General features: G+C 38.7%; 49 protein-coding genes and 1 tRNA gene (1 of these 50 running past the window's edge). 22 read left to right on the forward strand and 28 right to left on the reverse strand.

Annotated features, from left to right (window positions below; genetic code table 11):
* The 3 genes from yajC to queA all read right to left on the reverse strand — a co-directional run.
* Positions 1 to 325, reverse strand: partial view of a preprotein translocase subunit YajC gene (gene yajC / locus I6E80_RS11225; RefSeq protein WP_002957830.1) — the 5' portion only. The gene continues 11 nt to the left of window position 1, outside the view; the window shows 325 of its 336 coding nt (coding positions 1-325); its start codon is at positions 323 to 325; its stop codon lies off the left edge, out of view.
* A 25-nt stretch (positions 326 to 350) separates the two neighbouring features.
* A complete protein-coding gene (gene tgt / locus I6E80_RS11230) occupies positions 351 to 1,478 on the reverse strand; it encodes a tRNA guanosine(34) transglycosylase Tgt (protein ID WP_024600187.1) in 1,128 nt (375 codons plus the stop codon).
* A 183-nt stretch (positions 1,479 to 1,661) separates the two neighbouring features.
* Positions 1,662 to 2,693, reverse strand: a complete 1,032-nt coding sequence (gene queA / locus I6E80_RS11235) for a tRNA preQ1(34) S-adenosylmethionine ribosyltransferase-isomerase QueA (protein ID WP_197185572.1) — start codon at positions 2,691 to 2,693, stop codon at positions 1,662 to 1,664.
* A 187-nt stretch (positions 2,694 to 2,880) separates the two neighbouring features.
* Between queA and I6E80_RS11240 the strand changes: the two genes are divergently transcribed.
* Both I6E80_RS11240 and I6E80_RS11245 read left to right on the forward strand, forming a co-directional pair.
* Entirely contained in the window at positions 2,881 to 5,412 is a 2,532-nt protein-coding gene (locus I6E80_RS11240; RefSeq protein WP_024600189.1) for a GGDEF domain-containing protein, read from the forward strand.
* A gap of 181 nt (positions 5,413 to 5,593) precedes the next feature.
* Positions 5,594 to 5,806: a hypothetical protein gene (locus I6E80_RS11245; RefSeq protein ID WP_002957835.1), complete on the forward strand. Its 213-nt coding sequence runs from the start codon at positions 5,594 to 5,596 to the stop codon at positions 5,804 to 5,806.
* An 18-nt stretch (positions 5,807 to 5,824) separates the two neighbouring features.
* On the opposite strand, the gene I6E80_RS11250 is transcribed toward I6E80_RS11245, so the two are convergent.
* The 7 genes from I6E80_RS11250 to I6E80_RS11280 form a co-directional block, all read right to left on the reverse strand.
* Positions 5,825 to 6,751 (reverse strand): hydrogen peroxide-inducible genes activator, encoded by a 927-nt coding sequence (locus I6E80_RS11250; RefSeq protein ID WP_024600190.1) that lies wholly within the window; start codon positions 6,749 to 6,751, stop codon positions 5,825 to 5,827.
* A gap of 82 nt (positions 6,752 to 6,833) precedes the next feature.
* The gene (locus I6E80_RS11255; protein WP_007586466.1) at positions 6,834 to 8,102 is read right to left on the reverse strand and encodes an inorganic phosphate transporter; all 1,269 of its coding nucleotides are present in this window, start codon (positions 8,100 to 8,102) and stop codon (positions 6,834 to 6,836) included.
* A gap of 39 nt (positions 8,103 to 8,141) precedes the next feature.
* Positions 8,142 to 8,819, reverse strand: a complete 678-nt coding sequence (locus tag I6E80_RS11260) for a TIGR00153 family protein (RefSeq protein WP_024600191.1) — start codon at positions 8,817 to 8,819, stop codon at positions 8,142 to 8,144.
* A 150-nt stretch (positions 8,820 to 8,969) separates the two neighbouring features.
* Entirely contained in the window at positions 8,970 to 9,671 is a 702-nt protein-coding gene (gene phoU, locus I6E80_RS11265) for a phosphate signaling complex protein PhoU (protein ID WP_007586465.1), read from the reverse strand.
* 46 nt (positions 9,672 to 9,717) lie between these two features.
* Positions 9,718 to 10,545: a phosphate ABC transporter ATP-binding protein PstB gene (gene pstB / locus I6E80_RS11270; RefSeq protein WP_007586464.1), complete on the reverse strand. Its 828-nt coding sequence runs from the start codon at positions 10,543 to 10,545 to the stop codon at positions 9,718 to 9,720.
* Between the two features lie 27 nt (positions 10,546 to 10,572).
* A complete protein-coding gene (gene pstA, locus I6E80_RS11275) occupies positions 10,573 to 12,222 on the reverse strand; it encodes a phosphate ABC transporter permease PstA (RefSeq protein ID WP_024600192.1) in 1,650 nt (549 codons plus the stop codon).
* Between the two features lie 15 nt (positions 12,223 to 12,237).
* Entirely contained in the window at positions 12,238 to 14,472 is a 2,235-nt protein-coding gene (locus I6E80_RS11280; RefSeq protein WP_197185573.1) for an ABC transporter permease subunit, read from the reverse strand.
* 381 nt (positions 14,473 to 14,853) lie between these two features.
* On the opposite strand from I6E80_RS11280, the gene I6E80_RS11285 reads away from it, so the two are divergent.
* The 3 genes from I6E80_RS11285 to I6E80_RS11295 all read left to right on the forward strand — a co-directional run bounded on the left by I6E80_RS11285 (position 14,854) and on the right by I6E80_RS11295 (position 19,024).
* Positions 14,854 to 15,360, forward strand: coding sequence for a glycine cleavage system protein R (locus I6E80_RS11285; protein WP_002957843.1), 507 nt, complete (start codon positions 14,854 to 14,856; stop codon positions 15,358 to 15,360).
* Between the two features lie 96 nt (positions 15,361 to 15,456).
* Positions 15,457 to 17,544 (forward strand): polyphosphate kinase 1, encoded by a 2,088-nt coding sequence (gene ppk1, locus I6E80_RS11290; protein WP_197185574.1) that lies wholly within the window; start codon positions 15,457 to 15,459, stop codon positions 17,542 to 17,544.
* Positions 17,537 to 19,024 (forward strand): phosphatase, encoded by a 1,488-nt coding sequence (locus I6E80_RS11295; RefSeq protein ID WP_024600195.1) that lies wholly within the window; start codon positions 17,537 to 17,539, stop codon positions 19,022 to 19,024. Before ppk1 ends, I6E80_RS11295 begins: the two co-directional genes overlap by 8 nt.
* 39 nt (positions 19,025 to 19,063) lie before the next feature.
* On the opposite strand, the gene I6E80_RS11300 is transcribed toward I6E80_RS11295, so the two are convergent.
* The 7 genes from I6E80_RS11300 to I6E80_RS11330 form a co-directional block, all read right to left on the reverse strand.
* Positions 19,064 to 19,519, reverse strand: a complete 456-nt coding sequence (locus I6E80_RS11300) for a hypothetical protein (protein WP_024600196.1) — start codon at positions 19,517 to 19,519, stop codon at positions 19,064 to 19,066.
* Positions 19,520 to 19,709: 190 nt separating this feature from the next.
* A complete protein-coding gene (locus I6E80_RS11305; RefSeq protein WP_197185575.1) occupies positions 19,710 to 22,829 on the reverse strand; it encodes an efflux RND transporter permease subunit in 3,120 nt (1,039 codons plus the stop codon).
* Between the two features lie 8 nt (positions 22,830 to 22,837).
* Positions 22,838 to 24,391: an efflux RND transporter periplasmic adaptor subunit gene (locus tag I6E80_RS11310; RefSeq protein WP_197185576.1), complete on the reverse strand. Its 1,554-nt coding sequence runs from the start codon at positions 24,389 to 24,391 to the stop codon at positions 22,838 to 22,840.
* Positions 24,381 to 25,757, reverse strand: a complete 1,377-nt coding sequence (locus I6E80_RS11315) for a TolC family protein (protein WP_197185577.1) — start codon at positions 25,755 to 25,757, stop codon at positions 24,381 to 24,383. Before I6E80_RS11315 ends, I6E80_RS11310 begins: the two co-directional genes overlap by 11 nt.
* 112 nt (positions 25,758 to 25,869) lie before the next feature.
* Positions 25,870 to 26,169: a hypothetical protein gene (locus tag I6E80_RS11320; RefSeq protein ID WP_197185578.1), complete on the reverse strand. Its 300-nt coding sequence runs from the start codon at positions 26,167 to 26,169 to the stop codon at positions 25,870 to 25,872.
* Between the two features lie 157 nt (positions 26,170 to 26,326).
* Entirely contained in the window at positions 26,327 to 26,941 is a 615-nt protein-coding gene (locus I6E80_RS11325; protein ID WP_024605600.1) for a paraquat-inducible protein A, read from the reverse strand.
* Positions 26,942 to 26,943: 2 nt separating this feature from the next.
* A complete protein-coding gene (locus tag I6E80_RS11330; RefSeq protein WP_197185579.1) occupies positions 26,944 to 28,209 on the reverse strand; it encodes an EAL domain-containing protein in 1,266 nt (421 codons plus the stop codon).
* A 150-nt stretch (positions 28,210 to 28,359) separates the two neighbouring features.
* Between I6E80_RS11330 and I6E80_RS11335 the strand changes: the two genes are divergently transcribed.
* From I6E80_RS11335 to I6E80_RS11345, 3 genes are all read left to right on the forward strand, one after another.
* Positions 28,360 to 29,109 carry an ABC transporter substrate-binding protein gene (locus I6E80_RS11335; protein WP_197185580.1) on the forward strand — a complete coding sequence of 250 codons (750 nt, stop codon included), beginning with the start codon at positions 28,360 to 28,362 and terminating at the stop codon, positions 29,107 to 29,109.
* A gap of 78 nt (positions 29,110 to 29,187) precedes the next feature.
* Entirely contained in the window at positions 29,188 to 29,754 is a 567-nt protein-coding gene (locus I6E80_RS11340; RefSeq protein ID WP_024605602.1) for an alkylphosphonate utilization protein, read from the forward strand.
* A gap of 120 nt (positions 29,755 to 29,874) precedes the next feature.
* On the forward strand, positions 29,875 to 30,693 hold the full coding sequence (locus I6E80_RS11345; protein WP_197185581.1) for an META domain-containing protein: 819 nt from the start codon (positions 29,875 to 29,877) through the stop codon (positions 30,691 to 30,693).
* A gap of 103 nt (positions 30,694 to 30,796) precedes the next feature.
* Here the strand turns inward: I6E80_RS11345 and I6E80_RS11350 are convergent, their stop codons facing one another.
* On the reverse strand, positions 30,797 to 31,636 hold the full coding sequence (locus I6E80_RS11350; RefSeq protein ID WP_170072270.1) for a 23S rRNA (adenine(2030)-N(6))-methyltransferase RlmJ: 840 nt from the start codon (positions 31,634 to 31,636) through the stop codon (positions 30,797 to 30,799).
* A 238-nt stretch (positions 31,637 to 31,874) separates the two neighbouring features.
* On the opposite strand from I6E80_RS11350, the gene I6E80_RS11355 reads away from it, so the two are divergent.
* The 8 genes from I6E80_RS11355 to I6E80_RS11390 all read left to right on the forward strand — a co-directional run bounded on the left by I6E80_RS11355 (position 31,875) and on the right by I6E80_RS11390 (position 37,611).
* A complete protein-coding gene (locus tag I6E80_RS11355; protein ID WP_007586448.1) occupies positions 31,875 to 32,105 on the forward strand; it encodes a hypothetical protein in 231 nt (76 codons plus the stop codon).
* Positions 32,105 to 32,410, forward strand: a complete 306-nt coding sequence (locus I6E80_RS11360) for a cell division protein ZapA (protein WP_002957856.1) — start codon at positions 32,105 to 32,107, stop codon at positions 32,408 to 32,410. The genes I6E80_RS11355 and I6E80_RS11360 overlap by 1 nt, the downstream gene beginning before the upstream one ends.
* 63 nt (positions 32,411 to 32,473) lie before the next feature.
* A complete protein-coding gene (locus I6E80_RS11365; protein WP_197185582.1) occupies positions 32,474 to 33,496 on the forward strand; it encodes an MBL fold metallo-hydrolase in 1,023 nt (340 codons plus the stop codon).
* A 55-nt stretch (positions 33,497 to 33,551) separates the two neighbouring features.
* Positions 33,552 to 35,021 carry a LysM peptidoglycan-binding domain-containing protein gene (locus I6E80_RS11370; protein ID WP_197185583.1) on the forward strand — a complete coding sequence of 490 codons (1,470 nt, stop codon included), beginning with the start codon at positions 33,552 to 33,554 and terminating at the stop codon, positions 35,019 to 35,021.
* A 66-nt stretch (positions 35,022 to 35,087) separates the two neighbouring features.
* Entirely contained in the window at positions 35,088 to 35,576 is a 489-nt protein-coding gene (locus I6E80_RS11375) for a peptidylprolyl isomerase (RefSeq protein ID WP_007586440.1), read from the forward strand.
* A 21-nt stretch (positions 35,577 to 35,597) separates the two neighbouring features.
* Entirely contained in the window at positions 35,598 to 36,326 is a 729-nt protein-coding gene (locus I6E80_RS11380; RefSeq protein ID WP_197185584.1) for an SDR family NAD(P)-dependent oxidoreductase, read from the forward strand.
* Between the two features lie 24 nt (positions 36,327 to 36,350).
* Entirely contained in the window at positions 36,351 to 37,190 is an 840-nt protein-coding gene (locus tag I6E80_RS11385) for an amidohydrolase (RefSeq protein WP_197185585.1), read from the forward strand.
* 49 nt (positions 37,191 to 37,239) lie between these two features.
* Positions 37,240 to 37,611, forward strand: a complete 372-nt coding sequence (locus tag I6E80_RS11390) for a hypothetical protein (protein ID WP_197185586.1) — start codon at positions 37,240 to 37,242, stop codon at positions 37,609 to 37,611.
* 89 nt (positions 37,612 to 37,700) lie between these two features.
* On the opposite strand, the gene I6E80_RS11395 is transcribed toward I6E80_RS11390, so the two are convergent.
* The 4 genes from I6E80_RS11395 to I6E80_RS11410 form a co-directional block, all read right to left on the reverse strand.
* Positions 37,701 to 38,876: a mandelate racemase/muconate lactonizing enzyme family protein gene (locus tag I6E80_RS11395; RefSeq protein WP_007375956.1), complete on the reverse strand. Its 1,176-nt coding sequence runs from the start codon at positions 38,874 to 38,876 to the stop codon at positions 37,701 to 37,703.
* Positions 38,877 to 38,902: 26 nt separating this feature from the next.
* Positions 38,903 to 39,670 carry a class II aldolase/adducin family protein gene (locus I6E80_RS11400; protein WP_024600211.1) on the reverse strand — a complete coding sequence of 256 codons (768 nt, stop codon included), beginning with the start codon at positions 39,668 to 39,670 and terminating at the stop codon, positions 38,903 to 38,905.
* 165 nt (positions 39,671 to 39,835) lie between these two features.
* On the reverse strand, positions 39,836 to 40,159 hold the full coding sequence (locus I6E80_RS11405; RefSeq protein ID WP_024600212.1) for a c-type cytochrome: 324 nt from the start codon (positions 40,157 to 40,159) through the stop codon (positions 39,836 to 39,838).
* Positions 40,160 to 40,342: 183 nt separating this feature from the next.
* Entirely contained in the window at positions 40,343 to 40,882 is a 540-nt protein-coding gene (locus tag I6E80_RS11410; RefSeq protein ID WP_002957867.1) for a DUF2058 domain-containing protein, read from the reverse strand.
* 198 nt (positions 40,883 to 41,080) lie between these two features.
* Between I6E80_RS11410 and I6E80_RS11415 the strand changes: the two genes are divergently transcribed.
* Positions 41,081 to 42,229: an MFS transporter gene (locus tag I6E80_RS11415; protein ID WP_197185587.1), complete on the forward strand. Its 1,149-nt coding sequence runs from the start codon at positions 41,081 to 41,083 to the stop codon at positions 42,227 to 42,229.
* On the opposite strand, the gene I6E80_RS11420 is transcribed toward I6E80_RS11415, so the two are convergent.
* Both I6E80_RS11420 and I6E80_RS11425 read right to left on the reverse strand, forming a co-directional pair.
* Positions 42,196 to 42,696: a prolyl-tRNA synthetase associated domain-containing protein gene (locus I6E80_RS11420; protein WP_024605614.1), complete on the reverse strand. Its 501-nt coding sequence runs from the start codon at positions 42,694 to 42,696 to the stop codon at positions 42,196 to 42,198. The two genes, I6E80_RS11415 and I6E80_RS11420, sit on opposite strands and share 34 nt — an antisense overlap.
* 1 nt (position 42,697) lies before the next feature.
* Positions 42,698 to 43,093, reverse strand: a complete 396-nt coding sequence (locus tag I6E80_RS11425) for a hypothetical protein (RefSeq protein WP_024600215.1) — start codon at positions 43,091 to 43,093, stop codon at positions 42,698 to 42,700.
* A 166-nt stretch (positions 43,094 to 43,259) separates the two neighbouring features.
* Here I6E80_RS11425 and I6E80_RS11430 point away from each other — a divergent pair.
* From I6E80_RS11430 to I6E80_RS11445, 4 genes are all read left to right on the forward strand, one after another.
* Positions 43,260 to 43,335 (forward strand) — tRNA-Ala (locus I6E80_RS11430).
* Positions 43,336 to 43,514: 179 nt separating this feature from the next.
* Positions 43,515 to 44,777, forward strand: a complete 1,263-nt coding sequence (locus I6E80_RS11435) for a PotD/PotF family extracellular solute-binding protein (protein ID WP_024600216.1) — start codon at positions 43,515 to 43,517, stop codon at positions 44,775 to 44,777.
* Positions 44,777 to 47,995, forward strand: a complete 3,219-nt coding sequence (locus I6E80_RS11440; protein ID WP_197185588.1) for an ATP-binding protein — start codon at positions 44,777 to 44,779, stop codon at positions 47,993 to 47,995. Before I6E80_RS11435 ends, I6E80_RS11440 begins: the two co-directional genes overlap by 1 nt.
* Before the next feature lie 59 nt (positions 47,996 to 48,054).
* The gene (locus tag I6E80_RS11445) at positions 48,055 to 50,262 is read left to right on the forward strand and encodes an EAL domain-containing protein (protein ID WP_197185589.1); all 2,208 of its coding nucleotides are present in this window, start codon (positions 48,055 to 48,057) and stop codon (positions 50,260 to 50,262) included.
* Positions 50,263 to 50,333: 71 nt separating this feature from the next.
* On the opposite strand, the gene I6E80_RS11450 is transcribed toward I6E80_RS11445, so the two are convergent.
* Together I6E80_RS11450 and proB are read right to left on the reverse strand one after the other, a co-directional pair.
* Entirely contained in the window at positions 50,334 to 51,581 is a 1,248-nt protein-coding gene (locus I6E80_RS11450; RefSeq protein WP_024600219.1) for a glutamate-5-semialdehyde dehydrogenase, read from the reverse strand.
* Positions 51,578 to 52,684, reverse strand: coding sequence for a glutamate 5-kinase (gene proB / locus I6E80_RS11455; protein ID WP_024600220.1), 1,107 nt, complete (start codon positions 52,682 to 52,684; stop codon positions 51,578 to 51,580). Before proB ends, I6E80_RS11450 begins: the two co-directional genes overlap by 4 nt.
* 870 nt (positions 52,685 to 53,554) lie before the next feature.
* Between proB and I6E80_RS11460 the strand changes: the two genes are divergently transcribed.
* A complete protein-coding gene (locus I6E80_RS11460; RefSeq protein ID WP_007586413.1) occupies positions 53,555 to 55,402 on the forward strand; it encodes a sodium:proton antiporter in 1,848 nt (615 codons plus the stop codon).
* Positions 55,403 to 55,473: 71 nt separating this feature from the next.
* On the opposite strand, the gene I6E80_RS11465 is transcribed toward I6E80_RS11460, so the two are convergent.
* Both I6E80_RS11465 and I6E80_RS11470 read right to left on the reverse strand, forming a co-directional pair.
* Positions 55,474 to 56,112, reverse strand: a complete 639-nt coding sequence (locus I6E80_RS11465; protein WP_024600221.1) for a tetratricopeptide repeat protein — start codon at positions 56,110 to 56,112, stop codon at positions 55,474 to 55,476.
* A gap of 111 nt (positions 56,113 to 56,223) precedes the next feature.
* On the reverse strand, positions 56,224 to 57,537 hold the full coding sequence (locus tag I6E80_RS11470; protein WP_024600222.1) for an adenylosuccinate synthase: 1,314 nt from the start codon (positions 57,535 to 57,537) through the stop codon (positions 56,224 to 56,226).
* Positions 57,538 to 57,671 lie beyond the last annotated feature (134 nt).

A 57,671-nucleotide genomic window follows, 5' to 3' on the forward strand; every position in this document is an offset into this window, starting at 1 on the left:
TCATTGTGCCTTTTGGCAATACTGCAGATACTGCAGATTTTTGTACTGTTACTTCTGCTTGCTCGTTTAAAGAGATAACGATGAAATCTTTCTCTTCAGAAATTTTCACAATTTTACCCACTAAACCACCTTGGGTAAGTACTTCATCGCCTTTAGCCATCATACTCATTAAGCTTTTGTGCTCTTTAACGCGCTTAGCTTGCGGGCGGTAGATTAAAAAGTAAAAAACCAAACCGAAAATAGCTAACATAATTAGCATTTCCCAACCACCGCCTGCCGCAGGTTGACCAGCTGCTGCGTGTGCATTTGAAATAAATAAACTCATGATACTTCCTCTTTAATTTTAAAGTTTAATTTTTTATATCTACTAGCTCTGGCACGTCTTGGCCTCGGCGAGCATAAAAATCTTGTACAAATTCTTCTAATTTACCTTCGCTAATCGCATTACGTAAACCTTCCATAACACGTTGATAGTAACGTAAGTTATGAATTGTGTTTAGTCGCGCACCTAAAATTTCGTTACATTTATCAAGGTGATGCAAATAAGCTCGTGAATAGTTTTTACACGTATGGCAATCACACTCAGGGTCAAGTGGCCCTGTGTCTGTTTTATGTACTGCGTTACGTATTTTAACTACACCTGTGGTAATGAATAAATGGCCGTTACGCGCATTACGTGTTGGCATAACACAGTCAAACATATCAATACCACGGCGAACAGACTCAACTAAATCCTCTGGCTTGCCTACACCCATAAGGTAGCGTGGTTTGTCTTCTGGCATTTTAAACGCACAATGATCAAGAATATTCATCATTTCGTTTTTAGGCTCGCCTACTGATAGACCACCTAATGCATAGCCATCAAAGCCAATTTCTTCTAAGCCTGCTTGCGATTGTGCACGTAATTCTGGATACATACCACCTTGAATAATACCAAACAAAGCTGATGGATTGTCGCCATGCCCTTCTTTTGAGCGCTTAGCCCAACGAAGAGATAACTCCATAGAATCTTTAGCTTCTTTTTCAGTTGCTGGGTATGGCGTACACTCGTCAAAAATCATAACGATGTCTGAGCCTAAGTCGCGCTGTACTTCCATCGACTTTTCAGGCGACATCATAATTTCATCACCATTTACTGGAGATTGAAATAACACGCCTTCTTCAGTGATTTTACGCATTGCGCCTAAGCTAAATACTTGGAAACCGCCTGAGTCAGTTAAAATTGGGAAATCCCAATTCATAAAGTCGTGTAAATCACCATGTTGCTTAATGATTTCAGTACCTGGGCGAAGCATTAAATGAAAGGTATTACCTAAACATATTTGCGCACCAGTGGCTTTTACTTCATCTGGCGTCATACCTTTTACAGTACCGTAAGTACCAACAGGCATAAATGCAGGTGTTTCTATTACACCACGGTCAAAAATTAAGCGGCCGCGGCGCGCTTTTCCGTCAGTACAATCTAATTCAAATTTCATATCATCCTCAATGTCGGAAAAACAGTCCAACAAGCTATAATTTAACCGCTCGATTCTACCCTTTTTGCCTCATTAATACTATTAGCTGCGATAAATTCAATCTTGCTTATTACGCTAAACAAAAACCCCAGCAACGAAGCTGGGGTTTTTAATGTTTTTTACTGAGCATTAAATAACAAGCTGTTACTTGCGTGTTAAAAACATCGCATCACCGTAACTAAAAAAGCGGTACTGTTGTTCAATTGCGGTATTGTATGCGCCCATAATATTGTCTTGTCCGCTAAAAGCACTTACTAACATAATGAGTGTTGACTCAGGTAAGTGAAAATTAGTGACCATGGCATCAACAACATTAAATTGGTAACCCGGAAAAATAAATATATCGGTATCACCAAAATACGTATCTAACTTGCCGCCGTGAACTTTAGCTGCCGACTCTAGTGAGCGTACTGAAGTTGTGCCAACCGCAATTACGCGCCCGCCACTTGCTTTGGTTTGTGCAACGGCAGCAACTACATCATCGGGCACTTCTATGTACTCGGAATGCATTATATGCTCATCAACACTATCTACTCGTACTGGCTGAAAAGTACCTGCACCAACGTGCAAAGTAACAAAGGCCATGTTTACACCTTTATCCTTCAGTGCCGTCATTAACTTATCGTCAAAATGTAAGCCCGCTGTTGGCGCAGCAACTGCACCTGGCTTTTCTCCATAAACAGTTTGGTAACGCTCGCGATCAGCTTCGGTATCAGGTCGGTCAATATAAGGAGGCAGTGGCATATGACCAATATCATTAAGTATATCTAGCACATTTTGGCTATGATCAAACTCAAGCTCAAATAATGTATCGTGGCGTGCGACCATTATTGCTTTAGCTTTGCCTTCAAGAATAACTTCGTTACCAACCTTAAGCGACTTGCTCGCGCGTACATGTGCAAGTACTCGATGTTCATCTAGCACTCGCTCTACAAGCACTTCAACTTTGCCGCCAGAGGCTTTTTGACCAAACATACGTGCTGGAATAACGCGTGTATTGTTAAAGACTAATAAATCGCCTTCGTTTACTAAATCAAGTATGTCGCTAAACACTTTATGTTCTAGAGTTCCGCTTGGGCCATCTAAAGTAAGTAAACGGCTGCTAGTTCTGTCCGCTTTAGGAAAACGAGCTATTAATTCATCAGGTAAGTCAAAGCTAAAGTCAGCCACGCGCATAATTAGTAATCCACATCATTTAAAATCGCGCCAAGTGTATATGTATCGGATATTAAGCTCAAGAAATCAGCCAAACTTATAATGTCTTGTTTACGTGTTTGTCATTTAATTTTCTTGTTCTTATGGTTAAATGTCACTATTCTTGTTCGGCTGAATTATTATAAGTTACATTAGAGGTAATCAACACGTGCCAAACCAGCTTAAATTGCTAATATTAAACGCAAGTAGTGCTGAACGCCGCGCGATTAAGGCCACTTTAGATAGCTTAAATGTATTTACCTTTATTGATGCGCAAGATAGCCAACAAGCTTTAAAGCTTTTAAAACAACACCCTGTTGATATTATAATAACGGGCATTAATGTTGGTAAAATTGACGGCTGGCGCTTTTCGAGGATGATCCGCTCAGGATTATTAAAAACACCAAAAAACACCCCAATTTTACTTATCCCGCCAATTTACTGTGAGCGTATTGCCGAAACAACAGCCCGAAGCTACGGGATAGATGCTGTACTACCATTTGAACATAAAGACATGCTTCCTCAAGTGCTTGCGAATGTTCTATCTACTCACCTAGAGAAAAGTAGCCGACTAAATTTATTGCTATTAGAGCCACTCCAAAATACGGCCGACAAAATTAGTGAACAGTTAAAGTTAAACTTTGCTATTACTCACGTTACCTCAGCCAAAGCAGCACTAAACGCTTACAACCAACAGCAGTTTTCAATTGTGCTACTCGATGCCACGACATCAAGTGCAGAGAGCTCGAGTGTACTCGTTGAAGAAATCCTACAGCACAATTCCAAACAAGCTATTGTTACTATTATAGAAAGTGATGATGCTGATTACGCTGAGCAGCTTTTGCTCTCTGGTGTTACCGACTTTATTAGAGCCCCATACGACCCTTCATTTTTAAATAAAGTGTGTGACCACGCCGCACGACGTGAAGATTTTATGGTGAGTTATGCTGAGTTTGCTTACAAAGTAGAGCAACTAAGCGTGAGTGAAGTGCGTTATAAGGAGTTATTTTCGGCTCATCAGCGTATTTTATTGCATTTGAATACGGTTGTTTTAGAGCTTGATCAACAAGGTCATATTCGTTTTATTAACCCTGCCTGGGAAGCATTAAGCGGTTTTGGTGTTAAATCATCACTACAAAACCCATTAAGCGCTTATTGTAATAACGAAGATAAAGGAAGACTAAATTACACTATTAACGACATTTTACATGGTGGCGAGCAACAGCAACAAATAGAAGTAAAGCTCACCCATAAAAATGGCAATTTAATTTGGGTCGAATGCAGATTACAGCTAATCAAAAATAGTCGTAATAACGCGACCATAACCGCCACTATCGACAACATACACGAACGTAAACAAGCAGAAATCCAACTACGTCATTTAGCACACCATGACCCATTAACTGGTTTACACAACCGTTATTACTTCGACCAACAGCTTAATAAAATATGCCAAGATAAATACACGTATGATGGCATAGAGCATGCTGTTATTTATATTGACCTCGATCACTTTAAAATAATAAACGACAGCAAAGGTCACCACCAAGGTGACATAGTATTAAAAGAAGTGGCGCAATTATTTAAAGCAAATATTGGCGAAGACCATTTAGTGTGCCGAATAGGCGGCGATGAGTTTGCAGTAATACTTACCGATATGAATTTACTGGATGCACACCTTATTGCTGAAGGTGTGTGCAGCGCGATAGAAAAACATGCTTTTAAATCAGAAGATCAGATATATACAATTAGCTGCTCTATCGGTTTAACTCAAATTACGACACAAAATAATGATCCTAATGAGTGTTTAAAACAAGCTGATATTGCTTTGTATATTGCCAAAAATTTAGGGCGTAACTTAGTACATTGCTATTCAAAAGAGGATGCTCAAAACAATACGCTTCAAACAGGGCTTGAATGGGGTCACGAAATTCGCCAAGCACTGCAGCAAGATAATATTGAACTGCATTACCAACCTATTTGGGATTTTAAAGAGTGTAAAGTTGCTTATTTTGAAGCGCTCTTACGCTTAAAGCTCAAAGGTGAACTTATATACCCAAATCAATTTATTCCCTCTTTAGAGATGCTTAACGACACATTTTTGATGGATCAATGCGTTATACGTAATGCCGTTGCTTGTGTGTCTAAGCACCCAGAGTTAAATCAAGTTGCTATCAATTTGTCAGCACAATCATTTTTAGATGAACGCTTACTGCCATTAATTGAATCAAATCTTGAAAAGTATAACGTGCCCCCTTCGCGGATAATTTTTGAAATAACTGAATCAGCAAGTATTAACAATTTAAAAGCGACTCGTAAAATGATCGAGAAGCTTAATAGCTTAGGCTGTCATTTTTCTATTGATGATTTTGGAACTGGCTTTAGTACATTTAACTATTTAAAGCAGCTTCCGGCACAGCATGTAAAAATTGATGGCTCATTTGTAAGCGACATGCTTAATGACCCTATAGACTTAGCGTTAGTAAAAGCAATAAATGATATTAGTCGGTCTCTCGATAAGCGCTCTGTAGCTGAGTACGTTGAAAACGAAGAGATATTTTTTGCACTAAAAGAGATAGGTGTTGATTATGGACAAGGCTACTTTATTGCACGCCCAATACCTGTTGAAAAAGTAAAAGATGAACTTGAAAAAATTTCAAAAAATAAAACGTTTTACCAACAACAAGCTAGCCCAAAATAAACAAAATTAAACAATTTGTTACTACCAATATTACCTTTCTTGCCTATACTTTCAGTATCAAATGAAAAATGTCGTACCTTTTAATGCATTTCACTTTAAAAACATGACATTACCTTTTGGCGACGTAGTACTGATATTTATAGTGGGTTTCAAAGCTATTTAGGCTTTTAAGGAGAAAGGTATGACACAGCTAGTTATGTTATTACTGATTATACATTTTGCAATCGCGTATCAGTGTTATCGTTACGCAAATATTAAAGGCTACCCAGTTAAGGTTTTTACTGTATTAGGCTGCGTGCCTTACTTTAACTTAGTGGTATGGATTTATTTACTATTTTTACCCGAACTTGAGCCTTTTGAAAGCCATCTTCAAAATCAAAAGCAGCCTTTATAGGCTGCTTTCATTTATTTCCTATTCTAATTTAGAAAAATCTAAACTACATTGGCGCTTTAAAAATACCTCAAGCTGTTGACTAAATAACTTAAAGTCGCGGATCCGCCCCGTAGTTTTACGCCACAATATGCCAATATCTCTATATGCATCACTTTGTGATGGTGTAGCCACCATATTTTTATTATCTAAAATTCCGGCGTTAATCGCCATTTGTGGTAAAAAAGTCACCCCGAGCTGATGCTCAACCATACTCAATAATGTATGCAAGCTTGCTGCTTCAAATGGGTTAATACAACTAGCACGGTTTAAATGACATGCACTAAGCGCATGGCCTGTCATGCAGTGTTCACGCTCAAGTAAGAATACGCTAGCCTCTGGTAATAGATTAAAGTCGACTACGCCCTTTGCAGCGCTGTAATCCTTATGGTGCACTAAACTAAACTGATCTTTTGCCAATACTTGTGTATGAAATTTATCGGTTTCGTATGGCAGTGCAAGTAGCGCTAAATCAATATGCCCATGCTCAAGTTTATCCAGTAGCTTATCACTCGTATCTTCTATTAATACCAGCTCTAAATCACAAAAGGTTTCTTTACAAAAGTGATACAGCGGAGCCGCTATAAAGCTAGCAATTGTAGGTATAACACCCACCGTTAATTTACCACTCAGTGGTGTTAAAAAGCTTTTAGTGAGCTCTTTTAAACTAATTGTATCGTTAATTATTTTACGAGAGCGCTCAACAACTTCTTCACCAATACTGGTAAACATGAGGCTGCGATTTTCGCGTTCAATAAGCTGGCAACCCAAAGTTTCTTCAAGATTTTGAATAGCACTGCTTAAAGTAGATTGCCCAATAAAACAGGCACTGGCAGCTCTGCCAAAGTGCTGATGTTGATGAACAGCTAATAAATACTGTAGCTGTTTGATACTTGGAAGATTGGTCATTTTTTCTTTCCACAAATAAAAAGACCCCAACACCTAGGGCATTGAGATCTTTTCAAGCTAAAAGTCTTTGAGTACTTTTTTGTTAAACCCCAAATGCGGTTCTTAGTACGTAGAAAATAACAATAGCAAGGGCAGCGCCAACTGGCAATGTAATTACCCAAGAAACTACGATGTTTCTGATAACCCCCATGTTAAGTGCACCAATTCCACGTGCCATACCTACACCTAATACTGCACCCACTAAGGTTTGAGTAGTAGAGATTGGCATACCAGTACCTGATGCAATAACAACGGTAGAAGCAGCGGCTAATTCAGCAGCAAAACCACGGCTAGGCGTTAAATGTGTAATGCCTTCGCCAATCGTTTTAATTACTTTTTTGCCCAAAATAGCAAGACCCGCAACAATACCAAAACCCCCTAAAGGTAGAATCCACCAAGCAATAGCGGCTTTCTTAGCAATTTCACCATTGTTTTCAACAATATTTACAACAGCAGCTAATGGACCAATTGCATTAGCAACGTCGTTAGAACCATGTGCAAAGGCCATACAACATGCTGTTAATACCATTAGAACAGCAAACACTTTTTCAACATTGTTGAACTGCATTTGTTTATCTGCTTTTGGATCGATATTTAAACGAGAAATAGCAATTTTACCAATAATAGCAACAACTACTGCAACTGCGATTGCAAGGGCATACCCTTCGGCTGCACCTAAATCAACACCAACATGCTTTAAGCCTTTTTTAATTGTAACCAAGGCCATTATAAAACCTGCTAAACCCATATAAAGTGGTACATAGCGTTTAGCATTTTTTAGTGGTGCATCTGTATTAAAAATAAGTTTTTGTGCACTCATAAATATTAAGTATGCAATAAAGCCTGATATGGCGGGCGTTATAATCCAACTACCAACAATACCACCTACTTTATCCCATTGAATCGCCTCAGTGCCGACAGCAACTAACGCAAAACCAATGATTGCACCAATGATTGAATGAGTCGTTGATACTGGCCAACCTAAGAACGAGGCCATTAATAACCAAGCACCCGCTGCAAATAAAGACGAAATCATACCCAGAACCATAAGCTCCGGAATATCTGCAAATGGTGCCGCATCAATAATTCCTTTACGAATTGTTGATGTAACCTCACCACCTGCCAAGTAAGCGCCTGCAAATTCAAAAATCATCGCAATAAAAATTGCTTGTTTGATTGTAAGTGCTTTTGAACCTACAGATGTACCCATGGCGTTAGCTACGTCATTCGCGCCAATACCATAAGCCATAAAAAAGCCGACTGCTGCGGCAATTAAAATTAATACCGTGCCGTAAGATGCAATGATATCCATTGTAAAACCTTAATCTTTCGTGTTTGAACTGATTTTAAATTAACGAGCTAACATCAGCTCAAGACGTGATCCTACGCGCTCTGCAATATCTGCAAGCTCGCCAACCCATTCAATAATTTTATATAAAAACATTACATCAATTGGGTTTAACTCACCTTCTACATCACGTAGCTGGCGGCGTACTTTTATTTGCATTTCATCCGTGTCTTGTTCTATCGCATCCAATTCAACTAACATTTTTTCTACTAAGGTGACTTCTCGACCTTTAAAACCCGTTTCTAGCAATTCTTCTAACTCGTTAATTGCCTTTGATGCTTGTTTAGTCGCATCTACACAACGTGTTAAATAAGCTAAAAAGTCAGTTTGCATAACTTTTGGAATGGTCATTTCACGACCAATCACTCGCCCAGCTATGTCTTTCGCTTTATTGGCAATTTTATCTTGTTGAGTTACTAATTCGAGAAGATCTGTACGCTCTACCGGCATGAATAAACCACGCGGTAACTGTAAACGTATATCTCTTTTCATATCATCAGCTTCACGTTCTAAATTGCGAATAGTGATGCGAAGCTCTTCTGCCTGTACCCACTCTTCTTTAAATACGTGATTAAAAAAAGGTATCAAAGCTTTACTTGCTTGATGAACCTTCTTGATGTGTTCTTCCATTGGTTTGATAGGAGATTTTGCAAATACTCCTAAAAACGCGTTTGTAGGCATAACTGACCCTTTAATCAAATTGATATGCTTTGCAGCATGAATTTTACAGTATTAACCAAGATTGTGAACGCTTTTTATTACTTCACTAAAGCTTGCAATACACAAAGCGGCACTAAGCCGCTTTAATAGAAATACATGATGGATGAAAAATCATAGTGATTTTTCTATATCTTCTTGAGATGTATGGCGAATATCTTTGCCATTAACAAAGTAAATAATGTATTCAGCAATGTTCTGACAGCGATCACCAATACGCTCTAATGAGCGAACAGACCAAACTAAGTCCATGATTTTCGGGATTGAGCGTGGATCTTCCATCATGTAAGTCATTATTTGACGTGTGATAGCTTCATATTCGCGGTCAACTTTTGCATCTTCTTTATGTACTTGAAATGCGCGTTGCACATCCATACGCGCAAATGCATCTAGTACGTCGTGTAGCATTTTTAAAACTTGACGGCCCATATTTTCAATATTTACTAATAAATCTTGCTGATCTTTAGTAAATGAGTCTAGTGCAACTTTAGCAATTCGCTCAGCTTCATCGCCAATACGCTCTAAATCAGCAATTGTTTTTGCAATTGCAATCACTAAACGTAAGTCGCTTGCTGCAGGCTGGCGACGCGCAATAATACGCGTACATTCTTCATCAATGCTTACTTCCATAGCATTCACTTTATAATCGTTCTGACGTACCTTTTGAGCAAGCTCTGCATCGTTACGGCTCACAGCATCAAGCGCACTATTTAACTGCTGCTCAACTAATCCACCCATGCTTAATACATGATTACGTACATTTTCTAGTTCTTGGTTAAAACGCCCAGAAATATGTTTATTAATATTATGTTCCATAGTTACCTTCTCTCTTTATCTTGCACAACACGCTATAACGGACTAATTAACCGTAACGACCGGTAATGTAATCTTCGGTCTTTTTCTTCGTTGGTGTAGTAAATAAGGTATTTGTGTCTGAGTACTCAATCAATTCTCCCATATACATAAAGGCTGTTTGATCAGATACGCGTGCCGCTTGTTGCATGTTATGAGTAACAATAACAACGGTAAATTGGTTTTTTAAATCGTTTATTAGCTCTTCGATTACCAAAGTAGAAATTGGGTCAAGTGCTGATGTAGGTTCATCTAATAAAAGTACTTCTGGCTCAATTGCAATTGAGCGAGCAATAACTAAACGCTGTTGCTGACCACCCGATAAGCCAAACGCACTATCGTGTAATCTATCTTTTACTTCATCCCATAAAGCAGCACCACGAAGTGATTGCTCTACCACTTCGTCTAACTTACGCTTCTCTTTAATGCCTTGTAAGCGTAGGCCATAAACCACATTTTCATAAATTGATTTAGGAAATGGGTTAGGACGCTGAAACACCATACCTACATTACGACGAAGTGCTGCTACATCTACGCTCTTATCGTAAATGTTTTGACCGTGAAGTAATATTTCACCTTCAATACGACAAATATCAACCAAATCGTTCATGCGGTTAATACAACGTAATAGAGTTGATTTACCACACCCAGATGGTCCAATAAACGCAGTTACTTGGCCTTTTGGAATGTTCATATTTACTTTATTAAGCGCTTGCTTATCACCGTAGTAAAGATCGAGATCTTTAATCTCTAGCGCTTTTTGGTCATCCGTTAAATTTTCTAGGTCTAACTTCTGGCCTATATTAGCTTGGTTTACTTTTGGAGCGACTGTAATCATTTTTGTTACCTATAAAATCTTTACTAATTAGTGTTCAAGCGATCTGAATTTTTCACGTAAATGGTTACGTATACCAATGGCCGTTATGTTTAGGGTAATAATCACCGACACCAATAAAAAGGCCGTTGCGTATACCAGCGGGCGTGCCGCTTCAACATTAGGGCTTTGGAAGCCAACATCGTATATATGAAAGCCTAAGTGCATGAACTTTCTATCTAAGTGAAAATACGGGAAGTTGCCATCAAGTGGTAATGTAGGGGCCATTTTTACGACGCCTACTAGCATTAACGGTGCAACTTCACCTGCAGCACGCGCAACTGCCAGTATTAAACCGGTCATAATTGCAGGGCTTGCCATTGGAATAATTATGCGCCATAACGTTTCTACTTTTGTTGCGCCAAGCGCTAGTGAACCATCACGTACGGTACTTGGAATACGAGATAAACCTTCTTCAGTCGATACAATAACAACTGGCAGCGTTAGTATAGCGAGCGTTAATGCCGACCACATTACACCTGGCGTACCAAATACTGGCGTTGGCGACGATTCTGGATAAAATAGTTGGTCTAAGCTACCACCTAACATGTATACAAAAAAGCCAAGGCCAAATACACCATATACAATTGAAGGAACACCAGCCAAGTTAATCACCGCGATACGAATCATTTTAGTGATTGCATTTTTAGCGGCGTACTCGTGTAAGTAAATCGCAGCAACAACGCCAAACGGTGTCACTATTACAGCCATCAACATAACCATAAACACAGTACCAAATATAGCAGGGAAAACACCGCCCTCTGTATTTGCTTCACGTGGATCATCAGATACAAACTTACCTAGCTGTACAAAATAGTGACCTAGCTTTGCAAAAAAGCCCATGTCGTTTGGAAACCAAACATCAAGTACTTGGTACATTGGAATCGTTACAACCTCACCGCGCATATCTTTTACAGTTACGTGGTCACGCTTAGCTTGCTTGCGTAGTGCAAATAAATCTTTTTCAAGTACACCATACTGTGCACGTAATTCAGCACGCTCTTGAGCAAGCTCAGCAACACGCTCATCAGTAAGTGCATTATCGAGTAAGTAGCCCTTTTCTTTTAAACGAAGGCGTTCAAGTGCGTAGTTAATATGCCCAATGTCACCATTTTGCAAATCAAGTGCTTCGTCGTTTAAGTCTACTGCACGCTCTACAAGCTCATGTAGCGCTTCAATCTTATCGCCTTCGACTGGTTTACCATCTTTAATTACACTTTCAACATAACCATAAAAATTACCGTTTTTACTACGCTCAAATACAGCAAGCGCCGCTGGTGCTGTTTTATTTTTTATGTCGGTTTCTAATATCCAACGAAAATCTAAATCTACATATTCGCGGTTACCTGTTTTAATAAGCAAGCGCTCTATTTCTTCTTTTTCAAATTCGCTAACATCAATACCTGTCGCGGCTAAACGCGTTTTTGGTACTAATTCACGGTCGTAAACTTCGCCAATCACGGTTTGCTTTGCAATCGACCCTTCAAGTTCAAATTGCACAACTTCCGAAGGCCAAAAAAAACTTAATCCCTTCCAGGCTATCATTGCTAATAAGCCTAAAACTGAAATCAAACTGATGCTCACTGCACCACCGGTCATCCAAATCCAAGGAGAACCAGACTTAAACCACTGCTTTACCATGTCGTGTCTCTCCGCTTACATCGAGCTATATTTTTCACGCAGTTGCTGGCGAACAAACTCAGCTACTGTGTTAAAAATGAATGTGAATATGAATAGTACAAAGGCCGCTAAGAACAGTATTCTATAATGTGAACTGCCTACTTCAGACTCTGGCATTTCAACTGCAATATTTGCCGCAAGCGTTCGCATACCTTGGAAAATACTCCAATCCATAATAGGTGTATTACCCGTGGCCATAAGTACAATCATGGTTTCGCCAACTGCTCGGCCAAGTCCCATCATTACCGCTGAGAAAATACCAGGGCTTGCTGTTAGTAATACAACGCGTATTAGTGTTTGCCACTGCGTTGCACCTAATGCTAATGAGCCGTTTGATAAATGCTTTGGAACACTAAATACAGCATCTTCTGCAATTGAGAATATGGTAGGAATAACCGCAAAACCCATCGCAATACCTACAACAAGTGAGTTACGTTGATCGAATGTCATACCCAGCTCATTTGTTAAGTACTGACGTACATTGCCGTCAAACATCCAAAGCTCAACAAATCCACTCATCGCAAACGAAAACCAACCAATAAGTAAGACGACCGGAATAAGGATAATTGAATGAGAACCTTCAGGAATTCTATGGCGAATTTTTGTTGGCAATTTAGTCCAAGCTAAGCCCGTCGCTAACATACCTAGCGGTAATAGTACGAGTAACCCAACAATCGCAGGTAAGTGTTCTTCTATTAACGGTGCTAACCAGAGACCCGCTAAAAAACCCAAAATAACCGTTGGTAATGCTTCCATTATTTCTACGGTAGGCTTAACCACTTTACGTAATTTGCTCGACATAAAGTATGCCGTGTAAATAGCCGCCGAAAGCGCGATTGGTACAGCAAACAACATAGCGTAAAGTGCAGCTTTTAATGTACCAAACGAAATTGGCACTAATGAAAACTTAGACTCAAAGTCATCACTAGCTGATGTTGACTGCCATATATAACCTGGCTCTGGGTAACCTTCGTACCAGACTTCTTGCCAAAGTGCTGACCAAGTAACTTCTGGATGCTCGTTGTGAATATCTAATACGGTTAGTTTGTTATCCGCTAAAATTAACGCAGCATTTGAACGTGGTGCAATTGCAAAGTTCTCTATTGCACCTTCACTTACTTTACCTTGCCAAAGTTTTGCTTCACTTGTTGTGTAATACACACCTAGCTCACCATTATTGCCGGTAGTAAAAAAAGTACGACGGTAAAACTCAGTAAATATATTTAGCTTACTTTGCTTAGTCGTTTCAAATGAGCGAATTTTTTGATATTCGCGGCCTGTGTCAGTGTTTACTTCAAACCACTGCGAAACCTCACCGTTATCATTCGCAAGCATTAATGAGTTTGCACCAGCCAACAACTGTGCAGATACAATATTTGCATTTTCTTCGTTAGCCGAAAGTAATTGAATTTGCTCTACATCACTTGGGTCGCGTGTATCGTATACATACACTTGATTAGCAGAACGCACAAAAGTACGTGTTGTATCTGGCGACATTAATAACTCGTCTACACGTCCTTCAACATCAAGTTCTGTACGCTCAACAACCCACTCAACTTCACCAGTAAACATATTCTCTTCAGCAACAAAACTGCTAAACAGTACACGTTTATCTTCGGTAAGTGCTACAACTGCTGTTTTGTCTTCATAGTGACTAAATGCAAAGCGTTTAATAGCCGCACCTTGCTCATCTACTTCTAAAGCCATTTCCCCAAGAGGAAAACCTAAGCGAGGTGTTAATTTACGTTCGTTGTTTGGAAAGGTAACTAAAAATTTAGGTGCAACAACCATTACGGTGCCATCTTTTAAACCAAACGCATAATGCCCTTGAAAAGGCGCGCTAGTTGCAAAGCTTGTTGCATCAATAGGTAACTCTGCATTAAGCGTTTTGAGTTTTTTACCAAAACTACCTGACTCAACGCTGTAAAAATCAACCTGCCCCTGCTCACTTAGTAAATAAGCTACTTCAGTTTGCTCTTCTACGCCTAAACCTACTATTTGCTGTGAATTAGCAACATGAAAGCTATCGCGCTTTTCTACTTTTGCTGATTCAAAAATTGGCTGTACTACATAAAGAAGGTAAAAGAATATTAATAGCAGCGCTACTAATACCATTATCCCACCTGCGGTTATGCCAAATTTGGCAAACCGATCTTTAAATAGACGGCTTCGATCCGTATTAAAAGTCGGCTTATTCGGATTTGAAGTCATCAAAACACCCTTAAATCTTAACGTTGCATAAATTATATTTCATCAAGATGACAGTATTGTTACAACGGTAACAATAAGCACTTTAAAACACTTTTAAATAAGACTCGCGAGGTAAATGCCTAAATTAACTTCAAATCGATGATTTATAAGTGAACTAAATTATAAAATAATTGGACAAAGTATTTATCGAGGTCAATACTCAAAGAGTACTTAGTAAATAATAATGACTATTGATACTGCGTAGAGTCAACACAACTATATCCATTTTTATTAATTTAAAATCAAAGATTTATACAAAGTGCAATAACAGACAATTTATATTAAACAATACACTTAATGCCTATGCATTTACTTTCTTTGGGCTTAAAAAGAGAATTATTTATGAAGCAGTTGGTTATAACTATTTTAGGGCAAGATCGCCCCGGTTTAGTCGAGAGCATCTCATCAGTCGTATTACAGAATCATGGCAACTGGCTAAGCAGTAACTTAAGCCATTTATTAGGTCATTTTGCAGGTATCATTCAACTTGAAGTTGCTGAGGAGCATTTTCAGTCATTACAAAGTGCTTTAAATAAGTTACCTAAGTTAGACGTTCGTATTGAAACCGGAAACACAGAGATTGAACCATCAACACTAGAGCAAATTAACCTAGTTATAACAGGCAACGATCGTCCAGGTATTGTTCAAGAGCTGGCAAGTGTAATACGCCATAAAGGCGCTAATATTACTCATTTAAATTCAAGACAACAAAGCGCACCTAATTGGGGAGTGCCTATTTTTAGCGCTGTTGCTACCGTCACGTTGCCAAATGGCATGAATAAAGATGAAGTTATTGAAGCACTAGAGTCAATCACAAGTGATTTAATTGTAGATACAGAAGAAGTTTAACCTCAATTTATGCGTGTCATGCATATGACACGCATGTCATTTTAATGTCATTAATCTGCACTATATTTTATTCAGTATCTAATTACGGAATAAAATATGAACGCTTACACAGAACAACCTCAAGTCATTGAATACTTTGCTAAGGAACTTAGCTGGCTGTCGTTTAATGAGCGCGTACTGCAAGAAGCAAAAGACAAAAACAATCCAATTATTGAGAGAATACGTTTTTTAGGTATTTTTTCTAATAATCTTGATGAGTTTTTCAGGGTGCGTGTGGCAGACGTTAAACGCCGTATTTTATTGAATAAACTACCAAATGCTAACTTTGAAGAAGATGAAGCACTACTAAGCCAAATACAAAAAAAAGTATTACAACTTGGCAAAAAGTTTAATCTAATTCATCAGCAAATCTTAAACGACCTTACAGCGCATAATATTCATGTGGACCGCCCAGAAGAACTCACTACGTTTCATTTAAACTGGTTGAAAAATTATTTCCATGACAATGTATTGCAGCATATATCTCCTATTTTATTAGACGAAAATAAAGATTACTCCGACTACATAAACGACACAATGACCTACTTATTTGTAGAAATGAGCGATGAAAAAAGTCATTTTGCTATGCTAGAAGTACCTACAGACCGAGTGTCTAGATTCATAATACTACCACCAGAAAAAACTCGACGTCATAAAACTATTGTAATGCTAGATGACGTAATTTTATATTTTTTAAATGATGTATTTAGTAACTTTTTTACTTTTGAAACCATTCAAGGTCATGCGATAAAACTAACTCGCGACGCAGAATATAATTTAGATGATGAGCTAGAAGAGGGCTTACTTGATAAAATGTCAAAAGGCCTAAAACAGCGAATTTACGCAGAACCAGTTCGTCTTGTATACGATGAAGCAATGCCAGAGAGCATGTTAAAGGTAATGAAAAAGCGTTTAAACGTGACCCACCACGATGCATTAATACCTGCAGGCCGCTACCGAAACTTTAGAGACTTTATTACTTTTCCAAATGTAGGCCGTCAGTATCTCGAAAATAAGCCACTGCCAGCACTTCAAAGTACCGCATTTAACAAACATACCAGTGTATTTGATGCCATAACCTGTCACGACATATTACTTTACTACCCATATCATACCTTTAACCATTTATTAGAATTTGTACGCCAAGCTGCATTTGATCCTATGGTTACACAAATAAAAGTTAATATTTATCGTGTTGCAAGTAAGTCTCGGCTTATTTCTTCACTTATCAATGCAGCTAAAAATGGCAAAAAAGTAACGGTAATGGTCGAATTAAAAGCTCGTTTTGATGAGCAAAATAATATTGAATGGGCAAAGGTATTAAGTAGTGCCAGTATAAAAGTAATCTTTGGTATTCCAGCATTAAAAGTACATAGTAAATTGTGTATTATTCACCGTAAAGAAAAAAACAAAATAGTAAAATACGCACATATAGGCACGGGGAATTTTCACGAAAAAACGGCAAAAATTTACACAGATTTTAGCCTTTTCACTAAACATACTGGTATTTCTGAGGAGTGCGATAGTGTATTTAAATTTATAGAAAGCAGCTATAAACCCTTTAATTTTGAATACTTAATGATCTCACCTGTTAATGCACGCGATATGCTTTTGGATTTAATAGATAAAGAAATTCAACATGTAGAAAATGGAAAACTAGGAAAAATCACTCTCAAGATAAATAATTTAGTAGATAAGCAACTTGTCGATAAGCTTTATTACGCGGGCCGCAGAGGCGTTAAAGTACGTATAATTGTACGCGGAATGTGCTCGTTAATACCTGGGATTACTAAGTTCAGCGACAATATAAGAGTAATAAGTATTGTTGACCGCTTTTTAGAGCACCCTAGAGTGATGGTGTTTGGTAATAACGGCGATGATAAAGTATATATTTCGTCTGCCGATTGGATGACACGCAACCTAGATCATCGTGTAGAAGTGGGCGTACCAATTTTAGATGCTAAATTAAAACAGCTCATTATTGATATTTTAGAGCTACAATTTAAAGACCGTACTAAAGCGCGACTAATCGACAGTGAACAAAAAAATACGTATGTTAGACGCGGAAACAGAAAAAAAATACGTTCGCAAATTGCAATTTATGACCATCTAAAAAAATGGGAACACAATTATAATAATGAATGATCATCCCTCAATAGCAGCCGTCGATTTAGGCTCAAATAGCTTTCACTTAGTGGTTGCTCGTGAAGTTGATGGCACACTACAAATCCTGCATAAAGAAAAGCAGCGCGTATATTTAGCGGATGGCCTAGACGATAAATTTAGGCTAAGCCAGCAAGCAATTGACCGTGCCTTAATTGTACTTAAACAGTTTGCAAAAACACTACAAGATTTCCCCGCCTGCAACGTAAAAGTAGCAGCTACTTATACTTTTCGTAGAGCTAAAAATATTCATGCATTTTTAACACAGGCTAATAAAGCATTTCCTTTTCATATAGATGTAATTGCAGGACAAGAAGAAGCACGACTGATTTATCAAGGAGTTGCCCATTACGTTCATAATGAAGATAACCGCCTTGTTATCGATATAGGCGGCGGTAGTACAGAACTTATAGTTGGTAAGCACTTTAAACATAAGTTACTTACGAGTCGAAATATGGGCTGTGTGAGTTACACAAATCAATTTTTCAGTGACGGTATAATAAATTCAAAACGCTTTAATAAAGCTGAAATAAAAGCTGAACAAGAAATAGAAGCTATTTTTGCCAATTATGTAGCCGAGGGTTGGAAAAACGTTATTGGTACATCTGGTACTATTAAATCCATTTTGGCTATGGTGAGCGCTCAAAATCCACATCAGCCTTGCATAACTTACGACGACTTATTAAGCCTTAAACAACAATTTATAAAAGCAAAAAGAATTGATAATTTAGAAATCGAAGGGCTAACACCAGAACGCCAGCAGAGTATGTGTGGCGGACTTGCCATTTTAATTGCAATTTTTAGAGAATTTGCAATCACCGAACTAACTTATAGTGATTTTTCGCTACGTGAGGGTTTGCTTCATGAAATGCAGCAAAAATTGGCTGATAAAGATATACGCAGTAATACCATAAATAATGTTAGCGACAGGTACACTGTAGATAAAGCTCACGCAACGCGAGTTTCAGATACCGCTATTTGGCTCTATGAACGTTTAAAGTCGTCTTGGCAGCTTAATAATAAAGACGATGTTGCTTTACTAATTTGGGCAGCAAAATTACATGAAATTGGTCTATCGATTAACTCATCGGGTATTAATAAACACAGCGCCTATATTGTTGCTAATAGCCAGCTGCCAGGCTTTACGCAGCAAGAGCAATTAATACTCAGCTCACTCATTCGTTTTTATCGTAAAAAAATTAAACTCGATGAACTCTCTGAATTTATAACTATTTCGCAACAACAAGTACTTAAACTCATCACTATTTTACGTTTAGCGATTTTATTTAATCAGAAACGCCAAGTGAGCCAAAAACCAAATATGGAAATTAGCGCAAATAGCACCGGATTATTTATAAAGTTTTGCGATAACTACCTGCAAGAGCATACTCTACTGCAAGCAGATTTAGAGCTAGAGCAACGTTATTTGAAAAAGGTAGGTATAGCACTTAATTGCTCCTAGACCAGCAAAAGCAGGGTGACTAACACCCTGCTTTTATAGCTACATATCCATATGTCGATTAGTACTTTGCATCATTTGCTTTATACCTTGCTTTTCAAGCTCTAGTATTTGTTGAAGCTTTTCTTGCCCACTTTGGGTTTCGGCGCGTTCAAGTAAGTATTCATATAGCTCAATCACTTTTTGATGCTGCTCTGATAAATAAGCTTGGATAACTTTCTCATCGAATTGCTGATCTTTACTAATATCATCAAAGGTAATTAACTCAGGATTTTTAGCAAAGTATTCATAGCTGTATGTATCGAGCGTATTTATTTCAGTTATCGCTTTAAACCCGACTAAATCTTCGGCGAGTTTTTTTTCGTAATTTAGGTAGTAGTCCACCAGCATTGCATTATGTTCATCGAGTAAATCCTTTACGCTATAAAAATTAGCCGCCATTTGCGTATGAAACAAAACGGTCCAATCGTATACCTCTTTAATTGTTTTAACTTGCATGTGCATTCCTTACTTGTTGACTGTATAGGTAATACACTGCGTAAAGCGTGCCAATTAAAAAGCCATTTAAAAACAGTTAGTTAATTTAAATATGAGTAATAACGAGCTATTTAATAGAACAACTTACAAATTATGAGTAACTTTTATAGAGTAATACGCCATCAAATTAGCGTATTACTCTGTGTATTTATTATTTAAGTCCTTGTTTGCGCCACAGCAAGTAAACAGCAGGAATAACGAGTAAGGTAAGTACAATTGCACTACCCATACCGCCAACCATAGGCGCTGCTATCCGGCTCATTACTTCGCTTCCGGTACCCGTACCATAAAGCACAGGTAGCAAGCCAATAATAATTGTCGCAACTGTCATCATTACTGGGCGCACTCTAAGCCCTGCTCCTTCAATAATAGCTTGCTGTAATTGCACTAAACTAAGCGGTTTTCCGGCTTGCTCTGCTTCGAGGCACTTTTCTTGATAGGCTTGGTTTAAATACACCAACATAATGACTCCTATTTCTACCGCTACTCCAGCTAAGGCAATAAAGCCTACACCTACTGCAACTGAAAAGTTAAAGCCCTCTAAATACATTAGCCATACGCCACCAATCATTGCCAGTGGCAACGTAGCCATAATAATAGTGACCTCAGCAAAGCTTCTAAAATTAAGGTAAAGCAATACAATAATAATCGCTAATGTAAGTGGTAATACATAAGTCAATTTGTCTTTAGCGCGCTGCATGTATTCATACTGCCCAGCCCACGTAATTGAGTAGCCAGCAGGTAGTATTAGGTCTTTATTGAGCACTTGCTGAGCGTGCTCAACGTAAGTACCAATATCAACACCGTCTATATCAATAAAGCTCCAACCGTTTAAGCGCGCATTTTCGCTTTTTATACCTGGCGGTCCATCTTCAATAAATACATCAGCTACATCACCAAGTGCTATACGCTGCCCTGTAGGCGTTACAATAGGTAACAACATTAACTCTTCTGGCGAGTCTCTGTATGCTTGCGGATAACGTAAATTAACAGGGTAACGCTCTTGCCCTTCTACCGTTTGTGTTACGTTTGTACCACCTATTGCAGTAGATACAACTTGCTGTACGTCGCTAATGCTTAAGCTATAACGCGCGGCTTTTTCACGATTTATATCTACTTTTATATAACGTCCGCCGGCTACTCGCTCTGAGTAAACCGATGCGGTGCCTTGCACATCTTTTAAAAGCACTTCTATTTGCTGACCAATTTTTTGAATTTCGCTCAACTTTGGTCCCGCAACTTTAATGCCCACGGGAGTTTTAATACCCGTTGCGAGCATATCAATACGTGTTTTAATTGGCATTACCCACGCATTCGTCAACCCTGGAAACTTAACTAAGCCGTCGAGTTCTTTTTTCAGCTTTTCAAGGGTCATACCCTCGCGCCATTCGTCTTTTGGTTTTAGCTGAATAAACGTCTCTATCATTGTAAGAGGCGCAGGATCTGTTGCAGTTTCTGCTCGCCCAACTTTACCAAATACCGTTTTAACTTCGGGTACTGTGGCAATTAACTTGTCGGTTTGCTGTAGTATTTCGCGCGCTTTACCTACCGATAAACCTGGATACGTTGTGGGCATATACATTAAGTCGCCCTCATCGAGTGGCGGAATAAATTCACTGCCTATTTTGTTTACCGGGTAAAAGCCAATAACAGAAACAACCACCGCGAGTACCAATGTCATTTTTGGAAATTTAAGCACCCAGTTAAGTAATGGCCGATACGCTGCAACAAGTAATCGGTTAACTGGATTTTTTTGCTCCGAAATAACTTTACCTCTAATAAAGTAACCCATTAATACCGGCACTAAGGTAATCGCAAGCCCAGCAGACGCTGCCATAGCATAGGTTTTAGTGTAAGCCAGTGGCGCAAACATACGCCCTTCTTGCGCTTCTAAAATAAATACCGGCATAAAGCTGACGGTAATAATTAATAAACTAAAAAATAATGCAGGACCTACTTCACTCGCTGATTTAGCCACAACTTCCCAACGGTTTTCCTTGGTAAGGGGCGTTTTTTCCATATGCTTATGCATATTTTCAATCATAACGATAGCGCCGTCGGTCATTGCGCCTATGGCTATTGCAATTCCTCCTAAAGACATAATATTGGCGTTAATCCCCTGCCAATACATAATTATAAATGCCGTTAAAATCCCAAGCGGTAAGGTAATAATCGCCACCAGCGATGAGCGCACATGAAACAAAAACACCACACACACTAAGGCAACTACAATAAGCTCTTCAATTAGCTTACTTGTTAGATTATCTACCGCGTTATTTATTAAGTTGGAGCGATCGTACACAGGAACTATTTCAACGCCCTCTGGTAATCCCTTTTTAAGCGATTCTAACTTTGCTTTTACAAGTTCAATGGTTTTTTGTGCATTTTCGCCATAGCGCATAATAACAATGCCGCCGGTTACTTCACCTTCGCCATTAAGCTCTGCAATACCACGGCGCATTTGCGGCCCGACTCGAATATCAGCTACATCACGTAATTGCAGCGCAGTACCGTTGGCGTTTATACCAAGCGGAATAGCTTCCAAGTCGGCAACACTCTTAATGTAGCCTGTGCTTGTTACCATGTATTCTGCTTCAGCCATTTCAACTACTGAGGCGCCCATCTCTTGGTTGCCTTGTTGAATAGCGGTTTGAATGAGGCTAAGCGGGATACCATATGCGCGTAATTTATCGGGCTCTACATTGACTTGGTATTGCTTAACCATGCCACCAACAGCAGCCACTTCAGATACACCGGGCACAGTTTGTAGCTCAAACTTTAAAAACCAATCTTGTAAGCTTCGTAGCTGACTAATATCGTGTTTATTTGTTTTATCAATTAGTGCGTATAAGTAAATCCAACCTACGCCTGTTGCATCAGGGCCAAGCTCTGGCGTAGCGCTATCGGGTAATCTACTCGCTACTTGGCTTAGGTATTCTTGTACTCGGCTACGCGCCCAATACAAATCGGTTTTTTCGTCAAAAATAACGTAAACGTACGAGTCTCCAAAAAACGAAAAACCCCTTACAGTTTGTGCACCCGGCACAGAAAGCATTGCTGTGGTGAGCGGAAATGTAACTTGGTCTTGCACTACTTGCGGCGCTTGCCCCGGGTAAGTGGTTTTTATAATGACCTGAACATCAGATAAGTCAGGCAAGGCATCCACGGGAGTATTTTTTACCGCAAACAACCCTCCACCCAGTAAAATTAATGTAAGCAACAACACAAAAAAGCGATTGCTAACAGACCAGCGAATAATGGCAGTTATCATAATGGCTCCTAGTGAGAACTATGTTGCATAGTAGAATGATCAATCGGCTCTGCGTTTTGCGCTTTAGTAATTACAAATTCATCGTTAATAATGCTAAAAGTAAAATTAATATACTGGGCATTTTCAAACTGACTAATATCAATATCTGGCGCTAATACAAAGTCCATTGTGGCGGATTCTCGATTCCATTTTTCAATGGCTTCTCGGCTAATATTAATAATGCGATTTTGTGTACCTATAGCATTAATAGTGCCGTTAACCGTGGCGTTTTGTGGCTGCATGTTGATGTTCATATTTGAGTCTGAACCAGAATCCGAACTCATACCTGAGCTAATACCAGAACTAGGTATTTCCATTCGTTTAAAGTCGGAGCTTTTACTCGATTCAGAGTCTATTAAAAATTGCGCTGAAGTCACTACCGTGTCACCTGTCATTACACCTGACAAAATCACCGCTTCATTACTATTAATTTGCCCAACTTCAACTTCTACCGATTTAAAACGACCCTCACCTAATGCAATAACCACGCGGTTTTGATGCTGCGTGCGGATTACCGCTTCTTTAGGGACTGTAAATTGCGCCTTACTCGCTTTAGCGTGAATGCTCACTTGTGCAAACATATTTGGTTTTAACCGATGATCTGCATTTTCAAACCTAAGCCTTACACGCAGAGTCCGGTTTTTAGCATCAAGCGCGGGGTAAATGTAATCAACCTTACCTTCCCACTTTTGACCTTTTAAGTAATCAAGCGTCATTGTAACGGGCAACCCAACACTCACTTGTTCTGATTGGCGCTCGAACACTTCCGCCTCTACCCAAATTTCATCAAGCTGAGCAATACTCATCATTGATGTGCCAGGTTTAACGTAAAAGCCTTCTCGTACTGTTAGCTCATCTACCACACCACTTTGCTTTGCGTAAAAAGTAATATTTTGCATTATCTTTTTATTTTTTTGTAAGCGCTCGATAAATCCATCAGACACATTTAACGACTCTAAACGCGCCTTTGCAGCGCGAATTAACACGGTATTATTACGATTAACTGCCAATAAAAGCTCTTCCTGTGCGTTCACCAATTGTGGTGAATACAATGTATATAAAGGCTCACCAGCTTTAACTTCTGCGCCTTGTGCTTTAACGTATAAACTTTCAATCCAGCCTTCTACACGCGGATGAATATGAATAAGTTGGTCTTGGTTATATTGCACATAACCCACAGTATTTATATCGCTGTGAAGTGTTTTAAGCTGCACTTTGGCAGTTCTTACACCAAAGTTATTAACGACTGCAGGCGAAATAGTTACAGCACCAAGTCCGTCCTGAGCGTTGCTAGCGTTTTCATACACAGGTACTAAATCCATTCCCATTGGAGAAAGCCCTGGCGTGTCACGCCTGTAATTACTATCCATAGGGGCTACCCAATATAAGGGTTGTTTGTTAGCATTTTGCTGTTCATTCATTGGCGAGTTGCTAGGTAAAAATTGCATTACTAAGCCGCCTATTAACCCAAAGGCGCCTGCGCCAACTAAGGCGGCGACAAGTAACTTTAAATTAGTATTCATTGTGTAATTCTCCAGTTTGATCGCTCATTACTTGAGTGTCTAAGCTACTTGCATAATAATTAAGGCGGGCGGTAATAATATGTTGATCTACTTGAATATTAAGTGCGTCTATTTTGGCGTTAAGCTCACTAATGCGCGCGCGCATCACGTCAGAAAAATCCCCATCGTCGCGCGTATAAGCATTAAGTGTTGCCTGAGATTGCTCTGACATTTGCGGTAATAACGTATTTTGATAAAGCGCATCGCGTTTTTGCAAACGAGCGAGTTGGCTAAACTCCTTAAAGTACATGCCTTTGAGTTTTTGAAGCGCCACCAGCTTTTGTGTTTTAGTCGCTTCTGCACTAGCAATAGCCGATTTAACCTGTTGATCTTGTCTGTTATCAGTAAACAATGGCAAATCAATACTAAACCCTACCGAGAGTAAATCAGCTCGCGACTCACCCATCGGGGTATCATCTCGGTAACCATAACCCACATTAACGCCCATTTGAGGTTTGTAGCTTTGCTTAGCGAGTGCAACTTCGGTTTGCTTTGCCGTTACGGTTTTTTCTATCGCAATAATTGCGGGATGCGCCATAAGCAACTGTATTAGTTCATCAAATTCAAGGCTCGAAAAATCAACCAGCCCTGTGGTTTTAGTAAACTCGGCATTTAAAGGCTGCATAAGCATATTAATAGGTAACCACTGTGCTAAACGGCCTTTAGCACTTTCAAACTGCTGCTCAAGCATAACTAGCTTATCTTCAAGGCGGGTGAGCTCTAATTGCGCACGAATAATATCTTGCTGACGTGTTTTACCTAAGGTACTTGCGTAGCTTGCTTCGGTAATGTCAATAAGCTGAGTAAATAGCCCTTTATCTTGCTCAATCAAAGCAATACTTCGCTGAGCACGATACGCGTTTAACCACGACTCAATCACAATTGCTTTTACTTGTGCTAAGCGATCGGCGCGCTGCCAAGGATATTGTTGAGCAGACTGTGCTAATGCTTTTTGTTTAAGCGCTAAGCTATTCCCTCGGCTAAACTTTTGGCTCAAATCAACTTTAAGCTGCGTCATCCCTTCTTGATCAAACGCATAACCGTTAGTAGGTAAGTTAAGTAAGCCAACCGTTAAAACAGGATCGGGTAAGGTGCCTGCGGCAATGCTTTGTGCTATTGCTGCATCTTCTTGGTAGCCACTCGTTTTTAGCCATGGCTCATGCGTTAGCGCATAATTAAGCGCTTGCGTTAAGCTAAGCGTTTGCTCATGACTAGTTTGCTTTAGTATTTCAGTATTTAGGTCATTTTGATTGTTTTGCGCATTAACAGCGGTGCTAAATAACACAACACTACATAATACGACTTTAATACTTACAGCGTGGTTCATCACCTGCTCCATCTAAAAATAAAAGAAAATCTTAAATTAGGAAGCAAAAAAGGTGTTTAGGAGTTACCAATAAACGGGGTTACCGCAATTTTTACATACACCTATCCTGCTATTAAGCAGACATAGGAGGACGGTAGAGTGAACGAGGTATATTAATTTGTGTAGTAAATACACGTACATTTACTTTTTCAGATTCAAGTAAAGTAACGCTAAATAAAGTATCAACATTAAGCATTGAGTTAGCAGCGCAGCCACTAATAGGGCATTTACAATCATTTTGCGGCGTACTTTCGTCGTCGCAACAATCCATCTGCATCATATTTTCAGACATACTAGCAGCCGCAGTTGCATCACTACTTTGTGTCATTGGCATTTGGGCATGCATTACTGTTTTAGTTAGCATATGTGGCATTTCGCATACCATAGCTACAGACGCAACTGCCTGACCCACAAAAGTGAGCAGCAAAGTTATCATGAGTAAACTAGCGTAAAAACGTTGCAACATTATGCCTTTTAATAAACTTTAAAATGATTGTAAGGTAACCTAACGGCAACCACAAATACTTTAATTATGTAGACTGCGGTTTAGCAGGTGTTTTAATTAAGTTACTCGCAATAATTGCAAATATACAATATGCGCTAAAATACCAAAAACCCTCACCAAATTGTGCATTCATAACAAGTAGCTCACCACTTTTACCATGGGCGTTACCTGCTAGGTAAGTCACTATTAATGCAATAACAAATACATCAACCATGCTCCACTTACTTAATGCACAAATAACCAGACCGAGCTTTTGCTTAAACCCATTCAAAGGTAGGCAACAATAAAGCAATTGTAATAGCAGCTTCAAGCTTGGAATAACAATAGAAAACAACCCCACTAAAGCGGCTACAAATAAATTATTATTGCTAGCAAGCTCTTTAACTGTGCCTAAAATACTTTGTGTTTTGTTATAGGCGCTAATCTCACCTTCTAACTTATCAAGCCCTAGCATGTTCGAGAACATCATTAGCATGCTGCGAGTGCGACCATCGCCCTCTTCAGCCAGCATTTCAATACCCGCTTGCGCTAGTTTTGATTTATCTATGTTGCCCTCTATTGTTAATACTGGTTTTGTAATACCAGGAAACAATAAAAAAAGAGCAACCACTACACTTATAACCGACAACCAATTACGCATATTTATTCTGCTATCGCCTCAATAATATCATCACTGTATAAAACAGCATCCAGTAAAAAATTAAACATATGCCCAACATGTAGGTCAGGATTTATTTTAGCCAACTGAATCATCGCTTTATCAAGGTTATCAACTTCAAACTCTTTTATTAATGATAAACATTCACCTAAAATACCTTTTTCAAGTAACAAAGCATCTGATATAGCTGCATCCAAGGTAAATTCATTAACTATATCTTTTAAATCAGCATCTAAAATAGCATCAAGCACAGAAAATAGACCGACTAAGTAACCTTGTTCTGTCAAATCGCTGTTGTTTTGCTCCAAAATAAGCGACATAAATTGCGCTCGCGTTAAAGCAAGCTTAGTTAATTCTGTTGGCTTTGCGACCCCCAACTCACTAATTGCTAAAACACGTACAAATTGCCTAATTGTGTCTTCACCTAAATAAATAACAGCCTGCGAAATAGAAGTAATGACTAAATTTGCTTTACCTGAACGCGCATTAGCTAACTTTAAAACTCGCGCTGTTATGGCGACATCTCTGGCCACACGTTGATGAACTTCTTTAAAGCAAAGTGTTTGTTTTGCTGTAAAACGCAATAGATCAAATACAGTTAACTTTGAAGGCTCTACACCTTTATATGTAATCATTTCTGGGCGAGAGAAAAAGAACCCCTGAAATAAATCGCAGCCTGCCAATTTTAATATATTAAATTGTTCATGCGTTTCTATTCGTTCAACAATTATTTTTGCATGTGGATTTGCACGTTTTATTTTTTTAATGCGTATATTGGTTTTAATAACCGGATCATCTATCTCAATTTTTATGTAATCAACATGCGCTAACAGAGGCTCCCATTTTGGATCGCCATCGTAATCATCAAGTGCAAAAACATAGCCTTCTTTTTTAAGTTCTTGCACACGCTCAGCAACCGCAGGAATATTACCTGTTCGCTCCACTATTTCAATAACACTATTTTCTGGCAATAAAAGTTTGGGAAAGTTATCGAGAATAGTTTCTGATGACAAGTTTATAAAAGCCAAATGATGCGCGGTAAGCCTATCTAAACCTACCAACATTAATGCATTAAAAAACAGCCGGCTTGTTGCATGCACATCAGAAGTGCCCACAGGAAACGCATTATTAGCAGAGTCTCGATAGAGCAGTTCGTAAGAGAATACATTCTGGTCTATATCAAAAATAGGTTGCCGCGCGACAAACTGAGTTATTTTTTGTACCTCATCAGGTATGTTATTTAATTTCACTTGGCTCTAAACCTATAAATAAAAGATGGCAAAACAGCCAATAATATGTGTACTTTAATGCAACTCGCATAAGATAAACATAGTCGTCATTGCAAAAATGTTAAAATTACACAACACTAATATAAAAATATTAATATAAAAGGTGGAGATTTGGCTAACTTTATTCGGTTATTACTACTGAGTCCTCTGCTATTTATATTTTCTAGCTATGCCAGCATTAATACTACTCCCCTCAAATATAATGTTAGCGCGTCAGGTAGTCATTATCCATATTATACAAATGATCCAGAAAAGCCTGGTGTATTACCCGAAATTATTGAAAAAATTCTCGATGATGCAAATATTGCAGCTTCTCATATCGACCTACCCACAAAGCGTATTACCAAATATTTACAAGATGAAATAATCGATTTTGATGTTATTTCATTAGAATGGCTGCCAAAGAGTGAGAGAAATGATCCTCGTTATGTTTTTTCAGAGCCGCTTATTTATGCTTCAGAAATGATTGTTACTCTTCCTCAAAATGCCCAGAACTGGCAAAGCGCTGATAGCTTAAAGGGTAAAAATATAGGAACGGTACTAGGTTACTATTACTTTAATGACAACACCTTTGAGCGTGTTGACTTTCCATCCGAGAAAGAACTTATGACCGCTCTATCAAGAAACCGCGTAGAAGCTGCACTAGCAGGCAAGTTAACTGCGCTCTATTGGGCAAAAAAGTTAGGGATAAACATTACATTTGGCGCACAGCATTCCCATGGGTTTTTAAGAATTCGTTTATTGAGCAAACATAAAGAATTATTGCCACAAATAAACCTAGCAATTAAAAACCTTCATACTCAAGGTTATATAAAAAGTATTGAAGATAAGTATATGAGTAATATACCCACACAAAATTAAGGGACTAATGGCGCAGAGCTCGTGTTTTGGAGTATAATAGCAGCAAATGTTAACTCGACCAGAACCAGAAAGAGCCCCATGAGTATTGAAAAAGCCTTAATCGAACGTAGTAGTAATCAATGTGAATTGTGTGCAGCCACCGAGAACTTATCTGTTTATGAAGTACCACCGGTAACTGAAACCCACTCAGATAAATGTATTTACACATGTCAAACATGTAAAGATCAAATCGAGAATAACAGCGAAATAACGCCTACACATTGGCACTGTTTAAACGATAGCATGTGGAGCCAAACTCCTGCAGTACAAGTTGTAGCTTACAGAATGCTTTCTCGTTTAGCGCCTGATAATGGCTGGGCACAAGATGCGCTAGACATGATTTACCTTGAAGAAGACACGCTAACGTGGGCTAAAAAAGCACTTGCCGAAGATGACGATTTAAAGCATGTAGATAGCAACGGTGTAGTACTTCAAGCAGGCGATACTGTTACCCTAATTAAAGACTTAGATGTTAAAGGCAGTAGCCTTACCGCTAAACGTGGAACAGCTGTTCGTAATATTGGCCTAACCAGCAACCCTGATCATATTGAAGGGCGAGTTGACGGCCAGCGCATTGTTATTTTAACTAAGTTTGTTAAAAAATAATCGTTTGTTTTTAATTATTAAAGGCGCTAATGCGCCTTTTTTATGTTTAAAATAAGTTAAGGAATGATTAAGTGTCTAGGTAATACACTAAGGATATAATATTGAGTAAGGATAACCAACATGGAAAAGCATCAAGCAGTATCTTCACGTAAAAAGGCAGTTGCAGGGATTGGCTTATTGGCGCTTAGCGCTTTTGCAGTAACTGGCTGCGGTGAGCAAACTAAGCCAACTGAAAATACAGAGCAAGCAAAAGCAATATCTACCCTAACTATTCAAGTTAGCTACAAAGATCGCAGTATGCTTCGCCCTGGCTCGCAATTAATAGTTACGCTTTCCAATGTATCTAAAATGGATGTAAAAGCCGATATAATCACACAAGAAGTGATTGATGTTACCCAAGCCCCGCCATTTACCGTTGAGCTAATTTATGATGCCAGCAAAATTAGCGATAAACATCACTATAGCCTAAGCGCCAGAATTATAAATAAAGACAAAGTGCTTTACACAAGTACAACAAATGATGACCCGTTTACAGAATCACAGTTAACTACCCCCTATAAAATTGAGCTTTCAAAAGTGTCGACTCAAAAACCCGATGTAACACTCACAAATACTTACTGGAAAGCAATAACAATAAATGCTCAAACTGTGAATGTTACAACTAAAGAACCGTTCATTCAGTTCAATAAAGACCATCGCGTTAATGGCTTTTTAGGCTGTAATAATTTTAGCGGAAGCTATAGCACCGAGCAGCAAACAATTACACTTAGTCAGCTAGCAAGTACAAAAAAGATGTGCTCGGATAATATGAGCCAAGAAGCGGCTATGTCTGACGTACTTAGCAAAACTTCAAAGTGGGAAATAACAGGTGAATCACTAAAACTTAAAAACAGTCGCGGTAATACGCTTGCTACTTTTAGTGCGGTTTATTTTAATTAATATTTAGCTCCCTTATATATTACCTAACACATTCGTACTGATTTTAAATAAAATGCCCAGCAAAGCTGGGCATTTTATTATTCGTTATAAGCGCTATTTAAAGTTACTCATCAACGAGTTGTTCACTTCTGTAAAAACCACTTGGCTCACTTAACAAACTAACAAGTTCAGGCATTATTGCATCCATTGTTTGCTTTAGCTTCCACGGAGGATTAATTACAATCATGCCCGATGCTGTCATACCATGTACGTCAGTATCCGCTTCAGTGCCTAATTCAAATAACTGAATGTTGCGCATTCCTGAGTCAATTAAGCCCTGTTCCATATTATCAATGCGCTCTCTGTCTACAACCGGATACCAAATCATGTAAGTACCTGTAGCAAAACGCTGATGAGCTTTAACTAAGGTTTTTACAACCGTTTCGTAGTCATCTTTAATTTCGTATGGAGGGTCAATTAACACACACGCTCTGCGAGATGCTGGTGGTAATAAACCAACTAAACCTGCAAAACCATCCTCTCCACGCACACGAATAGATCGCTTACCTTGCATGTTTTCTTCAAGCAATAATAAATCGCGCGGGTGCAGTTCAAAAAACCAACCCTTATCTTGGCGGCGCAAAAAATGCTCTGCAATTTTTGGTGAACCTGGATAAAACGCAAGTTCGTCAGTGTCGTTAAATGACTTAATTAATTCAATGTATTCATTAAGCTCAGCATGCTCACTTTTATGTTGCCAAAGTTTTTCAATACCATCTTGATACTCTTGCGTTTTTTGCGCGTCGGCAGCTGCAAGTTCAAAAAAGCCAGCACCTGAATGTGTGTCTATATAATCAAGCGGTTTATCTTTAATTGTTTGATAATTTAGCACTTGTGCCAGTACTAAATGTTTAAGTACATCGGCAGGATTACCCGCATGAAATGAGTGTCTGTAACTAAGCATTATTTATTTTCGCCATACGCAATTTAATATCGTAAGTGAACCATAAGCACTAGGCTTTGGCAACTTACACCAAGATAAGAGAGTGTTTAAGTGAACCATTTCTGAATGAAAAAGCTCATATGCTGAATTATCCCTTAATGAAGAAGAAAAATCAGCTAAAACCACCGTAAATGCTGGCAAATCAACACACTTTGCTTTACATTTGCATGACATTAATTACAGTTATATGAGCGCCTTTATGAATAACACTACTCTTCAACAACTCGAACAACTGATCGATTCTTTAATCGAACGTAATAACCAATTACAAACAGATGTTGTTACTTTAAAAGAACAGAACACTAAACTAAGCGATGACAACGAATTGCTACAACTTGAAGCTTTAGAAAATGAAGAAAAGCAAAAAGATGCCAGCACTACTTTATCTGGTCTTCTTGATAAGTTACAAAGCGCACAACAGGCTAGCTAATGTCTGAGCTGCAAAACCAGCGGGTCACTGTTGAGTTGCTAGGTAAAGAGCAGCAATTTGCTTGCCCTGAAGGGCAGGAAGATGCATTAATAGCAGCAGCTAAAAATCTAAATGACTTAGTTGAGCAAATGAAGCAACGCTCAACCGTTAGAAACGATCAAAAAGCCCTACTAATGGCAGCATTAAACTTAAGCCACGAATTGCTAGAAGCAAAAACACAGGCTACAGTTGAACAACAGCATCAAGACCAATTGATTGATAAACTCAGTCAGCATTTGGCAAATGACCCCAAACACCAAAAATAAAAAGCGCATACTGCGCTTTTTGTTTATTATTAAAGTAATTAAACATCAGCGTAGAGATAATAAATGAAGTTAAAAATTTCAAACATAGCCTCTTCATGTAAGCACTTACTATTAGCATGCACTTTATTATCAATAGTACCTAGCACCTATGCTGCCGTCACTTGGAATACAATAAACCCTCATATTCAGTTTTTAAAGCAACAAGATAAGCTTCGCTTTTACGACTCTAACCAAGTATTAATTGAAGGCGAAAAATGTGCCCTACTTGTTGATACGAGCGCCAATTTTGCCGCAGTTGAACAACTTGCTGAAGATTTAAAGAAGCGCCTTAAAACACCCTTATGCTATTTAGTGGTTACCCACTACCATGACGATCACTTGCTAGGTATAGCGGTTATGCAAAATTTTTATCCAGGTGCCAAGCTCATTGTTCATCAGCAGGTAAATAAAAATTTTAACCTTTATCAAACAGCATATACCGACAAACTAGACACATATGAAAAGAGCATTGAGCTGAGCTACCAACGATTAGCGAATGTGCCCAAAGAAGAGCAAGCTAAATGGCGAAATAAGTTAGAACTTGCAAAAAAACGACTTTTTCGCTGGCAGGAGTATCAGCTTAGCAAACCCAAAATAGTAATTGATAGTCGTAAAGTTATCGACCTTGGTGATTTTGAGGTAACGCTTGAGCCGCAGCAAGCCCATACTAACGGCGATTTAACTATTACTACTAATAATGGCAGTGTGCTGATTGGTGGCGATATCGTTGACTGGCTTCCTTACCCTGGACACGGTGAACTTAAAAGTTGGCAAGCGTTGCTTAAGCAATATATTAACGACGAAAAGCTCACTATTATTTTACCTGGGCACGGCGGTACATTAACAAAAGAGCAGCTGAAACAGCCACTATCATTTTTAACAGCTATAACAGAGCACGTTAAAAACAATAAAGATCAAAGTATTGAGCAGTTAATGCTGTCGTTTCCTGAATCAGTTATTGAGCCTTACAAACAAGAAGCGCTTAATATAAAATCGAGCAACTTCTTTTTACAAGCTGGCCTAAATCGCGCAAAAAGCGCAGAATAACTCAACACAACGGATTGTGTTAAAATAATAGAAGGAATTTACAAAAGTGATCACTATGCGCAGTTTGGTTTTATGTTGTTTGGGTATTTTGTTATTTGGTTGTCAATCAACGGAGCAAGAACCACAAGAAGCTCCACAAATATTTACTCATTTTGAGCCTGACTATACTTATGATACTGATGATGAAGTAGCTCAAACGCCCCAAGTTAGTGAGCACGTTACGCCACTTCAATTCAAAAAAACAATCGTAAAAAAGCGCCCACCAAAAACCACCGATCTGTGGGTGCATATAGCCAACAATCTACACTTTACGGTTTATCAAAATCGCGCGTTAAAAAAGCGTATCAGCTGGTACGCAAAGCAACCTAACTACTTACAAACTGTGAGCAAACGCGCAGCGCCTTACCTGTATCACATCGTAAAAAAAATTGAGCAAAAGCAATTACCTATGGAGCTCGCATTACTACCATTTGTAGAAAGCGATTTTAGACCAACGATAGCCTCATCACAGCAAGCTGTTGGTGTTTGGCAGTTAGTTGGCGCAACAGCGCATCACTTTGGAGTTAAGTCAGACCAATGGTACGACGGTCGCCAAGACGTACTTGCTTCAACAGATGCTGCACTTGATTACTTAAGCTACTTACATAAACGCTTTGATAGTAATTGGCTACATGCTTTGGCTGCTTATAACAGTGGTGAGGGCCGCGTTAAACGCGCAATCGAAAAAAACAAAAAACGCGGTAAAAGCACCGATTACTGGTCACTCAGTCTACCAAAAGAAACCGCCGACTACGTACCCAAGTTACTCGCTTTAAGCTATTTAGTTAAGCACCCACAAAAGGGCATTAAACGCCCAAAGCTTGCATATAAGCCATTTACCACACAAATGAACATAGGCCAGCAGTTCGACTTTTCAGTCATCGCTAAGCTCTCTGGTATAGGTTCAAAGCAGTTACACGCGATTAATCAGGGATATTTAAAAAATCAAAGCTCACCTAACGGGCCGCATACTTTACTGCTTCCTATAGGGCAAGAGGCTTTATTAAAAAGTCAGTTTTTTAAATCAAACTTTGCTGGAGAGTACATCGTTAAACAAAACGACACGCTTTACGGTATCGCTAGACGTTTTAGTATGTCGGTAAAAGCTTTAAAACAACTTAATAACAAAAATAATAATTTAATCGGCGTTGGAGAAAAGTTATTAGTTGGACAACCTAAAACCCTGCCAAGCACATTAACTGTTGATTACAAAATTAGCCCTTATTTAGAACACCAAGAGATTGCGATTCCCACCATTGAAATAGATTACGAAGTTAAGTCGGGCGATAGCCTTTGGAGTATAAGTCAACTTTACGATGTACCCCATAGCGACTTGGCAAAATGGAACAAACTCTCTGCATCAAGTATTTTAAAGCCTGGCACTCAATTAGTACTGTTTATACCACAGGCTGAAAAGCAAAAAGCAGCCCCAACAAAAAAAGATTTTCTGCTAAATTTACAAAAAACACTAAATCAGCCACGTTAAGTTTATAAACAAGTATATTTCGCGTAAAATTGCGCCCTAACATAGTTATTATTTGAAGAGACAAGCATGCAAATTAGCAAAAATTCAGCGGTTGAATTTCATTACACCCTTAGCGAAGCGGGCGAGCAAATAGAAAGTAGCACAAACGAAGCGCCACTTACTTATATTCATGGCAGCGAAGGCATGCTTCCTGGTTTAGAAAAAGCACTTGAAGGTAAAGAAGCAGGCGAAAAATTTAGTGTAACTCTAGAGCCAAGTGAATCATACGGCGAGCGTGTTGATGACTTAATTCAACGCATTCCGCTTAAGCATCTACAAGGCGACGTTAAAGTATGGAAACCAGGTATGACAGCAATGGTTAGCTCTAACCAAGGTCGTCATCAGGTTACTATAGTTAAGGTTGGTCGTTTTAACGCAGATTGTGATTTAAACCACCCATTTGCTGGTAAAACGCTAACGTTTGACGTTGAAGTTATATCGGTACGTGAAGCAACAAGTGAAGAAGTTTCTCACGGACACGTGCACGCTGAAGGCGGCTGTGGTCACTCTCACTAGTTAGCAATAAAGGAAGTAAGTATGTCTAAAGTTGCAGTAGTTACAGGTGGCACAAAAGGTATTGGCCTAGCCGTAGTAAAGCGTTTGCTAAACAATGGCTATGAAGTACATAACCTTGATATAGAGCTAAGCGAAATCGGTATATTTCATCAGTGTGATGTAAGTGATGTATTGGCGGTACGCAACTGTATCAACGCTATCTGTGAACAAAGCCAACGTATTGATGTACTTGTTTCTAATGCTGGTAAACACTTAAGCGCAAATATAGAAAGCACCGACGAGCAAACTCTCGATGCACTTTTTGCGCTTAATGTTAAAGGCGCCTATGCCGCTGTACAAAGCGTATTGCCAAGCATGAAAGCGCAAAATAGCGGCGCTATTATATTAGTCGCTTCCGATCAGGCAATTATAGGTAAGCAAAACTCTTTTGCGTATAACCTAACAAAACATGCCCTTGCTTCAATAGCTAAAACAACAGCGCTTGATTACGCGAGTTTTAATATTAGAGCAAATGCGGTATGCCCAGGCACAATAGAAACTCCGCTTTTTCATAACGCAATAGATGCGTACTGTGCAAAAAGTGGCGCAAACAAAGCTGAAATAGTTGCCGAGGAAGCAAGTCTGCAACCGCTTAACCGATTAGGTCAAGCCGACGAAGTTGCTGCTCTTGTGAGCTTTTTAGCAAGCGACGATGCCAGCTTTATTACTGGCAGCCTACAAAGCATAGACGGTGGCTACACTGCACAATGAAGACTGTTCAATGAGTAATGCGCAATGAGCCTAAAAATTATTGACTCACACGTACACTTTTTTAATTTAGTAGAAGGTCAATACTCATGGCTACAAGGTGCTAACCCACCAGCGTGGCCAAATTTAGAAAAAATAAAACAGCCAGTAAGTGCACAGCAACTAGTTCAAAGTACTGACTTTGAACTCGTAGGGCTTGTTCATATAGAAGCTGGGTTTGATAACATCTCCCCTATTAACGAGTTAAACTGGCTAAGCTTGCATTTAAAAGGTATTCCATTTAAAGCCATTAGCTACAACCAAATTGACTCATCGGCTGATGAGTTTATAAACTCGCTGGAAGCTTTAGCTCATCTGAGTTTGTGTGGCATTAGAGATATAACCGAAGGTACTGACGCAAAGCGTTTATTAGATGCTAATAGCTTTAAAAACCTAACAACATTATCAGATACCCGACTGCATTTTGAAGCTCAGTTTGATATTGAAAATGGCGAAATAACCAAACAAATAGCTTACTACGCTAAGCAGCTACCGCAGCTTCAAATTATAATTAATCATGCAGGACTGCCAAGTAATTTAAATACTTGGCAACAAGGTGTTGAGTTACTTGCTCAGCATGACAATATTGCAATTAAGTTTTCTGGTTTTGAATTACTACAACTCACCAGCGAACAACAAGCGGCGTGTTTTAATTTTCTTTTTAATCACTTTGGCCAGCAGCGTATTATGTTTGCTAGCAACTTCCCTGTGTGCCAAATAAATACAAGCTACAACAATCTATGGCACTGCCATAAGGCGCTATGCTCAAACGATAAGACATGGCATGACCTTAGCTATGCAAACGCTAAGCACTACTACCAAGTGTAAGTAAAACTAGTTATATTAAACTCTCTTTTTATGATAATACGGCCAATTTATGAAAATGTACTTTTTACTAATCGTTGTATTTTCAGCGTTTCTTCTCAATGGCTGCATATCGCAAAGTCCAGACCCTACACCCAAGCTGCAACATGCTCTACTGGCAAAGCCGGATAAAACAGCCGTTAGCAAGGCAATTAAAACACTGGTACATATGCAAGAGACTCAATTAGCTGATGATGTGTTTACTACCAGCAGCACAGTCACCATTAGCAATGTAGATGGTAATAATATTATCGACACGCAAAGTCGCAATACACCCGATCAGTTTGAATTGATGATTAAAGGCAAGCAATGCTATATACGCCACCTTGATAGTAAAGCAACTATTGAGCTTAAAGATGTCGAATGTAAAATTAACGAGTTATAACAAGCTTTACCTCCTTCCCAAACAAGTAAAAGCCGGTAAGTGACTAATCACTTACCGGCTTTTATATAACCTAAACTCAGGTTAAAAAGTTACTTAATTTCTACACGCTGAGAACGCATGACAATCTCATCGTTTAACTCAATACCCAACCCTGGCTCTTCTGACACTTCAAAGAAGCCGTTTTTAGGTTGTGGATCTTGTAAACATAACTCGCGGTTCCACTTTTTAATCGCATAAGTATGGTGCTCATGAATTAAAAAGTTAGGGATAGCCGTTTCTAAGTGCAGTGATGCTGCTGTTGCAACAGGCCCGCCACATACATGAGCTTGAATACGCACATCAAAAATATCAGCGTAATCACACACTTTTTTGGTTTCGGTAAAACCACCACATAAGCCAATATCAGGTTGCAGAACATCAATACTTTGATCTTCTAAGTACGGGCGCACACCCCAGCGATTATACAAACGTTCACCACCAGCAATTGGCACATTAACTTTATCTGCTACTTTTGCATGTAAAGAATGGTTTAAATAGTTAACTGGCTCTTCAAAGTACATACAGTCAAATTCTTCTGCAATTTCACCCAACTGAATGGCTGTTGTCACACCTGGTAAACTGTGGCATTCAAAAATAATATCCACTTCGTCGCCTACTGCTTCGCGAATAGCTTGCATACGCGCACGATATAGCTTCATTTCAGTACGTGATATTATTTTTGTACGGTCGTAATAAGTATTACCGTCTTTATCGTACTGAATTGGATCTACTTTTACTGCATCGTAACCTTCGGCCATCGCCTTTAAAGCCGCTTCTGCATATTCTTGCGGCTGTACTAGCGCTTTAAATTCGCTATCCCAGTCAAACTGTAATTGCGATGCGTACGTACGTAGTTTGTCGTTAACTTTACCGCCTAACAATTGATATACAGGTAAACCAAGCGCTTTACCTTTTATATCCCAAAGCGCGGTATCAATTGCGCTCATTGCAGCATATACAACAGGTCCGCCACCTAAGCCCCAAAAGCTCTCACGTAACATACGAGACCATAGTTTTTCTGTTTGAAATGGGTCGTGGCCGATTAAAAAGGCATCTGCCATTTCCTTAATCATAGCCGCTGCAGCACTGTGCCCTAAATCGTATGCAAGGCCCGCTTCGCCAACACCACTAATACCTTCGTCAGTATGAATACGTACAAACACAGGTGTCCAAGAAGGTCTATCTGGACAGTGAATATCAAATACTTCAACGCGATTTACTTTCATTAAAATTCCTTATTAACCGCTATGGGTTATTTTGCAAAACTAGGGTCAAGTCGATACGCTTTACGTAACATCGCAGGCCACGCAAGTTGCCCGCCAGTGCTGCCACTGTGTACTACATTTGCTTGATTATAAATATTGTCGATTATAGGTTGCGGTACTTCAATAACCTCTTGCGAGCTTGATTGTAGCGCTAATTGAATTTCACACGCTCGCTGTAAATCATAAAAGCGCATAAACGCATCGCCTACCGTTGGACCTACCGTTAAGCCACCGTGATTTACCAATAACATATGGTTAGTGCTGCCTAAATCATCTTGCAGCACTTTTCGCTCGTCGTCGTTTACCGCAAGCCCTTCGTAACCATGATAAGAAAGCGATGGCAGTGAAAACATTGAATACTGGCTAAGCGGTAATAAACCATTTTTTTGTGTAGCAACAGCGATTGTTTCTTTAGTATGAAGGTGAATAACACAATGAGCGTCTTCGCGTACCTCATGAATCGCACTGTGAATAGTAAAACCAGCTGGATTAATACTAAATGGCGTATCGTCAATAATGTTACCGTCTAAGTCGACCTTTACTAAATTAGAGGCAGTTACTTCATCAAAGGTTAAACCAAACGCATTCACTAGGTAGTGATCGGTGCCAGGCAAACGTGCTGATAAATGCGTATAGATTAAATCCCCCCAACGAAAGTGCTCTACCAGTCTATAACATGCGGCTAAATCAACACGAAGTTGCCACTCTTGTGCTGATACTTTATTTTTTAAATTGAGTTGGGGTAAATCAAACATAATAAGCCTTTTAAAAACGTACATTACTAACCTGCACGAACAGATGTTTAGAAGTCTAAAGCAGTCTCTATTTTATAGCAAACACCAAACAAAACAGCCACACTATTGTGTGGCTGTTTGTAAAACTAAAATACCAATTGCATTAAAATGGTATAGCTGCGTAAATTATTTTACGTTAGCTAGGTAATCTGCAATTGCTTCAAACTCTTCATCAGTTACCGTTGCAACCATTGCTTTCATAGCCATGGTCATACCGTTATTACGTGCACCTGATTTGATGTCTTTCATTTGCGCTACTAAGTAGTCTTTGTTTTGACCGTTTAGCTTAGGATACATACCCATAATTGGTGCTTTACCTTCAGCGCCATGACAAGTTTGACAATTTTTAGCGGTATAAAGTGTGGCGCCATCGGCCGCTGCTGCATTAAACGAGAAGCTTGCGGCTAAAGTAATACCCGCGCCTAATAGTAGTGTTTTCATCTTGCTCATTGTATTTACTCTTCTTTTTTGACGGTTAGAAAAACTGTTCTATTGATTGTAGTAAACAATCAAATAAAAAGCATACGTACGAAACGACGCTAGACGATCAACTTAACCAAAAACCGCTAACTCGTTTCTGTCTCACTTTTATATACTTTAGCAAATAAAAATGAGCTTACCCTTAATAAACTATTACCACACTATATCATCTGGTACTTCAAAGTCTGCGTACGGGTCATCTTCATCTTTTGGTTTGTTTTCAGGCTCTACATGAAAAACAATATACTTTTCGTCAACTTCTGCCACTTTGCGTGCTGGTTCGTCGTCTAATACGTAAAATTGCCCTTCTAGTACACAAATAGCTAAACGACCGCCCGATAACGCTTTTTGCGTTTTCTCGTTCACGTCGATATTTTTTACTTTGTTTTGATAAGTAAAATTAAATGTGCGCTCACCACGAATAGCGTCTTGGTTGTGGTGCTCTAAAATTTGTTTAACACGCGCTTCTTGTTCGCGCTGCTTTAAGCTCACTTGGCGTGTTTGGTTAAGCTCTTCAGCTTTTTTTTGCTGCTCTAGCTTGGTTTGTTGAATATGCTTTTGCAGATCACTTGGGTTGCTAGTAGCCCCTTTCTTTTGCTTTTTTTGTTGCTTACGCTTTTCTGATTTAGCAACTTTAGCATTATGCGATGTTGTTAATCCTGCTTGAAGCAATTGGTCTTGTAATGAACCCATGGCTTTGTTCCACTAAAAACTAATATTATCGCTATTTTAATCACCAACGAGTTCAAATAACAGCGCTATCGACATTAATCTAGCAAACTAGTTAAAACAAACCATGATATGACGCAAAGAGCATGGTTTTAATTATCAATTAAAAACAATTTTTAATACAATACCAGACAACCAATCAGCAAATGTATAAGCCATATAATGCGTTTACCTCATCTACTCGTTTGCTCGGTATTTATATTTTTTGTACTTTATGCACCACAACCTCTACTTAGTCTTTTTGCGAGCGAATTTAATATAGCCCCTGCGGTAGCTGGCAGCTTAATGACTGCAACTATGTTGCCCTTAGCCATTGCCCCGCTCGTTTACGGTTTATTTTTAGCAAAAATAAATCCACTACTTATATTACGTATTGCAATGGTGCTTTTAGGCCTTAGCTGCTTACTTTTTATTTATGTACCTAGCTTTGAGCTTTTATTATTAGTCCGATTTTTACAAGGTTTAACGCTCCCTGCAGCTTTAACCGCAATGACTAGCTATATAGGTATGAGTTATAGCGCTGATACACTTCAAAAAAATATGACCCTATATATTGGTAGCAGCATAGTTGGTGGTTACTTTGGTCGTGTGCTCGCAGCTTTGTTTAGCGACTTATGGAATTGGCAGAGCTTTTATTACGTAATTGCTTTTATGCTTATTTTTTTAGCTTTAACAATCAAACATTCTCAATTTTCGAACCCAGCAACAAAGTCTCAGCTTTCACCACTGGACTACATTAAACAGCTTAAAGAAGGCGCTGTACTTAAAGTTTACGGTGCCGTTTTTTGTATGTTTTTTTGCTTTGCTGCACTACTTAATTACTTACCGTTTATATTGCAAAATACGTTTTTAATTACCAATACTCGTGACATAGGTTTAGTTTACAGTGGTTATTTAGTTGGCGCGCTCGCCTCTATTGCTGCACCTTGGTTACTTAAAAAAGTCGCTTCGCCTTGGCATTTATTAACTGCGGTATTTAGTTTTTATAGTGTGAGTATTATTTTATTAATGAGCCACCAGCTTAGCTTATTTTTAATCGCATTTACTTTGTTTTGTGGTGCTATGTTTGTGATTCATTCAACTGCCGCACCACTCGTTAATAAAATAAGTAAAGCCCCGCCAAGTGTAACCAATGGTGGATATGTATCGTTTTATTACAGTGGTGGTGCATTGGGGTCGTTATTACCCGGTGTGGTATACCAACATCATGGGCAAACAGCGTTTATGTTTACGCTACTTGCGGTTTGCTTATGTGGTTTATCGTTAATTATGTGGGCTTATTTCGAGGGTAAAAATACAACGCGCGGTTGATGCTTTGTGTGATTAAAAAATGCTTCTAAATCAGCTTTACTAATCAACCATGTTTGGGTGTTTTCAAACGGATGACAATGAAACAAATCACCACCCCAAATATCTTGATCGACCCATAAGCTCACTTCGTTTTGCTTATCATTTAAAAGAGCCAACATAGATACACACCCAGGAGCCACTTTTAAATACGTTGCTAAGCGCTCACTCGATGCAAACCCTAAACGCGAAAGCCCTTGTTGCTTTGATAGTGCCTTTAAATCAAGTTGCTTATTGTGCGCGGTAATAACTAAAAAGTGTCGCTTACCTTCATTATCGCGTAAAAATAGGTTTTTAAGACGAGTACCAGGACGCTCAATCATAAACTCATCAGCTGCTAAGCTAGTATGTAGCGGCGGATGCTCTATTCCATCATAGTTAATATCTAGGTGCGCTAAAAGCTCTGCTAACTTAGTTTTATCCGCATACATATTACAAACAACGCCCTCTTAATTGCACGCTTAGGTCTCGCCATAAAACTTCACTTACTTCGTGTTTATTATCGCAATACTGACGCTCTTTTAACTCTTCGTTTAATAACTCAACAGCTTGATCTTCTAACTGCAATTTTAAAACACTCGATTCTTCAAAATGCTCTTGTTCAATATACTGCTTAACCTCACCACGGCTTGGTCTCTTGTTTGGACCACGGTCTAAGTTAAAGTTTTCACGATGCTTAGCTTTTACCGAAACAACATAAGCAAAAAGTTTATTGCCTTGATCATCTTGCTTTTCGTGAAACTGTTTATTATTTATTTCAAAAGGCGGCTCATCATTCGAGGCACAACCAGCGAGTAAAACCATAAGCGCCAGAACACATTTTTTCATTGTTTTTTATCGTTTTAGTTTTGAATTAAGCCGAGTCTAACAAAAATTGACGAAAACGGTGAAAATTTACGAAAAAATACTTGACCAAATTTATAAAAAAACTTAAAGTTCGTCCCGCTTGGAACTCAGCAGTCAAGCAGTTACATTATATGTAATTTAGGAATGTGGGGCTATAGCTCAGCTGGGAGAGCGCCTGCCTTGCACGCAGGAGGTCAGCAGTTCGATCCTGCTTAGCTCCACCACTTTCCTACTCCTTTTCAAATTCGTTCTACTCTTCTATTTTTCCATTGTTTTTATTATTTTTTGATACCCTACTATTCTAATTTTTCATTCTATATAATTTTAAATTTATCCATTCAACTTGTGTCTTTACAAGTTCTTAGCTATACATAATGTCACACATTAATACTTTAGGCTTAACATGGACAACCCTAAGCGTTCAACGCTAAAAAAGCTAGCTGCTATAGGTTTAACAGCTGGTGCGATAACACATGCGCCTTATGTTTTTGCCCGAAAAAAAGTCACATTAAGAGTACTTGGTACTCATGTAACACTCCAAGAGGCTATCCGCAAGCAAGCGATGAGTGACTTAGGTATTAATATAGAATTTACTCCAGCAGGCAGCGCTGCTGTTTTGCAAAAGGCATCAATGGACCCTAGCTCCTTTGATTTATACGAACAGTGGTCAAACAGCATTAATGTGCTTTGGGATGCAGGTTCTATTCAGCCAATAGAAAAAAAGCGACTCACCTACTTTAACGAGATAAATCCACTCACTAAAACGGGAAAACTAACCGAAACTGCAAGTATTGGTGCAGGTGATGCCCCCTATAAATTATTAAATGTTCAACCCGATGGCACATTAAGCGCTCAAGAAAGCGATCATATTAGCTTTTTGCCTTATGTGCATAATGTTGACTCTTTTGGTTACAACACCGACTTTATTAAGCCCGGTATAGCATACGAAACAGAAAGCTGGAGTTGGCTGCTTGATGACGAGAACCGAGGTAAAGTAGCCATTGTAAATGCGCCTACCATTGGATTATTTGACCTAGCCCTAGCAGCACAAAGCAAAGGGCTTATAAAGTTTAACGATATAGGTGCAATGACCCGCCCAGAACTTGATAGATTGTTTAGTATATTACTCGACTTTAAACGCCAAGGTCATTTTAGTGGCTATTGGAACTCGGTCCCTGAATCGATTGAGTTTATGAAAAGTAAGCGTGCCCATATAGAAAGTATGTTTTCGCCTGCCGTCTCTGCGTTAAACAGTCAAAATATTAATGTTCGTTTTGCCGCGCCAAAAGAAGGCTACCGAGGATGGCATGGTGTTATGTGTTTATCGTCACAAACACAAAGTAGCGTAAAAGATGCAGCTTACGACTATATGAATTGGTGGCTTTCAGGCTGGCCTGGTGCATTTATTGCTCGCCAAGGTTATTACATTAGTAACCCACAACGCTCTAAACTACTTCTATCTCAGGCCGAATGGGATTACTGGTACGGTGGAAAAGCAACAAACATAGATTTATTAAATACAAATGGCGACGTAGCAGTAAAAGCGGGTGAGCAACGTAATGGCGGTAGTTACCATAAACGCTTTAGCAATGTAGCAGTATGGAACACCGTTATGCCAACCTATGACTACAGTCTACAAAAATGGTATGAGTTGATTAGCCGATAATGATAATAAATTCAATTAAATCAAAAATAATATTAGCTTTGTGTCCGCTGATTGGATTACTTCTTTTGCAAAGTTACTTGTTTAACTATTCGCAAACGACCTTACTAAACTTGCAAAAGTCGCAGCATAACGCGCTTATTCAAAGTGAAGCTGTGAATCACTTAGAAAACGATATTATCTCTTTGCAAGCGTATGCAGTCTCATTTATTGACAATGCAAATGAAAATACGATTACCAAATTTAATTTTTATTTAAATAAAGCAAATCTAAACCTTAAGCAACTAAAAACAAATACTCTACACCATCCCCTTGAATACAAAAACTCATTAATACGCCTTGGCGAGTATTTAAGTAACTACCAAGATACATTTGGCCAAGTTGTCGTAAACAGACAAAAACGCGAACATCTTTACAATACTCAGTTCAAACAGCCTATTGATGACTTACAAGTAACAATTAGTAATTTAGAGGAGTCTTCAAGCGACAGTAACAAGGTTATTTTCAACGATGTTTTACTCACAATAAGTAATTTACAACACGCAATTATAAGCTACCTCTATAAACCTAATTTTGATGAAGCACAAAATGTAAAACAAAACCTAAATCACTTACATAAAAAACTAACGAGCACCTCTGTACTAAATGAATCCCTCTCCAATAAAACAACAAGCTTAAAACAAGCTTATAACAAACTTGTATTACTCACCCGCAGCTACACTTTTTCTGTAAATGTTGTACTAACAGGCATAGAAAACGAATTGCTGTATTTAACAAATGAAATTAAAAATATAGAAAAAAACAAACTAACTGAAACAGAAGAGCAACTAAGTAATCACTTAACAAAAAACACAGAGCAGGCAAATATATTTGCCGTTTTAATTATGTTAATCATTTTGTTTTTAAGCTATTTTATTTTCAGATCAGTTATAAAACCGATTACTCAGCTCACTTTACTACTTAAAGATATGAATAACGAAAAGCCAGTAACTATTTCAAATAACAACCAAAATCAAACAGAAATAGCATCGGTAATAAAAGCCGCTAACGCTTTGTATCTAAAAAACAAGCAAACCAAAGAACTGCTCAACGAAACTCGTGTATTAAATACCCAAATGGAAGCAATGAATGCCGACCTAACGAGTGCTATGGAGCAAACTGATAAAGCCAATAAAACAAAAATAGATTTTGTAGCCAACATGAGTCATGAGCTTCGCACCCCAATGAATGGCATATTGGGCATGTTGCAACTGTTACAAAGCAGCGAGCTTCCTTTAAGACAAAAACACTATGCAGACAAAGCTTTTTCAAGCGCTCAAAATTTATTACAGATTTTAAATAATATTCTAGATTTTTCTAAACTAGAATCGGAAAAAGTCCAGTTAGAGAAAATTCCATTTACCTTACATACTATTGTTTCTAACGTACAAAACTTGTTCTCAACCAATGCAAAGCAAAAAGGTTTGTTATTAAACTTTACTTTGCATGTTGATGCAGGGCTTGAACTTATTGGCGATCCCATGCACTTAAGCCAAATAATAAATAACTGTGTAGGTAACGCAATTAAGTTTACTGAGCATGGTGAAATATCATTAATTATAGAAGCGACATCTCAACACGAAAAAACAATAAACCTTCGCTTTAGTATAAAAGACACCGGTATTGGGATGACCGAAGAGCAATCAAAAATTATATTCCAGTCTTTCTCGCAAGGTGATTCAAGCACAACAAGAAAGTATGGTGGAACCGGTTTAGGACTCACTATAAGCAAACAATTAACTAAACTGCTTGGCGGAGATATACAAGTAAGGAGCACGATTAATCAAGGTAGCGAGTTTTTCTTCACTCTACCTTTTACCTTATCTGAGCAGCAAAAACTTAAAAAACATGCCCTATTAATTAGCCCCGATAATGAGCAAATTAAAAAATTAATGGACTTGCTAAGTGATATAAATATAACTACAGAAACCACACAAGAACCATTAAGAGCCATTGCTAAAATGGCTCAACCTAATAGCCCATTTAGTATTGTAATAATGTCGATAAAACAAAAAGAGCTCAAAGATAACTTTATATTACAACAACTGTATGCTCAAAATAAAAATACTAATGAAAAATTGACGCTTATTTTATTGATTACTGATGAAGAGTCTCCTGAGCCAATTGCAAAAAATGAAAGTATAGACATTACAATTATTGGTAATAAGAATAGTGAAGTAGAAATTTTAAGGAAGCTTTCACCTGATAATTTTAAAGAAAAGCAATTAAGGCCTCATCCTAAATTCTCGGGTTTTAATGCATTGGTGGTTGACGATAATAAGATTAACCAAGAAATAGCTTCTGCCCTTTTAGCAAGGTTAGATATGGCCGTGATCATTGCTAATGATGGACATGATGCATTAGGTAAAGTAGAGACAAATGACATTGATATTATTTTTATGGATGTTCAGATGCCAGTTATGGACGGCTTAGAGGCAACAAGTATATTAAGAGAGCGGGGCTACAAAACTCCCATAATTGCAATTACAGCAGCCGCAGATCCTAATGATAAAAAAGCAGCGTTTAGAGCGGGTATGGATGACTTTTTAGTAAAACCAATTATTTTTGATGCTCTTTTCGAAAGTATAGAAAAACACCTACAAAGTAACAAACCATTAAATACAATTAATCTGCAGCTGGCAAAAGACAACGTAGAAAACAATGATGAATTGTTAGCTAAATTATTTACTCAGTTTGTCAACGATTACAATGACTTTTCAACTAAAGCTGATATATTAATCAAAAATGGAGAGTTAGAAAGCTTAATTCGACTAGTACATACACTTAAAGGATTGGCCGGAACATTAGGCTTGGAGCTACTGCAACAAAGCACGCAAAGTATTGAGAAAAACTTAATAGATGAGAAGAGTATTAACTTATCTAGCTTTAACGAGCAATTAACTCTTACACTTTTTGCTGTAAAACAATTTTTGATAGCTGACGGCTTTAAAAAAGAGCATAAGCAACTAAATCAGTTAGAAAACGAAGACTCGGTTATTGATAATATATACTCATTAGCATTAACAGCTCGCCCTGTACCTAGCAGTTTGATTAGACAGCTAGAAATGAATCAATATGATAGAGGGCACTCTTTATTTAAACTCAAAGAAGCAATTGATCATTTTAACTACGCGCTAGTGATTGAGCTTATTGATAAGTATAGAAACGATAATAAAAATTAGGCATAACCACTAACCTGAACTAGATTTAATATTGCAAAGAACGCAAAGAAGGATAGATAGTGCATTCAAATTATCTCGCAAACAGTAATGGATTAACCACAGAGAAAAAGCATAAACCTTTAATTCTTATTGTTGATGACGAACCTAGTAATTTACACGTATTAGTTGAAGGACTTTTAACTGATTACGATGTACGTATTTCGACTAGTGGCGAACAAGCATTAGTATTTGTTGAGTCAACTCGCCCTGACTTAATTTTATTAGACATAATGATGCCAGACATGGACGGCTACGAAGTATGCAATATACTCAAAACGAAACAAAATACTAAAGGGATCCCTGTTATATTTGTCACTGCGCTTACCGAAGAAGAGTCTGAAGAAAAAGGCTTTGCTATGGGCGCAATTGACTACATACACAAACCTTACAAGCTAGCGCTCGTTAGAGCACGTATCCGTACCCATATTACCGCACAGGGCATGCTTGATAGGCTTATAGAAAAAAACTTTGACCTACACGATAAGCTACTTGAAATAGAGTCACTGGCGAAAGAACTAAGCCAGCGTGAAGAAGAATTAAAAGAGCTCTCTTCAAAACAAAAGTTATTTTATCAAGCCCTAACGGGAACCGCCGATGGCGTTGTTATTACCGACAGTAACGGAAAAATTATTGCCGTAAACCCTTCATTTTGCCGCATTACTGGTTACTCTGAATCTGACTCCCTGCAAATGCAGTTGCACGACATTAAACAAAATAACCACCCTAGTATTAGCTTTGATCAAGTATGGGAGCATGCGAATCAAGCTGGATATTGGAGTGGAGAACTTGTAACCAGACGCAAAAATGGCGAGCTTTACCCTGAGCTACTAACTCTAAGTATGGTTAAAGGCGATCAAGATACTAATGTGCATTATATTGGTGTGTTTAGTGACATTTCGAGCGTTAAAGTAACACAAGAAAGAATTCACTACCTCACATGGCATGATGAGCTTACAGGTTTGCCAAACCGAAATGGCTTTTTAAAACAGTTAGAGCAGCAACTTCAGGTTTGTAGTACCGAAAATAGTTATGCCTATATTTATATTATTGACATAGACAGCTTCCACTCAATAAATGATGGATTAGGCCTACTTGCTGGCGATAACATTTTAAAAGAATTAACTAAACGAATTCATTCTAAGGTGAGTAAAAAAGATGTTATTGCTCGCTTAGGCAGTGATGAATTTGCAGTACTGTGTACAGTTGAAAAAGGCGTTGGCAGAGTTAGAGCCCAAGCTATGGCAGAAAATAAAGCTCAAGAGCTGCTTATAAGTGTAAACCATCCTTTTAAGGTAGGTGAGCAAGACGTTAGCTTAACGGTAAGTATTGGCACGTATATTTTTCCTCGAGAAGATCAGTGGGAAAGCGCTATTGAAACTATTCGTAACTGTGAGGCAGCTTGTTACAAGGCAAAAGAGAAAGGCGGTAATAGAGTTACCTTTTTTGATACTTCGTTTGGCGAGCAAGCAAAACGTCGTTTTGAAATAGAGCAAGATTTACGCAAAGCTATCTCAAATAATGAGCTATCCCTATATTTACAATCCCAATTTGATCGAAGCCAAACCCTTAAAGGGGCTGAGGTTTTATTAAGATGGGAGCATCCCCAAAAAGGCTTTATTAGCCCAGGTGAGTTTATATCTATAGCTGAAGAGTCAGATATAATTTATGACTTAGATTGCTGGGTAACTTCAAATGCACTTGAAATATTAGCGCAACTTAGTAAAACTCACCCTGAGTTAAATTTATCGATTAATATAAGCGGCAGGCACTTTCATGAAGCGCGTTTTTTAAGCTTTATTAGCCAACAAATAAAGCAACATAGCATTAATCCTCAGCAACTCACTATTGAGATAATTGAAGGGACATTGCTTAATCATATGGAAGCGGCTATTGAGGCTGTTCATTGTCTCAAGAAGCTAGGTATTAGGGTATCTATTGATGACTTTGGTACTGGGTATTCGAGTTTAACTTATCTAAAACAATTACCCATACAGGAGCTAAAAATTGACCGCTCTTTTGTATTGGAAGCACCGACTGATAATAACGATAAGTTAATTATTGATATGATTGTAAGCTTAGGCCGTTTATTCGAGTTAGAGATTGTAGCTGAAGGCGTAGAGAACCAATCCCACTTTGATTTATTGCAGGAATATCCAGAAGTTATTCTTCAAGGCTACTATTTACATAGACCTGAACCTGCAAGCGATTGGCTTGATAAATTAAAATAACCGTTACGTAATTTACAAACTAAAAAGCCGAGCATGAATATGCTCGGCTTTTTATAAACCTAAGTTTGCAGTTACTCGCGAACTTGGCCTACTCCATTAACTAAATACTTTTCTGTGGTCAGTGATTCAAGACCCATCGGACCGTACGCATGAAGCTTAGAGGTTGCTATACCAATCTCTGCACCTAAACCCAGTTGTGAGCCATCAGAAAAGCGAGATGATGTGTTAACCATTACTACAGAAGCGTCAACACTACGCTGGAATAACTCTGCAGCAGCAGCGTTCTTAGTACAAATCACTTCAGTATGGTTAGAACCAAACTGAGCAATATGATCCACAGCAGCGCTGAAAGTTGGCACCACACGAATAGCAATTTCAAGGTCTAGGTATTCTTCACCAAATTCGTTATCGGCTAACACAGTTGCATTATCAAAATATTTAGCTGCAAAGCTGTCGGCGTTTATTTTTACACCTTCTTGGCGTAATACAACTGCGCAAAGATTTAAAAACTCATCTGCAACATCTTGATGAACTACTAAGCCCTCAAGTGCATTACAAACACCCGTACGTTGCGTTTTACCGTTAAGTAGTAAGTTAAGCGCAATTTCAAGATCAGCATCTTTATCTACATATAGATGACAAACGCCTTTGTAATGCTGAATTACCGGGATCGTACTGTTTTCGGTAACAAAGTTAATTAAGCCTTCACCGCCACGTGGAATTATTAAATCAATGCTTTCACGTTGCTGCATCAATTCCATTAATAGTGCACGGTCTGGATCTGGGATCACTGAAATAAGTGATACTGGTAAGTTATGCTTTTCAAGTACGCTGTGCATTACACTTGCGATAGCTTGCGAACTTTTAAGTGCTTCTTTACCGCCACGTAAAATAACGCCATTACCTGATTTAAAACACAATGCGCCAGCGTCTGCTGTTACATTTGGGCGTGCTTCATAAATCATACACACAACGCCAAGAGGTACGCGCATTTTACGAATTTTAATGCCATTTGGACGCTCTGTGATATCACGTAGCTGACCAACAGGATCATCTAGGCTTACTATTACTTCAATGCCTTCTGCCATTGCTTCAATGCGCTCATCGTTTAGCGTTAAGCGGTCTATCATTGAGGCTGCTAAGTTATTGTCGCGTGCTGCGCTTAGGTCACTCTCGTTTTCTTTGATTATAAATGCTTTTTGCTCTCTTAGTGCCGCTGCCATTTCAACTAGTACTTGATTTTTAGTCTCGGTGTCGAGTAAAGCAAGTGTATGGGCAGCTTTAGCTGTCTGGCGTGAAATGTCCGTAATTAAGCTCATGACTTCTCCAATAATGCGATATGTTTTTCAGATATAACTGGTCCAATTGAATCCTGCATTTTTTCGCTGAATTCACTCTGTTCGTTGTCTGCAATAAAGTTTAACAAACAGCTACTATAATTTGCGGTCGCTTTAGCTAAACGCGTACCGTCTTCACTACGTACTAAAATAGTATCACCAACAGCAAATTCACCATGGACTTCCATGATTTCATCACCACGAATACAACCACTTTCCCCTTCCAGGGATTCATCAAATGATCCATCAACAACAACTTCACCTTGCTCGTTTGCTGTGTGTGTCATCCAATGCACAGAATCCTGCATCGGTTTTTCGTACGGTAAAAATACGCTACCAGGATTTTCCCCAGCCAGCAATTTCGTAAATGTTTCTTCTTTAAAGCCGTTTATAATATAAGTTGCTATACCATGTGACGTTGCTTTTTCTGCCGCTTCTATTTTAGTTTTCATACCACCAGTACCAACGGCGCTTGTAGCACATCCTGCCATAGCATAAATAGATTCATCAATTGATTTTATTTCAGGCAGTAGCACCGCATCATCATGCAAGTTAGGGTTTTTATCATATAACCCGTCAACATCTGAGAATATTAATAAAGCATCGGCGTCGGCAGCTGCTGCAACCATTGCTGATAAGTTATCGTTATCACCCACTCTTAAGTCGTCGGTAGTTACAGCATCATTTTCATTAATGATAGGAAGAACACCATGCTCAAGTAAAGTAAACACTGTTTCACGAATACTTTGGTAACGCTCGCGATCACGTAAATCGCCGTGCGTTAATAATAGCTGCGCAGATGGAAAGTCAAAAAAGCGGTCCCACATGGCGATCATTTCTGTTTGACCTGCTGCTGCCATTGCTTTTTTCATCACCACAGAACGAGGTTTGTCTGAAGGGAATAAATGCGCTCCAGCCGCTACAGAACCCGATGATACTAAAATCACCTCGATTCCACGGGCACGACAACGAACAATGAACTGTGCGATGGTTAATATGTAACGCGAACGGCAGCCATCTTGATCTGGTGCAATTAATGCACTACCTACTTTAAGTACGATACGTCGCCAATTTAACTTTTGCATAAATGCTCAACTTTCCATTTTATCTGCGCTCATCTTAATTAGACGAGCTAAAACTAAGTAGCTAGGTTTAAAACATAGCTTCGAATTTTGCTTTTCATTTAGGCAACACTTTTTTACACACACGCAAAAACCATATCTAAAACAAGAAGCTTAGATTTGAGGTCAAGTATAAAGTAGTAACAACCCAATAATATTGAGCAGCACTAATCAAAAAATTTAAAAGTGTTGTTTATACATCGCTGTAAAAAGCTGTGTGTGGCTTTTTTATTAACAACATGCATAGAGCCTCTAAAGTCTGATACACCAACAGATAGGGTGAAGACCAAAGGACCGAGATTTAACCGCCACGATGGGGGTTAAACATTGAAAGTAATAGTTCAACTCAAACCTTTATTTACTTAAATAATTAAATAAACTTGTTTGGCAAAACCATACCAAGAATTCGGCAAATGATATTTTTTAATGTTCGAACACTAGAAACATTACTAACTCCTGATTATAAAGATTAAAAATGACGTTAAGATTAACAAGTCTGTTTTATCTTCAATAAACTTCGTTAGATGACTAATTATTAGAACACGAAGCATAATACACTAAATACCCCTTTAAAATCAAGGTTAAAAATCGAACTAGATTATTACAAAGCACTCACATTTTTTATATTGTTATTAAAATTCAATAAATCAAACAATTAATACACATTAAAATAAGCTGGCTAAGCTCTCGTTAAATGATTTAAGCGTACTAATCTTTTATAAGCAGCTAAAATTGATTAGTAATATTTGAGTTTCCGGTGTATACCCCTGTATTAATAATTAACAAAAGTTATACTTTCTAAACATATCGTCATAAATAAGGAATTCTTAATCTATGTCAGCAATTTACATAGCCGGTATCGCACTTTGCTCTGTGCTTGCCCAATGGGTCGCGTGGGCTTTTAGAGTACCCGCTATTCTTTTTTTATTGCTTACTGGTCTTTTACTTGGACCATTTAGCGGTGTTTTAGACCCTGATGCGCTTTTAGGTGATTTACTGTTTCCAGTAGTATCTCTAAGCGTTGCCATCATTTTATTTGAAGGTTCCTTAACTCTGCATTTCAGGGAATTAAAAGGGATAGGAAAAGTCGTAAGAAATCTCTGCTCAATCGGTATGCTTACTACCTGTATTATTATTAGCCTTAGCGCCTACTGGTTGCTTGAGCTTAATTGGCGTGTAGCTGCAGTATTGGGCGCAGTGCTAGTTGTAACAGGCCCTACCGTTATAGCACCGTTATTAAACTCAATGCGCCCAACACAAGATATAGACCGCATACTTCGCTGGGAAGGTATTGTAATAGACCCTATTGGCGCATTATTTGCTGTATTGGTATTTGAAGCCGTAATGCTTGTAGGCCAAGGCGAAGTATTTAGTCATACTATTATTGCTTTAGTTAAAACCCTAGGTGTTGGTTTAAGTATTGGTGTTGCCGCTGGTTGGCTAACAACACTATTAATGCGTCGCGAGTGGCTGCCATTTGAATTACATAAGTTTGGGATTTTAGCGCTAGTGCTTATTAGTTTTTCTGTATCAAACTATTTAAGCCATGAATCAGGTTTATTGGCAGTGACTGTATTTGGTATTTGGCTTGCGAACCAAGACGATTTAGAAATAGATTCTGTACTTGAGTTCAAAGAAGACTTGTCGATGATATTAATATCAACGCTGTTTATTTTACTTGCAGCACGCTTACAGCTTTCTGATTTGATGATGCTCGACAGCGACGTATTTATATTTTTAGCTATTGTGCTTTTTGTTGCACGCCCACTGTGTATTGCTATTTCGACTTTTGGCACTGACCTACCAATGAAGTCTCGCTTGGTACTTGCTTGGATTGCTCCTCGGGGTATAGTTGCCGCAGCCGTTGGGTCGGTATTTGCACTAAGTATGATGGAAGCTGGCGTTGCTGATGCTGAAAAAATGGTGCCACTCATATTTACAGTGATCATCATTACGGTTGTACTGCAAAGCTTAACAGCCATTCCTGTTGCTAAGCTATTAGGTGTTCGCCAACCATCACCAAACACAATATTAATTATTGGTGCGAACCATGTATCACGTGCAATTGGGCGTGGCTTACAAGAGCAGAATATTCCGGTTCACCTTTCAGATCCTGCATGGGAAAACTGCAGAATGGCACGTATGGATGGCTTAGCTTGTTATTACGGTAACCCACAGTCAGAGCATGCTGAACGCTATTTACCTCTGACAACTATTCGCAGTGTCTTAGCGCTATCGCCAAATCGTCATCATAATGCGCTAGGCGTTCAATACTTTTCGCATTTACTTAATGAAAAAAATGTATTCTCGCTTCGCTCATCAACGTCGCATGCTAAAGCAAATAAAGACAGCGCAACGTTTTTATCCAGACAAATACTGTTTGGCGACGAAGGTTCATATGCACGTTTGAGCAGTATTATAGCTAAAGGCGGTAAGGTTAGTTCAACACGTATCTCGGATGAGTTTAGCTGGGAGCAATACCTAGAAATGAACCCTGAGGCTATCCCTTTATTTATTCTTAAAGGTGATAAAGACAGCGACGACGATACGCCAATTAAACTAAGACCATTTACAATCAACATGGAAAAACCGCCGCAAGAAGGCGAGCGTGTTGTTGCATTACAGCCGCCTAAAATGTCGGTTTTAAAAGACCCGCAAACAAAGGCTAAAGAAGAAAGTTAAACACTTTTACTACCTGTAAAAACTCAAAAAACCCTAACTTAAAAAGTTAGGGTTTTGTTTTTTAAGGGCCATTAAATAGGAAGACGAGCTCGCGCAACCACACTATCTGGCATTTTTTGCGCTAACTTAGTCAACGCTCGCTCAATTTTTTTATGAGTCGATTTATCTGCCACCATAGAATTAAATAGCCAACGATAGGCATCTTCAAAATCACGCGGGCTGCCATAGCCATCATTAAATAATTTAACTAAACGTAATTGTGCTTTTAAATTGCCTTGCGACGATGCCTCACGCAAATACGTAATTGCCATTGCTTTATCTTGCTGAACTAAACGCCCGGTGTCGTAGTAACGCCCCAATTGCTCTAGTGCTGCCGCTAAGCCTTGCTCAGCCGCTTTTCGCATGTAATACACACCTAACTCTACATTTCGGTCGACACATACGTTATAAGCCAGCATATCGCCATACAAAAACTGATAAGACGGCAATGCCATTTTATTGGCTCGTGCTTCTATATCTTGTACCAACTGGCAATCATCTGCCTTTACGCGCGCTAAATGCGTGTTTTTATTTATTAACGCAATTAGCTCAGATTCTGTATACAGCGGTACGGCTGCTGGACTTTCCGTAGCTAAGCTATTGGTTGATATAAATAAAGCTAATGAAATAAATGAAAGCTTTAATACGCAATTACGAGAAAATAAATGCATGTTCACCACTTTTAAAAATAAACCTACTAAATAGTATACAAAGATCGTTCCAAGGTGAATTTTAGATATAAAAAAAGCTGCACTAAGCAGCTTTTTTCAATCTAATAGTAATTACGCAAACGGGTTGCGAAGTACCATAGTTTCTACACGGTCTGGACCTGTAGAGATAATATCAATCGGAACACCCGTAATTTCTTCAATACGCTTGATGTAGTCAATCGCCGCTTTTGGTAAACCGTCTAGGCTTGTTACACCAACAGTGTTTTCTGACCAACCTGGCATTTCTTCGTATACTGGCGTTACTTTATCGTAACCTTCTGCTGCTAATGGCGTTATGTTAGTAACAGTGCCATCTTCAAGCTTATAACCAGTACAGATTTTAAGTGTTTCTAAGCCATCTAAAACATCAAGCTTAGTTAAACAAAAACCTGAAATACTGTTGATTTGAACTGCACGGCGCATAGCCACTGCATCTAACCAACCAGTACGACGAAGTCGACCTGTTGTTGCGCCAAATTCATGACCTTTATCACCTAAGTGCTTACCTACTGGATCTTGTTTTTCAAGACCATCGTAAAGCTCTGTAGGGAAAGGACCTGAACCAACACGTGTCGTGTACGCTTTAATAATACCTAAAACGTAATCAAGGTTTAGTGGACCAAAACCAGCACCAGTAGCAACGCCACCGGCAGTTGTGTTTGAAGATGTTACATAAGGGTAAGTACCGTGATCGATATCAAGTAATGTACCTTGTGCACCTTCAAATAAAATGTTTTCGCCTGCTAAACGCGTTTGATCTAAAAGCTCAGTTACATCTACAACCATTGCTTTTAAGATATCTGCAACAGCCATTGCATCATCAAACGTTTTTTGAAAATCTACAGCATCTACTTTGTAGTAGTTAACTAAAGTGAAGTTATGGTACTCAAGAACTTCTTTTAATTTAGCTGCAAAAACTTCAGGATTAAATAAATCACCTACGCGTAAACCACGGCGCGCCACTTTATCTTCGTACGCTGGACCGATACCACGACCAGTTGTACCAATTGGCTTATCGCCACGAGCAGTTTCGCGGGCTACATCTAATGCAACATGGAAAGGCAAGATTAGTGGACATGCTTCACTTATTAAAAGACGCTCGCGTACTGGTACGCCACGTTCTTCAAGCATGCCAATTTCTCTCATTAGCGCTTCTGGTGATAAAACTACACCATTACCAATCACACATTTAACATTGTCACGTAATACACCCGATGGAATAAGGTGTAGAACCGTCTTTTCACCTTCGATAACTAAAGTATGACCCGCATTGTGGCCACCTTGATAACGAACTACTAAAGATGCTTTGTCTGTAAGGAGATCAACTACCTTACCCTTTCCTTCGTCACCCCATTGGGTGCCTAATACAACAACGTTTTTACCCATCGTAAATTCACTTAGAGAAAATTAGGACGAGATTTTACCAGAAAACTAAAGTAAAGATCACCCCTGTTCAGCTTATTTTTTCTGCGCGTAACTGTTCTACCGAAATATCAGCTAATAACCACATAAATAACAGT

This window comes from Pseudoalteromonas sp. NSLLW218 (assembly GCF_015864775.1).
Taxonomy (GTDB): Bacteria; Pseudomonadota; Gammaproteobacteria; order Enterobacterales; family Alteromonadaceae; genus Pseudoalteromonas.

Coding starts and splice junctions, on each gene's coding strand:
- I6E80_RS11460 (WP_007586413.1), top strand. CDS start 53,555: ATGTCAGCAATTTACATAGCCGGTATCGCACTTTGCTCTGTGCTTGCC.
- I6E80_RS11280 (WP_197185573.1), bottom strand. CDS start 14,472: ATGACTTCAAATCCGAATAAGCCGACTTTTAATACGGATCGAAGCCGT.
- I6E80_RS11400 (WP_024600211.1), bottom strand. CDS start 39,670: ATGTTTGATTTACCCCAACTCAATTTAAAAAATAAAGTATCAGCACAA.
- ppk1 (WP_197185574.1), top strand. CDS start 15,457: ATGAACGCTTACACAGAACAACCTCAAGTCATTGAATACTTTGCTAAG.
- I6E80_RS11245 (WP_002957835.1), top strand. CDS start 5,594: ATGACACAGCTAGTTATGTTATTACTGATTATACATTTTGCAATCGCG.
- I6E80_RS11375 (WP_007586440.1), top strand. CDS start 35,088: ATGCAAATTAGCAAAAATTCAGCGGTTGAATTTCATTACACCCTTAGC.
- I6E80_RS11390 (WP_197185586.1), top strand. CDS start 37,240: ATGAAAATGTACTTTTTACTAATCGTTGTATTTTCAGCGTTTCTTCTC.
- I6E80_RS11365 (WP_197185582.1), top strand. CDS start 32,474: ATGAAGTTAAAAATTTCAAACATAGCCTCTTCATGTAAGCACTTACTA.
- I6E80_RS11285 (WP_002957843.1), top strand. CDS start 14,854: ATGAAGCAGTTGGTTATAACTATTTTAGGGCAAGATCGCCCCGGTTTA.
- queA (WP_197185572.1), bottom strand. CDS start 2,693: ATGCGCGTGGCTGACTTTAGCTTTGACTTACCTGATGAATTAATAGCT.
- I6E80_RS11440 (WP_197185588.1), top strand. CDS start 44,777: ATGATAATAAATTCAATTAAATCAAAAATAATATTAGCTTTGTGTCCG.
- proB (WP_024600220.1), bottom strand. CDS start 52,684: ATGCAAAAGTTAAATTGGCGACGTATCGTACTTAAAGTAGGTAGTGCA.
- I6E80_RS11325 (WP_024605600.1), bottom strand. CDS start 26,941: ATGCGTAATTGGTTGTCGGTTATAAGTGTAGTGGTTGCTCTTTTTTTA.
- tgt (WP_024600187.1), bottom strand. CDS start 1,478: ATGAAATTTGAATTAGATTGTACTGACGGAAAAGCGCGCCGCGGCCGC.
- I6E80_RS11310 (WP_197185576.1), bottom strand. CDS start 24,391: ATGAATACTAATTTAAAGTTACTTGTCGCCGCCTTAGTTGGCGCAGGC.
- phoU (WP_007586465.1), bottom strand. CDS start 9,671: ATGGAACATAATATTAATAAACATATTTCTGGGCGTTTTAACCAAGAA.
- I6E80_RS11355 (WP_007586448.1), top strand. CDS start 31,875: ATGAATAACACTACTCTTCAACAACTCGAACAACTGATCGATTCTTTA.
- I6E80_RS11415 (WP_197185587.1), top strand. CDS start 41,081: ATGCGTTTACCTCATCTACTCGTTTGCTCGGTATTTATATTTTTTGTA.
- I6E80_RS11345 (WP_197185581.1), top strand. CDS start 29,875: ATGGAAAAGCATCAAGCAGTATCTTCACGTAAAAAGGCAGTTGCAGGG.
- I6E80_RS11295 (WP_024600195.1), top strand. CDS start 17,537: ATGAATGATCATCCCTCAATAGCAGCCGTCGATTTAGGCTCAAATAGC.
- I6E80_RS11340 (WP_024605602.1), top strand. CDS start 29,188: ATGAGTATTGAAAAAGCCTTAATCGAACGTAGTAGTAATCAATGTGAA.
- I6E80_RS11450 (WP_024600219.1), bottom strand. CDS start 51,581: ATGAGCTTAATTACGGACATTTCACGCCAGACAGCTAAAGCTGCCCAT.
- I6E80_RS11305 (WP_197185575.1), bottom strand. CDS start 22,829: ATGATAACTGCCATTATTCGCTGGTCTGTTAGCAATCGCTTTTTTGTG.
- I6E80_RS11465 (WP_024600221.1), bottom strand. CDS start 56,112: ATGCATTTATTTTCTCGTAATTGCGTATTAAAGCTTTCATTTATTTCA.
- I6E80_RS11320 (WP_197185578.1), bottom strand. CDS start 26,169: ATGCCACATATGCTAACTAAAACAGTAATGCATGCCCAAATGCCAATG.
- I6E80_RS11255 (WP_007586466.1), bottom strand. CDS start 8,102: ATGGATATCATTGCATCTTACGGCACGGTATTAATTTTAATTGCCGCA.
- pstB (WP_007586464.1), bottom strand. CDS start 10,545: ATGATTACAGTCGCTCCAAAAGTAAACCAAGCTAATATAGGCCAGAAG.
- I6E80_RS11260 (WP_024600191.1), bottom strand. CDS start 8,819: ATGCCTACAAACGCGTTTTTAGGAGTATTTGCAAAATCTCCTATCAAA.
- I6E80_RS11380 (WP_197185584.1), top strand. CDS start 35,598: ATGTCTAAAGTTGCAGTAGTTACAGGTGGCACAAAAGGTATTGGCCTA.
- I6E80_RS11370 (WP_197185583.1), top strand. CDS start 33,552: ATGCGCAGTTTGGTTTTATGTTGTTTGGGTATTTTGTTATTTGGTTGT.
- I6E80_RS11350 (WP_170072270.1), bottom strand. CDS start 31,636: ATGCTTAGTTACAGACACTCATTTCATGCGGGTAATCCTGCCGATGTA.
- I6E80_RS11300 (WP_024600196.1), bottom strand. CDS start 19,519: ATGCAAGTTAAAACAATTAAAGAGGTATACGATTGGACCGTTTTGTTT.
- I6E80_RS11410 (WP_002957867.1), bottom strand. CDS start 40,882: ATGGGTTCATTACAAGACCAATTGCTTCAAGCAGGATTAACAACATCG.
- I6E80_RS11470 (WP_024600222.1), bottom strand. CDS start 57,537: ATGGGTAAAAACGTTGTTGTATTAGGCACCCAATGGGGTGACGAAGGA.
- I6E80_RS11360 (WP_002957856.1), top strand. CDS start 32,105: ATGTCTGAGCTGCAAAACCAGCGGGTCACTGTTGAGTTGCTAGGTAAA.
- I6E80_RS11315 (WP_197185577.1), bottom strand. CDS start 25,757: ATGAACCACGCTGTAAGTATTAAAGTCGTATTATGTAGTGTTGTGTTA.
- I6E80_RS11435 (WP_024600216.1), top strand. CDS start 43,515: ATGGACAACCCTAAGCGTTCAACGCTAAAAAAGCTAGCTGCTATAGGT.
- I6E80_RS11395 (WP_007375956.1), bottom strand. CDS start 38,876: ATGAAAGTAAATCGCGTTGAAGTATTTGATATTCACTGTCCAGATAGA.
- I6E80_RS11425 (WP_024600215.1), bottom strand. CDS start 43,093: ATGAAAAAATGTGTTCTGGCGCTTATGGTTTTACTCGCTGGTTGTGCC.
- I6E80_RS11420 (WP_024605614.1), bottom strand. CDS start 42,696: ATGTATGCGGATAAAACTAAGTTAGCAGAGCTTTTAGCGCACCTAGAT.
- pstA (WP_024600192.1), bottom strand. CDS start 12,222: ATGGTAAAGCAGTGGTTTAAGTCTGGTTCTCCTTGGATTTGGATGACC.
- I6E80_RS11250 (WP_024600190.1), bottom strand. CDS start 6,751: ATGACCAATCTTCCAAGTATCAAACAGCTACAGTATTTATTAGCTGTT.
- I6E80_RS11385 (WP_197185585.1), top strand. CDS start 36,351: ATGAGCCTAAAAATTATTGACTCACACGTACACTTTTTTAATTTAGTA.
- I6E80_RS11405 (WP_024600212.1), bottom strand. CDS start 40,159: ATGAGCAAGATGAAAACACTACTATTAGGCGCGGGTATTACTTTAGCC.